The following is a 57,671-nucleotide window of genomic DNA, read 5'->3' on the forward strand; positions in this document are numbered from 1 at the left end:
AATACTAAGGCAGCAGTTCCAAAAATTACATGGATATAGATGCATACTTGAATTATATTTTCCATTGTTTTACTTTTAAATCCAAATTACAAATTATTAGCAACAAAATAAAATCACCTTGTTCAATACGATTCTCCTATGTGATCAAAATAAAACTTTTACGATTAGCATTTAATCAAAATTACGCATTAGACTTTGTTATGAGGGAAATAGATGCAAAATAGTTGCCTAGAAGGGAAGTTTTGCCTCACAAATGTAGCATTGAGGACGTAAAACGGAGTACAGAAGCAAATATAAAGCAGCTATTTTTCGTAATAGAATTCAAATGCTTAATTTGAGTTTAAATAATATAAAAACGTTACGCTAGAAAAAAACACTCCTGTCCTCTCACTAAACGAATTATTTCTTTTATTAAGCTCTCCATTCTTTAAATTGACCTTCTGCTTGTTCCATAATTTCTTGAAGAATTGCGTTTAATTCGGTTAAACTTACTTTACCACGTAATTCTTTTTTGACAGCAAGTCGTATCGCTGCTTTAGCATCTTCTTTGTTAGTCCAATCAATTTGAAGATTACTTTTAACTGCTTTTACAACAGCATGAACAATATCTTGAATAGGACCCGATTCCTTAATAATATCTTTTTTTGTTGACAAAATATCATAAAAAGCTAATTCTTCATCAGATAAACCTAATTCAGATTTTCGTTTATCTTCATCTTGCATTTCTTTTGCTCTTTCAATTAACTCTACTATAGTAGTATAAGAATCAATGGCATTGGCATGATATTTATCAATTACTTTTTCTAATTCTTCTTTTAATGAAGTATATTTCTTAATGTTTTTAGGCAAACGCATTTTGATTTCGTCTTTCAAAATATTTCTCAATAATTCTATCTTGATTTGAATACTATCTTTATCTTTCTTCACACCTAATAAAAAGTCTTCATCTAAAATAGAAATATCGGCTCTTTCTATTCCTGCCATGGCAAATACATCAATTATATCATCTGATTCTATGCTTCTACTAATGAGTTCTTTTACTTTTTCGGTTGCCTTTTTAGTAACTCGTTTCGTTGATTTTGCATTACGAATGGCTTTAGAAACATGTTGTGTAAACAAAACATCTATTGCATACTCTTGTATTTCAGGTTGCGATTTTACAATCGATAACAAACCCGTTAATTTCTTTTCTTCTAACATAAATCTATCCGAAGTTTCATCATATTTTAACAAACTATTCAAGGCTTTTTTTACTAATAAAACTTTGTCACTCTCTCGTAATGCTTTCCAATTTTTATAGTCAATTTCCTTGGGCAACATTGTTTTACAAAGGGTAACTTGGTTATAAAACATATTTAACGCTTGTTCCATATCTAAAGTAGGTTGTCCTTTTCCTCCTCCACCAGTATATTTATCGGTTGCTTTTTTAAGTTGGTCACCAATACCAATATAATCTACAATTACACCTGATGGCTTATCTTTAAACACACGGTTTGTTCTTGTAATAGCTTGCATTAAATTATGACCTTTCATAATTTTATCTACATACATAGTATGCACACAAGGCGCATCAAATCCTGTTAACCACATATCACGAACAATAACTATTTGTAAAGTATCTTGTGGATTCCTAAAACGTTTTTTTAAAGCCTCAGTTGCCTCCTGCGTTCTAATATGCTGATTCCATGATTGAGGATCCTTAGAAATATTACCCGTCATAACAACCGCTATCTCAGGACAACCTTCTAATTGCGTTAAAGCATCAAACATTTTGACACTATTTCTACGACTCATACATACAATCATAGCTTTGCCTGATAAGGTTTGCGTACGTTTTTGATAATGTTCCAAAATGTCTTTTGCAATTTTTGCAACACGTTCTGTAGATCCGGCAGCGTCTTCAACGGCTGCCCATTTTAAATTGGAAGCGTCTTCTACTTCAGCAGTTAATGCATCAACCTCATCATCAATAGTATCATTGGTTAAATGCAATTTAGCTAAACGAGGTTCATAGTAAATAGGCACTGTTGCTTTATCATCAACAGCTTGTTTAATATCATAGATATGAATGGTATCTCCAAAGACTTCTTGGGTATCTGCGTCTTTACTATCTACTGGTGTTCCTGTAAAACCAATAAAAGAAGCGTTGGGTAGCGCTTTACGTAAATTAGAAGCAAAACCATCAAGCAAGCCATATTGGGTTCTATGAGCTTCATCAGCCATAACAATAATATTTTCACGATCCGATAAGATAGGATGTTCCATTTCACCTAATTTTTCATCGGTTCCCATTTTTAAACGGAACTTTTCTATAGTCGTAAAAATCACGCCACCACTTCCTGCTGAAAGTAATCTTCTTAAATCATCTGTTGAATTAGCATGTTGTACATCGCCTACTAAGTCTTTGGCTAACACAAAGTTTTCATACAACTGAAAATCTAAATCGCTACGATCTACTTGTACTACGATGGTTGGATTTTTCAATTCGGGTAAACTTCTTAAAATACCAGTGTAAATTGCCATAGAAATACTTTTCCCACTACCTTGGGTGTGCCAAATAACACCAATACGTCCATCACCATAAGGTTTAATGGCTCTTTTAGCCGCTTCAACAGCAAAATTTACTCCAAAAAACTGGTGGTATTTTGCTCCTTTTTTTATTAAAGTCCCATTATGGTCTTCAAAAAAGACAAAGTTTTTGATATAATTTAATAGGCGTTCTTTTGGAAACAATCCAAATAACAACGTATGCATCTGGAAATCATCTTCATTTACGGTTTCTTTTCCATCTATACTTTTCCATGCCGCATACCACTCTGTAGTAGCATTAAACATACCGTGTTGGGCTTCGTTACCATCGCTAATAATAGTGATAACATTGTATTCAAATAATTGAGGAATATCTTTGGAGTAATGTTGGATTTGGTTATGTGCTTCTTCTAAATTGGTATTTTCGTCAAACCAGTTTTTTAGTTCAAAAACAAGTAAAGGCAATCCATTAATATAAATAATTATATCGGGGCGTCGTTTATTTTTTCCTTTAATACTCAATTGGTTTACGACCCAAAACGTATTGTTTTCAGGATTTTGATAATCTATCGGATAAACGTGTACAGCCTTTTCATTTCCGTTTGCATCTTCATATTGATAATCTAATCCTTTGGTTAACTTTAAATGGAAATCTCGGTTGCGATACAATAGATCTGCTCCTTTGTTATTTATAAACTCCGCCACAATTAACGGATACAACTCTTTAGGCAAATGAGGATGTTGCATTTGTATAAAAGCCAACAATTCCTCTTTTAAAACCACTTCGGTTTCATTATGATTCAAATTATATCCTAATTTATGAGTATAATTTAAATCTTCTAACCATTCTATAGTTGCATTTTCAATAACGGCTTCTGTTGTCATAAATGTTATCATCATGGTGAGTGCAACGCAGTAAAGCGAAGCAATCATATTTTTATTCCTTTGTCATTCAAACGCAGGAGAAATTTGACTATAGTTACTATTTATGTGATTCCTCTTTTGTTGGAATGACATTTTTTGTTGTAAAAGGATCATTTAAAAATTCAAAATTCTCGTTAAATGAACGAATTAAATTCATTTTCTTTTCTCTTCTCCAACCTTTAATTTCTTTTTCACGTGCAATAGCTTGATGTACCCAATTGAATTTTTCATAATAAACTAAAAATTCAACATTATATCTTGAAGCAAATGTTTTAATTCCTTTACTAATATTTTCTTTATGCTCTTTTAATCTTTCTGATAAATCATTAGTCATACCCACATAAAAAGTAGTACGATATTTATTTGTAATGATATAAACATAATATGACTGATAGCTTTCTGTATGTTCAAACATAATATTGTTAACTCTCATTTGTTTACCTTTTTGTCATTCCAATGCTTTCTTTGTCATGCTAACGTTAGGAAGCATCGCATTATCCTAATCCTAACTTTATATTATTCTTTCTTTTTTATCATTCCAACTCAAAAAGAATCCCCTCTTCTTTGTCATGCTGACGTTAGGAAGCATCTCATTACTTAAATTAATTTTTCTTTAGATAACCGCATTTAGGACAAGCAACCCACTCTTCTTTCATAGGTGCATGACATTTTGTGCATTCATTTTGTCTGTGGATAATCTTATCTAATTTTTGACTGCGCATACTATATTCTTGTGGTATTTCATTTAAGAAACTAGATTCGTTCCCTTTTTCACTGATTAAATATAATTTGTCTTTAGCTCTAGTAATCGCTACATAAAATAAGCGCCTTTCTTCTTCTAACAACAAATTATAATCGGCTGTTTTGATAATCTGAAACAATCTGTCTTCAAGCCAAACATCAGGAAAACCTCCTTTCCCTTCCGTTAAACCTACAATAAATACTACTTTAGCTTCTAAACCCTTAGATGCATGAATGGTTTTCCCATTAACAAAGAATTTATGCTGTTTGAATTCTTCTCGATAACTAGAGAACATTTTATTTCTTCGATATAGAAACAAAATATCATCTTTTGCATACCCTTCTTCTAGCAATTCTTGCACTTTTTCAACACAAAAACGAATGTTTTCTTGCTCATCATTACCTTTCTGGATAATAATTTTTTGCTGTGTATCTTTAGTAGCTGCAATTTCTTTATCTATCTTATATTTATTGTACTTAATCACTTCATTACTCGCTTCTACAATCATTCGTTCACTGCGGTAATTTTGATTTAGTTTAATCAACTGTGCATTTGAAAAATACTTTTCAAAATTAATAATGTATTCCACATTGGAGCCTCTAAAACCATAAATACTTTGCCAATCGTCACCCACACAGAACAATTGGTTTTCGGGTTTTATAATTAAGCGAATTAGTTCTACTTGTAAATTATTTACATCTTGAAATTCATCGACTAAAATATATTGAAATCGATCTTGATAACGTTGTCTTACATCTTCATGGTTGGTAAACAAAGAAGCTGTTTTAGAAATGAGATCATTAAAATCGAGATAAGATTTGTTTGTGCAATAGTCAATATATGCTTCAATAATGGGGAGTGCTAATTCATAAAATACTCGGATGCGTTCGTGCTTGTCATTTGTTGCTCTTTTAACTATTTCTTCAATTGCTATGTTTTCCACCTTAATCATGTCGCAAATACGCATAATTTGGTACACAAAATCTCGTACTTCTTCATAATAACCGTTAAATTCCTCTAAATATGATAATTGTTTGGTTTGATATAAATTTAAAGGGAGTCGGCTTTTTACAATTTGATCTAGAGCATGATTGAAAACAGCAGAATCTTGAGCATAACTTTCAAACGTTTTTGCATATAAAATTTTCCCCTTTACAAACTGTTTTTCCTTGTCATCCATGGAATAACTTTTATCGCTAATGTGTTCTAAATATAAATTTGCATCTGGAATGTAAAAATCAGGTCTAAAATTAAAATCTTTTACATTGAGCAACGGTTCATATTCAAAAGCGATACTATGCCGATACAACCAATCGGCTATATACTGTTCCGATTTTGATTTAACTTTTGTTCCATTTAAGGAAGTATAAAATTTACCATCTCTTACTTTGGGAGATTCATACTCTTTAGAAATATGAATTTTATCAACAAGGTAGTCTAAAATATATCGTTTTACTTTTATTAAAAAATCGTTATTTGCGCACGTATCTATAAACAAATGATGAAATACTTCAAAAACAGTTTCATCGGCAATACGATTAGATAATTCTTCTAGATCACTGGCTTTTTCGTCTCCAATAATTTTAAATTTATTGTCAAACTCTTTCACACCATCATTGCGCAGTACACTGTAACAAAAACTATGAAAAGTACGCACCGTTAAGCCTTCTACCCATTTAAATTTTCGTTTCCAAATTCTGCGTTCTTCGTCTTTTTGTTTTTTAGTTAACCTTTTATTGAAAATAATACGTTCATACACACCTGTTGTATCGGCAGAGATAATAAGTCGATCGACCATTTCGTTGGTGGCATTTTTAGTAAATGTAATTGCCAAAATATTGGAAGGATGCACTTTTTTTTCCTCGACCAAATAGATTATTTTTTGCAACAAGGTTTTGGTTTTGCCAGAACCTGCACCTGCCAAAACTAATAATCGTTTCGTTTCGCTAATTACTGCTTCACGCTGTTTTTCATTTAAGCCTTCTAAAATAGTATTGTTGCTTTCTAACATATTCTATTATTTTCTACCAAAATCGGCAGGATTTTCACCCCAAGCTTTGGTTTCCCATTTTAATAATTCGTTTTCATAGCTGTTATTTTCTAACCATTTTTCTGCTCTTGCTAGCATTTCAAATAATTTCTTATTTTTTTCACTGGGTGGATGATTGGTTCTTGCTTTTTTATCGCGAATCCAACCTAATGCAATTTTACTATCTGAATAAATAGGCATTTTCCACTCTTTCTGTTTGCATAAGGCCAAAGCATGCACAATAGCTAAAAACTCGACCATATTAATAGTCCCATCTTCTAAAGGCCCCACGTGAAACAACACTTCATTGGTTTTTAAATATACCCCTTGATACTCTACTATACCGGTATTATTATTCCATGCACCATCTACAGCAATACTATCTTCAATGGGTGAGCCTTTCAAAAGTAATTCTTCTTCAGATAATTTACTAACTATTTTTTTATCTTTTCCTATATATTCATAACTGGAATCGTTAAAGGCTTTTTCTGCCATTGCTTTAGTTTCAAAAGATTTAAAAATAGCACCTTCAAACCCATTGGTTTGTGCTTTACAATCGTCCCAAGAAGTAAAAACACCCGTTTCACGTCCTTTCCAGACTACATAAAATTTAGGTTTCTTTGCCATAAAAATTCGTATTTCATAATTTTTAATTCGTAATTGATTCTTCTCTAAACTCCTTCAACCGCACCTCACCACTAATTAACTTAGGTAATAAAGTATCACGCAATTGGGTTAGGGTTTGGTTTTCTTTTATGTTTTCTTCTAATTTATTAAATATTGCATCTAGTTCATTAAATAATTCTTTTACATCTTCAATATTTGGATTCAATAATTGCAAATTTTTAATAATTATTTGACTTATGTTTTGTTGTGCCGAACCAACAGCTTGATTTAAAATATTTTCCTTTTCGTTTTTTAAGAAAAGAAAAACATAAAAGTAAGGTAAATTAGTTTGTTTAATTGCGCAAATTGCTTGGTTACATGAAGCTATTTCTGAGTTTATGGCTATTTCACCTACTGTGGCACCATACATAGCAATTAAAACACTCTTTGAGGCAAATCTTTTTGCAGAAGATTTTGATAAAGCAATCTCTGTAATCTTTTCTTCTGTATCAATAATAAATGTGTTATCAAGTTCTTTTGATTTTATCCATTGAATTGTACCGTTTTCATAATACTCCATTTTCGTTCTACTTGGTGTTCCTCCAGATGTTGTTTCATATAAATCGCCTAATCTCTTCACTTCCCAACCCTTAGGAATCCTTCCTAATTCACTATCTATAAATTTCCCGTCTTGAAACGGACCAAAATCTACAAACCAGTGTTTATATAACGCCATAGCCATTTCTTCTAAGGTTTTATTAATGGCTAGGTTGTTTTCGATTTTGTCGTCTATGGTGGAAAGGATGGAGGCGATGGATTTTTGTTCTTCTAATTGAGGAAGTGCTATTTCTAAATTCCCAATATCAGTTAAGTTTATATTTGGTTGTGCCGATTGACCTCCACTTGCATTTACATAATTCACTAACAATGGGTTTCTTAAAGCAAAAGCCACAAACCGAGGAATAGCTTTAGCTTGATTTACTCTAATAATACCATTAGCTTGATTAGTATTTGCTGGTAAGTGATTTTTACATACAATACCCGTTTTACCTAAATATGCACCAGCCATTGAAAAAAGAATGTCATTTTCTTTTAATTGAGAACGCTTTAATTTTTCATGAGCTTCACTCGAAACTTTTACAAATGAAGACTCATCAAGTCTTCCATCGTAATTTGTACTTTCTGATTTAATAAAATTAATACCATCATCAGTAAATCCAAAACCGTAAGTAGAAGGTGTTGTTCCTTTTGTTATTAGCTCAGTTAATTCTGAGAGCTTATATGATTTCCAGTTGTTTGGCATTTAATTGCAACAGTTATGAGGTTCAATAGCAGGTAAATTTAATTTTTCGGCTATGTAAGTATGACATAAATCTAATGTAGAAAAAGGTCCAATCCAAACACCGTTTTCTCCTCTGTTTATGACTTGATGCATTCCTGTACCATAATTACAAAATCCGCAGCTTCCTATGTGAATTTTATTTTCTTTACCTGCTTGCCAATTATGGTAGAAGTAGTAAATATTTTCTTGTTCTTGTATGTTTAGGTTTACTTGCATCGTTTATATATTTTCTAGTTGTTTGGAATTTTTTAGCTTCGTATTTTATATTATTGTTTCTTTCTTGGTTCTATTGATATCACTTTTAGGTAATAATTATTATTCTTTTGTGGAATTAAATTTTTACCGTTATCAATGCTATTTGCAACAAAAGCTGTTTTTTCCCATTCTGTTAATGGTAAAATTGAATGATATAATTCTTGAGTAAAAAATAATACTGGATTATTACTTAAATTTTCTTTTAGATATACGAACATATAATAAACTATATTGTTCGAAAAATTATGCTCATGTATTCTTATACCATATTTTCTTTCAAGATCTTTCTGACTATGAAGACCTTCTATAAAATTTAAGCTATTTGTTTCAAGAACAAGTTGTATCAGCCCTTGATTTTCATCTTTACCTATTTTAAATTGTTTTAAATATTCAATTTTTGCTAACATCAAAGTTGATTTTTCAAATTTAAACATACAAGTATACTTAAATTCAGAGATTTGAAGAAGTTTATATAAGGCTAAAAATTCCTTGATTTCAGAATTATTTGAATCTTTATGAGATTTAACAAATTGAATGAAACTTATTTTTGAATTAAAAAATTCATTTATCACATCTGCAATTTTAAATGATGATGATGACCATGAATCTAAATCTGTTATTTGAGCGCACAGCAGTTCTAAATTACTAGTACTCCAAAATTCAATTATTCTTTTTGTTACTTCATTTTCAATTCCAGACTTAATTGTATGATAAACATGATATAAAGAATAATCATTTGGATTACTTATTAAACTTGCAGAATCCTCTAGATATTCTTGGAATAATTTTAAGATTAATTCATTTAATTCAAGAGGTTTAAAACGCCAAAGATTAACTTCAAATTTACTACCTAATGCACCATTTCTTAAATGTCCTAAAAGAAGAACTCTTGTTTCGATGTTAAAAGTTTTATTTTGAAAAATATTTTCTAAAGACCACTGTTTTAAATCTATATTTAAACCTTCTTCTTCATCATTTAATTTATGTGCAAATACACTAATTTGTAATATAATGTTAGCCTCGTAAATTGAAAAATCCCTTCTTTTTTCAAAAATATATACTAATGCTAAAATTGAATTTTTATACTCCCTTTCATTTTTGGAAGCTGTAAAAAAATTAAATCTCGACAATAATTGTTCTAATTTATTATTTTTATAAAACTCATCTATTATGTTAATAATGCTTTCTAATTCAGAATTTATTAATGTCGTAAATTCATTATTTAAAAGTCTATTTTTAGGTACTTTTTGTTCTAATAATATTCTTAAGTTATTCTCATTTTTAATTGAGCTTACATCATTATTAGTATTTTCAATCCCAAACATAAATGCTAATGTTTTTAGCAATAAATACTTATTTTCACAATCAATAGTTTGATCTTCTAATAAACAATTATTAAAAAATTCTTCGTTATAGAACTCATATTTCATAGGATTAAAAGATTGTTGTTTTGATAAAATTTTAAAAAGTTTATCACTACTAAATGAATTACTATTGTTTTCATTACCGTCTATTTTTTCTTTTAGATTATATTTTCCTTGATCATCTAATTCTATTATATCACCAATTCCTTGCTTTAGAATATAGATGAAATTTGGAAATTTTAATTTAAAATAGGTAAAGTTTAAAAAATCTTTCATGTCAATTTCACCACCAGTACTTGGAAAATCATAAATCACTTGATTAACCAATCTTTTGACATCTCTTATGTTTTTTACATAATCATTAAATAAATTTCCTTGGTTATCAATTGCTTCCATTATTTTATACCCAAAATCTGGAGAACCACCGTTTAATATGGAAGAATTTAACTCTAAAAGAAAACGTTCTTTTAATTTTGATTTATCAATTTCTGGTAAGTAAATTTCTAACTGAAAAAATTTATCAATAAAACTTGAATGAAATATTTTCTTGCTTTTTCTGAGACTTCTTAATACATATTCTTTATCCATTGCTACAACAAATGTTGTGTTTCTAAAGTCAGCAGTATTTCTAATTAACTTAAATACTTGAAGAATTTCATCCTTATTTAGTCTATCTAAATCATCAACAAAAACGATTATTTTTTTATTGACATCCGAGAGCATATCATTGATCAAAGAATATAGTTCGTTTGCTGATGAATTCTTGAAGTCAGTTACATGGCTTTCTATGAGACCAAAAATATTTTTATTTTCGTAAATATCAGTAATTGTTGAAGAATACTCTGTTATTAAATCAGATAATTTTCCACTGTAAGGTTTTAGTTCATTACTTAAACAAGTAAAAAACTCATTTATTATATCATTTTCTTTATGATTTAAGTAGGGAAGAAAATTAAAAGTTATAAATGGAGAATTATTGATACGAATCCTTTCTTCTAATTCTTTTTCAACCATCTTCAATACACTTGACTTTCCATTACCCCATGGTCCTACCAAACCAATAGTAAATGATTTCTTATGATTATCATTATATAAAATATCGGTTAAATTCTTAACCGTTTCCTGATAATCTAATTTATCATCAGTTTTTTTTAAAATTGGACTATCATCTAATAATATGTTATTTGCTGATTCTATTTCTTTATTTTCACCCAAATAATAAAGATATCTAATGAAAATAACAAATAGAGTAAGTATTAAAATAATTATTATAAAATTGACATAAAAAACATTTAAAACCCCAAATTCAAATTTTACTAAATTCCATTTGCTTTCAGGAATCCAATAACTAAAGTAACAAACTAAAAATAAAATAAGAAATATTAAATTAATTTCGTTTGTAGAGTTATTGTATTTATTTTTTAATATTTTATAAGAAAAACCTATAAAACTTAAAGAAAGTATTAAAATAAAGATTGAAATTACTAAAAAATTATTTGGAAAGACTTTAGGTGTAAAATAATTATTAATTAAATTACTAAAAAAATCATTATATATAAAAACAGTTACAATTAATATAAGATTTAATACAATTCTCTTTATACTAAAAGATTTTAAAAAATCTTTTTCTAAAATTTTTACGTATTTTTTTTTCATTTACAACTTCTTAAAATTCTCTACTATTTTTTGTTGCAACGCATTCCCTTTCGCAAACTGCTCTTGCAACGCAGCTTGTAATTGCGCCATTTTTTCTTCAAAAGGAATGCCGTCATCTGCTACTTCTTCGGTACCTACATAGATACCAGGCGTTAATTTGTAGTCTTGGTTGCGTACTTCTTCTATTGAAGCCGCGTAACAGTAACCGTCGATGTTGTTATATTGCCCCTCGACTGCGCTCGGGGTGACATTTCTCCATGCGTGGTAGGTTGCTGCAACTTTGTTAATATCGTCATCGGTAAAAACACGTAGTTTACGGCTTTCCATGGTTCCCATTTTACTGGTATCGATGAATAAAATTTCGCTTTTACGTTCGCGATGTGCTCCATCTTTACCATCGCGGTTCTTGCTTAAAATAAAAATACAAGCAGGAATTCCAGTCGTTAGAAATAATTTATCGGGTAAACGCACAATACAATCAATCATTTGGTTGTTTACCATAAATTCTCTTACATTTTTTTCTCCTTTATTATTAGAAGTCATGGCTCCGTTTGCCATTACCACACTGGCTGTTCCTCTATCACTCAGGTGACTCCAAAAAGTTTGCATCCACATATAGTTGGCATTCCCATCGGTAGCAAATTCTTCTTTGGGACCAAATAAGCGTGGGTCATTTTCAGGTAAATCTTCAGGATGCCATTGGCTTACATTAAACGGTGGATTGACTATAATATAATCGGCTTTTAAATCGGGAAATTGGTCGTTTAATAAAGAATCGCCCAGCTTCACATCAAAGGATAAATCGCGTAAGGCTAAATTCATTTTACACAAACGCAAGGTGCCATCATAGCGCTCTTGTCCGTAAATGGAAATGTTACGCTTGTCACCACCATGGCTTTCTAAAAACTTTAGCGATTGTACAAACATACCACCACTACCACAGGCAGCATCAAAGATTTTACCTTCATAAGGTTCTATCATTTCTACCATTAAACGCACAATACTTCCTGGTGTAAAGAATTGTCCTGCACCCGAACCTTCTGCTAAGGCAAATTTGCCGATGTAATATTCATACACGCGACCTAGCACATCACTTTCAGGATTTTCCTTTTGTGATAACTTAGGATTGGATAATAAATTGATCAAACCTCCTACTTGCCTTGCTGTTAGTTGGCTTTTTACAAAAATACGTGGTAAAATTCCTTTTAAATCGGTTCTATATTGGGCTAATGTGGCATCTAATTTATCAAAAGCGTCATCTACAATAACTTTAATATTGTCTTGTTCTGCATTGGCTTTTAAATAGTCCCAAGTGGCTTCTTTTGGAATGATATAAACGTTTTTTGACAAATATTCATCGGCATCTTCTAAAACATAATTGATTTCGGCAACATCTGTAGTAAAATAAGATGAAGTATTATCGTGAAGTAAAGTGTTTAATTCTTCTTTACGCATTTCATAGCGTTCGCTCATGTGCTTTAAGAAGATTAAGGGTAAAACATAGTCTTTATATTGATTTTCGGCTACAGCACCTCGAAGTTCGTTAGCTGCTTTCCAAAGTTCTTGTTCAAAATTAATATCGGCTTTTACGTTTTTTTTACTCATAAATTTTTAAAAACTAGTTTTTCCCAAACCTACCAAAAATAAACCATTTTGGCAAGGATACTATAGGTATTTCTACCTGTTTTTTGTTGTCTGTTGTCTGTTTTAAGTTAAGGTGCGATAACTCATTACTGATAACCGAAAACAGACAACCTAATAAGCTACTCTGATAGCCTTATTACCTACTCTGATGGTATTTTTTCTACTCTGATAGTCTTGTAACCTACTCTGACGGTATTTTTTCTACTCTGATAGCCTTATTACCTACTCTGATGGTATTTTTTCTACTCTGATAGTCTTGTTACCTACTCTGACAGTATTTTTTCTACTCTGATAGTCTTGTAACCTACTCTGACGGTATTTTTTCTACTCTGATAGCCTTGTAACCCACTCTGACAGCATTTTTTCTACTCTGATAGTCTTGTAACCTACTCTGACAGTATTTTTTCTACTCTGATAGCCTTGTTACCTACTCTGACAGCATTTTTTCTACTCTGATAGCCTTGTAACCTACTCTGACAGCATTTTTTCTACTCTGATGCTACAACAATTATACAACAAAAAAACTAAGTTTCTCCTATGTGGTTGAAATAAAACTTTTACGATTAGTTTTAATCCACATAGTAACATAGAAAAGCGCTTCGCTTTAGATTGATTTTCATAATTATTTGAAACATACATGACTATTGTCTTCTTAACGTAATCTATTAACTATGATTCTATGTGGTTGAAATAAAACTTTTAAAGGTCAAATTTGTTTGGTTTTATAGGTTTGTGGTGTTACTGGTGAGATTCTTTATTTGCATTGGAATGGAAAAACATAAACTTATATCTGTCTTGGTTTGGTGATTGACAATAGTTATATTTGAAGCAACAAACAAATAATAATCCTAAATGAAAAAAATAGTTATAGCAAGTATTTGTTTTTGCTTGTATGTTGCTTGCAACGAAAAAAAAGAAGTTAAAAATTCTGAACAACACGAAATAATTGGTACTTGGCGGCTTCTTACTGGAATGACAATCGAAAACAAAGATACTACGCTAGTAGATTATACGAAAGGTCAAGAATTAATCAAGATTATCTCTCCTACTCATTTTTCGTTTTTGAGACATGATCTCAACAATGGAAAAGATTCAACAGCAACTTTTGTAGCTGGTGGCGGTAGAGCTGAGATTACTGCAAGCAAGTATATCGAATATCTTGATTATTGTAATTATAGAGATTGGGAAGGTGGTAAGTTTGAATTTGAGTATTCCATTATTAATGATACTTTAATGATTAAAGGAATAGAAAAGATTGAGAAACTTGGTGTTAATCACTTGAACATTGAGACCTATATCAAGGAACAATAATTGTTAAATTAATCACAATTCTACGTTAAAAAAAAGAAAGCATGTAACATTTTTAAGCTTGATTGGTCTTATGCATTAGAAACAAGTTTTTTAAAAACAAAAGATATTTTTTTTGAATTACTTGTTCTTTAACATCAATCACAAATAAAAAGAAGCTTAAATTTTACATTTATGAAAACAAAAAATCTAATTATTTTATTACTTATGAGTATCACCACACAAGCCCAGCAATTTGTTGGAGATTGGAAAGGAGCACTAGACGTTCAAGGAATGAAGTTGGAAATTATTTTCCATATTGCACAAAAAGATAATGTATATGCTACTACTATGGATGTGCCAATGCAGGGTGCTTCAGGTATTGCTATTGAAAAAACAGAAATCGCAAACAATACTATTACATTGAGAGCACCACAAATGGGTATTGAGTTTATTGGGGAATTAAAGAACCAACAAATTACGGGTGAGTTCCACCAAGCTGGAATGAATCTTCCGCTAACGTTGAGTGCTTTTGAAAATAAGCTACCTGGTGATACTACTCTACCTTCTACTAAAGAAGAACTTGAGCAATTGAAAGCGTTTGACAAAGGAAATTATAACTATAGTGTTTCAGATTATTTTGCTAGACCAAAAGCATCTGGTTTTCAATTGTCGCCAAACGGTAAGTATATGTCTTACAGAGAAAAAGATGAGAACAACAAAAGACATGTCTATGTGAAAGAACTGGCAACAGGAAAAGTGAAAAGAGCTATTGAAGAGAAAGAAGAATTAGTGAGAGGATATGGTTGGATTAATGATGATCGTTTGTATTTTTCAATGGATAAGGGTGGTGATGAAAACTATCATATTTATGGTGTGAATTTAGACGGTTCTAATTTGAAAGATCTTACTCCTTTTGATGGTGTTAAGGCTAGTATAGACAATATTTTAAAAGAGCAAAAGGATTATATCATTGTTTCGATGAACAAAAACAACAAACAAGTTTTTGAGCCTTATAAATTAAATATTGTTACAGGTGATTTGGTTCAATTGTATAAAAATGAAGATATTGAAAATCCAATTCAAGGGTATGAATTTGACAAAGATGGCAATCTAAGAGGCTATAGCAAATTGGTTAACGGTGTTCAAAATCAATTTTTCTACAAAGACGAAAAATCAGGTACATTTAAATTACATACTACTACTAATTGGGATGATACATTCGGTATAATTAGTTTTAATTATGCGTCGAAAAACAAAGATGAAGCCTATGTGTTGACAAATTTAGACAGTGACAAGATACGAATTGTATTGTATGATTTAGCAAAGAAAAAAGCGATTAAAGAAATTTTTTCAAACGCAACTTTTGATGTAGCTGGGTTATCATTATCTAGAAACAGAAACTATGAGATTGATAGCTATTCATATGAAGGAGAAAAAAGTGAAATTATACCTGTGAGTAAACTGTATAAAGAGATTTATGGTTTAATGAAAAAAGAGTTTGCAGGAAAAGAAGCTTATATTGTTGATAAAGATGATAATGAGAATCAGTTTTTAGTTATTGTTCAGAGTGATAAATTATATGGTACGTATTACCAATATGATGCAAAAACTAAGAAATTTACTTTATTATATGATTTGATGCCACAGTTAAAAGAAGCTGATATGGCAGAAATGAGACCGATTAAATTTACTAGTCGAGACGGAAAGACTATTTATGGCTATATTACTTTGCCAAAAGAAGCATTGCAAGGTAAAAAAGTACCTTTGATTGTAAATCCTCACGGTGGTCCACAAGGAGTTAGGGATTCTTGGGGCTTTAATCCTGAATCGCAATTGTTTGCTAGTAGAGGTTATGCTACATTGCAAGTGAACTTTAGAATATCTGGTGGTTATGGTAAAGAGTTTTTACAAGCAGGTTTCAAACAAATTGGTAGAAAATTAATGGACGACGTGGAAGATGGTGTGGCTTATGCCATTAAGCAAGGCTGGGTAGATAAAGACAAAATAGCGATTTATGGAGCTAGTCATGGTGGTTATGCAACTTTAATGGGCTTGGTAAAAACTCCAGATTTGTATGCTTGTGGTGTGAACTATGTTGGTGTTTCTAATATTTTTACTTTCTTTGATTCTTTCCCAGAATATTGGAAACCGTACAAAGAAATTGTAAAACAAATTTGGTATGACTTAGATAATCCAGAAGAAGCAGCTATTGCTAAAGAAGTTTCTCCAGTATTCCAAATTGGAAAAATTAAGAAGCCGTTATTTGTAATTCAAGGAGCTAATGATCCACGTGTTAATATTGCAGAATCTGACCAAATAGTAACTGGTTTGAGAGCTAAAGGTTTTGATGTGCCTTATATGGTGAAATATGATGAAGGTCATGGTTTTGGTAAAGAAGAAAACTCTATAGATATGTATGAAGCTACGTTAGGCTTTTTTGCAAAGAATCTAAAGAAATAGTGTATTTATTTTAAAAATTCTAAGGCAATTTCAATTATGGAATTGCCTTTTTTTATTTATGAGATTATTAATTTATGTTGTATATTTCAACCTAAATTAGATATCAAGAACTTTTTAAATGAAATTTTAAAAAAAACATTTTTAAAGATCTGATATGCTTTTAAGTAAAACACTAAACCTAATACAAATGAAACTTGCAATTTATGTTTTTTTTCTAGCTATCTTTTCTATTTCTTGTAACCAAGCCAAAGAAAAAGCTAAAGAAACCATTAACAAAACGGGGGAAACGGTTGGAAAGTCTGCCACAGAATTTTTTGACGGTGTTTCTGATGGTGTGGAAAAAACATTAGAATGTGAAATAACATTGAGCCCACAACTAATTGAAAAAGGCTTGCAAATGGGTAAATATAACATTAAAAGTGGCACTAATGATGCTAATGACAATTTATTGGTTTTATATCTTATTTTCAATAAAGACTTCAATCAAACGTTATCTTTAAAAGCTTATGACAAAGACAATGTGGAGATTGGAAGGAGTAAACTGGCTATAAAAGGAAAAATGGGAGAAGCTGAGTATTTTGATTTTCAATTTAACTCGAAAACGGATATAGCATCTAAAAGTAAAATTACTATAGAGTAACAACAAAAAAGCAGCCTAAGCTGCTTTTTTTAATTTTAAAATATATTAGAATGGAGGGCAATATGATCTTACACCAGGAATTGTGCAGCACCAAGTACCTGAACCTGCCATTTGTCCCCAAAATCCATTCATTGCATCGCACGTTTCTTTAGTTTTCCATCCACCATTAATTGTTTTTTGTTCTTCTTTGGTTAAGCTTTTGCCTAATTTCTTTAGATTTTTCATAATTAAAAAATTTTAAAATTGTTTGTATATTATGTACATAAAGTACTGATTGTAGGCTAATATACAATTTTTTTTAAAGAAATTAAAACTTAGAAATTTCATTTTATAATGAATAATGTAGCTATACAATTATCTATTTAAAAACAGAAAAACTGCAATGATGAAAACAACTAATACAATTGCTAGAACTATTTTAGAAGTTGAAACTGGTTTTTTTCCATATATTTTTGCTGTCTGTCCATTAATAATAAAAAAGTACGATTTACCTTTAAACAAATAATTACAGTACCATATTGGTAAAATAATATGTTTATATGTTTCATTAGAGAAAGTAGTTGACACTTGCAAATTTGAGTAGGTATCATCTTTTAAATAATCTATAGCCATTAATTTTACTACTTCTTTTACTTTATCTTTATAAAGAGAATAACATTCTTCCATTTTACTTTGATAGGTTTTTGCATTCCATCCTAGCAAAAAGCACTCATCCATAGGAAATAATTCATCTAAATGGAAGGGGTAAATTTCATCTATTATCTTTTGAGGAATTTCATCATTATCAGTAATTAACACATCATTTGTTAGGTGTGTAAATTCACCTTGTTTGAAAGACCAACTTGTTTTTTTTATTCTGTTTGACTGCTGTTCTCCTTTATCATCTGTATAGTATTCATTCTCATAATAGTACGTTCCCGACTGCCCACTCCATTGGTTAAATGTAGCACAGTCGAACGTCCAAAATGGCAAATATATTCCTTTCAAATTATCAATTAATGACATTTTTTTTAAATCGGAATCATTCCAAAATCCTTTTCCAATCCAATCATTAAAAACACTAATTGCTTTTTCTTTTGATATCGAAAAGGGGATAATACCTTGCGGAGTAACTTTTTTCTCCTGATATGCACTACTATTAATAACATTGTTGCCACAATTCTCACATTCAAAAAAAGATAAAGTTGAAGAAACTGTATTTATTTTTCCACATTTAGAACAATTATAATCAAGTTGATAGCTGTCTTTTTCTTCTTGAAACATTAATGTTTTAAAACTATTTATATCAATTTCCTTTAATACTGTTTTTTCAATATTGATAGGGAATTGAGAATTACAATGCAAACAACTTAGTTTAGATTTATCGGCATCGTAATTAAGTTCTGAATTGCAATAAGGACATGGAAACTCTTTTAATTGGTTCATTACAGCTTACTTAAAATTTCTTTCTTTTTAGCATTAAATTCTTCTTCGGTTAGTACACCATTATTTTTTAATTCACCCAATTGTTTTAATACATCTAAAAGCTCTGTTTTAATTGTAGTATTAGTATTTTGTGCCTGTTGTCCTAGCGTATTATTTAAAATAATTCCAGCGCCCATTGCTCCAATTGTTCCTTCATTTTCAGCCATTTTTTCTAAGGCTACACCACTTTGCATTTGGTTAAATTCATTCAAATTACCTCTTAAAATATTGAGTTCTGTTTTTTTATCAATCATTTTTTCTACTTCTTCAGGAAGTGAAACACTTTCGATATAAAAATAGGTAAGTTCAATGCCGAAAACATCCATTTCAAGCTGTAAAATAGGCTTAATAATAGCGCCTATTTCGGTAAATTTTGAAGCTAATTCAAAAACTGAAATATTAGCTCTTGCAAGCCCTTCTGCTAATTTGCTTGCAATACAGTTTTTTAATGTTTCTTCAATTGTAGCAATCTTTATATAAGGATTAGTACCCGAAAATTGTGTAATTACTTTTTTAATATCCTTAATTTTTATTGCAAAGCTTCCATAAGATTTTAATCGTATTTGTCCTAGCTGACTGTCTTGATGCATAACAGCTCCAGAGGTACCCCATTTAAGATTTGTAAACTGTTTGGTGTTTGCAAAATAAACATCTACTTTGAAAGGACTATCAAAACCATATTTCCAAGATTTCAATGTTGTGGTAATAGGCATATTATTAGTAGTTAAGCTAAATCTTCCCGATTCGTAAACATCACCAAACTCACCTTCATTCATTAATAGAGCCACTTGACTTTCTCTTACTGTAAGTTGTGCCCCATTTTTAATATTATTTCCATTGTCTTGGAATTTCCAAATAACAGTATCGATAGAGTTATCAACCCAGTCGATTACTTCTATAAACTCATTTCTGATAAAATCAAATAGCCCCATAATTTATACTTTTTTAATTGATTATTTGTTCGTTTTAATAGACTTTAAACTCGGTTTCGCCTTGAGGAATGTAAAATAAATGTTTAAGTTCAATAAAACCTTTACCGTGATTACCCGATTTTACATTACAAACCAAAGCATTACCTCCCCTTATCTTAGGATTAGAACCATCTGTGAATAATGCAACAAGTTTACCATCTGCAAAAAAACGCAATTTATAATTATCTATCGGTAAAATCTCTATCTCACTTTTAAACAATATCTCATTAATTTCATCCCAAGCTTCTTTTATCTGTTCTTTTGTTAAATAATTTGTTATAAATTGTGTTTTTAAATTATCAAAAACTAATTTTGCAATATTATCTTTTTCTTTGTTTTGATAAATATCTCGAATTTTATTATATTCTTTAAGTAATTTTAATTCCAATTCTTTTTTGTCCATTTTTTGTAAATACTGCGCATTTTCAAAAGGTATATTTACCTCAAAAGGGACGTCTACATCTATGTCTAAACTTCCTTCATAGTAGGTTTTACCTGTTCCTTCAAATACATAGGTAGAATAATCTTTATTTACTTTTATTTCAATTAACGGAACATTGAATTCTGTATGTGTAGTATCACTTTTTACGTTACTTTTAATGTCAAATAATTCTAACTTTAACATAAGTCTTGTTTCGTCTAATAATGTTTTTTGCTTATCTAAAGGGTAAATTTTATAAGTTACTTTTTGAGTGCCCTTTTTAAAAAAACTTGCATTTATTGGAAATACTGAACTTGTTGACTTTTTAAATTGTTTAAAAACAGGTAAATCATTGATATATAATTCAAAAAAACATTGAGTATTTCCATAACGAAAACCATAATTTGGTTCTTTATCATAATGCTTTACATTTTTTATTAACTCTTCTACAATATTATTCGCTGTTATGCTTGGGTTTTGTGCAATCATAGTTTCTTTTCTTTGGGAACAAGCCACTAGACTTACTCCCAAAAAAAGAAAAATTAAAAAATGTATGAAAATCTTCATTTTAATAGACTTTAAACTCGGTTTCGCCTTGAGGAATATAGCAAAATACAGTTAAAAACAATGGTCGTAAACCACCATTATGATTTACTTTTGCCCATAATGCAGTATTCCCACGCAATTTATTATCTGTAGTATCTAACATTAAGGCTGCCAATTTTCCATTAGCAAAAAACTCTAACTTATATTTATCTATTGGTTGCATTTCAAAAGAGGAACTTTTATAGACTTTTAAATATTCTTCCCAGTTTTCTTTAATTGTTTCTTTAGAATCGTAATTTGAAACGTATAATACCTTTAAAGCATCATACTCTAATCTTGCTATATTATCATATTCTTTATTTTGATAGATGCCTTTTACTTCTCTGTATTTATTGAGTAATTTTTCTTCTAATTCTTTTCTATCCATTTTTCTTAAATCTTGACCATTTTCAAATGGTACATTTAATTCATAAGGAACATCTACAGTTATGTTAAAACTACCTTCATAGAATGTTTTACCAGCTCCTTCAAAAACGTACTCTGAATAATCCTTACTTATTTTTTTTTCAATTTTAGGAACTGTATATTCACTATAAATTATATCGTTTTCTTCTTTGTTTTTTAAATCATAGGATTTAAAATTGAATTCTACGTTACTTCCATCTACTAATGTTGTAAACACTTCATCATATTGAGGAACTATACCTAAAGGATACATTCTATAATCTACTCTATATCGCCCGCTTTTAAAAAGTAGATGGTTAATTTCTACAGCCGTACTACCTGCAAGTGGTCTATTGAATTTTTTTTCAACTTTTATACCATTAACAAACATTTCAAAATAGCATTTATCATTTGAATATCTCAACTTGTAAATTTTTTCAGATGGATAATGTTTAACGAACTTAGCTATTTCTTCTGCAATATTTTCCGCTGTAATAGTAGGATTTTGATTTAGCATATTATCTTCTTTTTGGGAACAAGCAACAAGGCTCGTTAAAATTATTATATTTAAAATTATTTTTTTCATTTGGTTAAGGTTTAAATAGTTGGATTTCAAATAAAGGTAATTCAAAAGGCTCTATTAAAGTAAAAAGAGTAGGTTCTCCATCATTAGTAGAAAAATCAAATAACTCACCCCATTTATTCTTACCTTTTAGACTTCCTAAGTAGGTTCCTTCTACACCAGAACAATACAACGATTTAGATAAAAAGAGTCCTTTATTATTTTTATGATCTACTCCATAGGTTAGTTTTATACCTGCACCCCCTTTAAAAGTAAATTCAACTTTTGCTTCGATTTTGGTTTGTAATCTAAAAAAATCAAATTCTGCTTCATAATCACCCTCCACAACCGCTTCAAAATTAATCTGATTTTTAATAATAACCGAGTCATTAGCAGTTCGTACTAAATTACCTAATTTATCTTCAAAACTATAGGAGTTGGTAAGGAAATTGTATTGTATATTTTTTTCAAAAAGAATGGTTCCCGTAATATCGATATTTCCATTAATAGAAAAAACTTTTTTACTTTTAAAATATTCAATAATTTTATTGTTGTTTTCTTTATTCTTTTTTAGTTTTTCTTGTGTTTCCCCATCTTTAGGATGCTTTGCATTTTTTAATTTTTCTATCCCTTTTTCTATAAGACTCAATAAATCAAAGTCTTTTTTATAATTGACCGCTACTAAAGGATTACATTTAAGATTGGCTTCATAGACCAAAGCCAATCTACCGTCTGCTTGCTTTTTATAATACATTCCTGCATTTACTGCTATAGATGGTGGTATAATCTCTAATCCTAGATCTCCCATTTTTTTAAGGAGTTGTTGCCCTTTTTTTACTTTTTTGGCTAGTTTTGCTACTTTTCCTTGTAGATTTTTACCTCTAGTGAGGTATATCATTATCAATTCGATAATGATACCCACCATAACAAAACCAACAATTACTGATGCTGCCGCATATTTTGTGTATTTCGTTTCGGTAATAAGGTTTGTTAGCGTACCTTGCATGGATAGCTCTTGTCCTTTTTTTTCTAAAGTTCTATTATGAATAGTATGTGCTGCATAATCATAATCTTTTGTCTGCTCATATATATAGTTTGATACAACTTTTACTGTTATGAAAATGTCTTGTATAATGTTTACAATATCACTTAAAATAGTTTCTTCTAACTCCTTAACAACATTTTCAATACCATTTTCTAATTGTATATTTTTATTGTGAAAAAAGTAATCGCCACTATTTGCATAATTATATTGAAAATGACCTATCCAAACCACATCGGGGTAGGCTTTTATTTGTAAGGTTGGATTGTCTTTGTTGGCAAAATAGCCACAAGTATTAATATGGAATAGATAGGAATTATAGATGGTGCCTCCTGGGTTTAAATATTTGAGTAGATACCAAAGGTATTTTTCTTTAAAGTCGGAACCAATTATAGAATATACTTCATGAGAAAAATTATCGCTACTTTGTGTTAGTTCATTTTTCCCTAGATTGGTGTTTTCTTTTATAAGAATTTCTTTGGTGTGCTTTTCATTTCCATCTCTAAAACATTGTTCGTTTTTTCTTTCGCTAATTTTTAGGTTTATTTTTTTTCTAATGTGATTTGTTGGTGCAATGGTTTCATATACCATTACAGGTGCGTTATATTCTACATAGGAAAATTCTATTACTACTCTTCGGTTTTGTTGGTAGGATTCTTCGGAAGTACCTTTGGATTTTGGTTTTACTTCTCCATATCCTCTAACGATAAACTGGGTTTTGTCTAATCCTTTTTGAAAGAGGTATAAACGCACCGAATCGGCTCTTTTTTCGGAAAGATTTTGGTTGTAATCGAGTGTTCCTCTATCGTCTGCATGACCCGAAAGGGAAACTGTTAGATGCTCATTCGCAACTAGAAAAGTGGAAAGATTATCTAAAACACTGGTCTCGGTATTTCGGATGGTATGTTTATCAAAATCAAAATAGACCTCTTGCGATTCATAGCGCACATTGGTAGCTTGTTTTTTTAAGAATGCTGCTCCTTCATTAAAAATAACTATTGATTCCTCTGGATGATCTGTAATACTAATTTCTTTGAATTTGCATTTATGATAATTTTTTACGTTAACATCTGCTTTTCCTACTTTCAAAGGAGTATTATTGGTAGATGGTTCTATTGGCTTGGCTACTATATCTTTTTTTATTCTAAGAAAACGTGCGTGTTTGTCGTCGTTATTGGGATCTTTAATGTAGTCACCCCTGTAGTTTTTTATTTTGATATAGAATTGTTCTACCTCTTCTTTGGCATGAACAAACCAATTGATGGTGTTTCCTATTTTTAGGTTTACTTCTCCATCTACCACTTCTATGCTAGTATAGGTAAATACTAGTGTATCTGCTTTTCTACCTGTAAAATAACTGCCTTCATTATATTTATAGACTTCTATTATTAGGTTTTTTGAGCCATTTAGTCCTTCTGTATTTAGACATAAATGAATTAATTGACCGTATTTGAATTGTTGACTGCGAACATCGTTCCCGTCATTTGTTGTGCTCCATTTGCTCGAAATAATTCGTTCTGGACAATATCCTCCAACATAGAGACCTGTTTCCATTCTAAAATCGCGCTTTCCAAAAAGACTCGCTTCTATGTAATAGGAAAATGGTCCACAAAGTTTTCTTGGTATTTTAACTCCGTATTTTTGAGTGGATGCGGTTTGTGTGTAACTATATACTTCTTTTCTGTTTTGTGATTGTCTAATCCAAGTAATTTGTTTTTTCTTGTCTTCTTTTGTTGTATCATTTTCCCATTCGCTCACTTCAAACCAAGCAAATGCGTCGGGTTCGATGGTTAATTTTCTATTCGGTATAGAACGATTAAGATATAGTTTTGCGTCTCCATCTTCGGGTGACCATTTTATTTTTCTTACTCCTTTTGCCATTGTCATAGTATTTTAAATAGTTACCTTGTAGCATCTTCACTATCTGTGCCTGCGGGTTGTTTTCCTATGCTGCTTAGGCTAACCATTGGGTTTAACTGACTATGAATATCTTGGTTGGCGTTTTTGATATTTTGGGAAGAACCTTCGGTTTTTTGACCGTGCTTAGTTATGGTAATACAATCGGAGCCACCAATAGGACAGGTAGCTTTGCTGTTTTCTAGGAGAATTTTTCCTTGATTGGACATTGTTACTTTTTCATAGAAACCACTCCATTTGGTAATAACGGCTTGACAGGGTAAATAATCACTACTTGTGGGTTGTAGCTTGCATTTACCAAAGGTGTTTTTCTCTAAAGTTTGACCAATTTCTTTGTTTGTTGCAATGCGTTTTTTTGATGCGTCTTTATCATTAGCATAGTCCTTTGATTGTGATAAAACTTTCAATTTATCTTTTTTAGGTTCTACACTAAATTTACATTCACATTCTGCTCCTTGCACTACAATGCACTTTTCGCTCATGTCTATCTATTTGTATGTTTATTTGTTGCAGCCAAAAATACAAAAATGTTTTTATCTTAAATGAATTTAGCCCTTATTTTTTAAGAAAAACCGTTAAAAAAAACAAACAAGTTTATATCATACAAACATATTACACTATACAGCCTTTTTATGTTTTTGAAATAAAAAAAACAAAAACACAATTGCTTTCTATGACTGTTTAGTGTTTTACTTTCTTTTTTTGTTAAATACCCTAAAGTTTTAGGTTCTAAACCGAAACGTTTTGGTTCTTCGCCTAAAGTTTTAGGGTAACCCACGTAAAATTTTACCCCACAAGACGTAAAATTTTAGGTCAACAACCTAAAGTTTTACCCCACAAGACGTAAACTTTTAGGTCTAGGACCTAAAATTTTACCCTGATTGACGTAAAAATTTGACAAAACTACCTAAAAGTTATTGTTTTAGATAATTAGGGTATTGACTATTATTTGGGTTATAAAAATGTGTCTAATGACAAATATCTTTGGAATGTACTGGAAAAACTAACTCTTTTAATGGCAATCTGCTTCTGCTTGAACAAAAAGGCTTGTTGTTTTTGGTGAAAGATAGGGAATATCCAATCCTAATCCTCTAATGATGAATAACATTCCTATGAAAACGGCAATAATGGGAATCATTTTTTGTATTGTATTGCGAACAGGATTGGTTATTAGGTTGGAAATTATGACAACTAGACTCATCATTGGAACGGTTCCTAGTCCGAATAGTAACATATATAAAATGCTATAATGAATTGTTGGCATTGCTAAAGCTCCAAATAGTGCTACATAGACCATTCCACAGGGTAAAAAACCGTTTAGGAGTCCGATGGTGAAGAATGATTTGTAGGTTTTGCTTTTGAATTGTTTTCCTAGATTGGATTTTACTTTGGAGATGATTTTATATACTGGTTTTGAAAAATTATATTGGGCTAAGGTTTTTTCTGGTACTACTGCAATTATGATCATAATGATTCCAACAAGTATTGATAATTGTTGTTGCATTCCTGCCAAGAAAAAACCTTTTCCCAATATCCCAAAAATTATTCCTAAAGTACTATAGGCAACTAATCTGCCAAGATGGTAGATTACTAATTGCATTATTTTTTTTGCTTCATTATTCCTATCAACGGGTAGCATCATTGCAATGGGACCGCACATTCCTATGCAGTGAAAACTACTAATTAGTCCGAATATGATAGCGGTGTAGAGCATTTTTTAGTGAATAGTTTTTTGTACTTAGTGTTTCGTCTTTTAATTCTGCTAAAAATAATAAAAAGAAAAAGTTTAGTGAATAATCGGAGAAATTTCTACTGAAAGTAAAATTTATATTCCTAAAAATTGAATTTATTACTAAGCTTTAATTTTATTCACTAATAGTAGATTGATTTTTTATTTCTATAGGACACTCCTTGATATTCCCAATCGATAGTAATGTCCCAAAGACCGCCCACCAGATTACTTTTAGGTATGAGCAAATGTGAAGAAGATAATGAAATTTGCATTTCAGCATCTAATTTCTGATTAGACGGTCGGTATAGGGACACTTTTCCTTTAATTAATTTATAATCGAAGTTTTCTGGAAAGGAAATGGCTATTCCTTCTGCAACTTTCTCGAATGTTAACTTTGATTCTAATGCATTGGCATTGTTTGTTTTTTCAATATTGGCTTGCACTTTTAGTTCTTGTTGGTAATAATCGCTAACTACTAATTCTCTGTCGTAGTTGTCATTTAATTGCACTTTCAGAACAAAATATAAAATGAATGATATGAATAGTGCAAATGCGATTATGATTCCTGTTCCCCAATTAATTTTCATTTTTAATCTGTTTAAATTCTAAAACCTAATTAAATGATCTTGGTCCTAGAAAGGTTGTTTTTGTTGTTTCTATTAATTTACCATTATTGTAAAAGCCTAATTTTACTTTCATCTTGTCGTCTTGTAATTCTTTTGCTTTTATTTCTATGAATAATGTTCCTTGAAATGATTTTTCTGCCGGAATGGTAATGTGAGTGTTTCCTACTATTTTTACTACTCCTTCGGGTTTTTCGAGTTTTATGGTTATATTGTCGAAATCATGAACGGTTTTGTTTATTATTTTATAGGTGAAAACATTGCTAATCATTTCTCCTCTCTGTTGGTAGAGTTGTCCTGGCAAACGTAGTACTTTTGCTTCTACATCGTTTCTGAGAAAAAGTAATCCTGCTAAAACACCTATCAATATGGTTAACACAGCGATATAGCCTTTCATTCTAGTGGTTAGCTTGAACTTTTCTTTTTTTACTATTTCATCTTCACTTGCATAACGAATTAGTCCTTTTGGCAAGCCTACTTTATCCATAATAGTGTCGCATTCATCGATACAGGCAGTACAATTAATACATTCTAATTGAGTTCCATTACGAATGTCTATCCCTGTAGGGCAGACATGTATGCATTGTTTACAATCGATACAATCTCCTTTTCCTGTTTCGGCTCTATTTTCTCTTTTATCCCATTTGGCTCTACCCTTTTCTCCTTCTCCACGAACATGATCGTAGGCAACATTTATGGATTTATTGTCTAAAAGTACTCCTTGCATTCTTCCATAGGGACAAGCAATAATACATACTTGCTCTCTGAACCATGCAAAAATGAAATAGAATACTCCTGTAAAAATTAATAATGCAATTAGGGTTTTTCCATTTTCTATTGGTCCTTCCTTAATATGCTCAATCACTTTTTCACTTCCTATTAAATAGGCTAAAAAAACATTTGCGATTATAAATGATATTATAAAAAATATAATCCACTTTGTAACTCTTTTTCTAATTTTTTCTGCATTCCATTCTTGTTTAGCTAGTCGCATTTGAGCCCCCCTATCGCCATCTATCCAATATTCGATTCTGCGAAAAACCATTTCTAAAAAAATGGTTTGTGGGCAAAACCAACCGCAAAATATTCTACCAAATGCAACTGTAAAGAGTGTTAGACCTACTACTCCAATTATCATTGAAATCACGAACAGATAAAAATCCTGTGGCCAAAATGGAAAACCAAATATTGAAAATTTTCGTTCTAAAACATTAAATAATAGGAACTGATTACCATTAATTTTAATAAATGGTGCCGACAATAAAAAAATTAAAAGACCATAACTTAGTAGCTTTCTCTTTTCATAGAGCTTACCTACTGGTTTTTTTGGAAAAATAAAGTTCCTCTTTCCTTCTTCATTGATAGTACCGATACTATCTCTAAAACTTTCATCGGGTAATTTTGCCATTTTTTTATATATTAATAAAAGGTTTAGTAGTGCACTAAACCTTTTATTTGTTATTTAACAGTTAAAGTATCTACTACTGTATCTACATTTTCAATTGGTGCTGCTTTTTCTGTTGCTGCTGCTCCTTCTGCAACCCATATTTCTCCTTCTGGTGCTTTGGCTTCGCTAGGATTTGAACCTTCTAAAGAAATAATGTAACTCGCAATTTTTTGGATGTCTGTTGATTTTATGACATCTTTCCAAGGAGCCATTGTTGGGTTTTTGCTACTTCCTTCTGAAATTAATTTAAAGATATTCTTAACTCCTCCTCCATTAATCCAATGCTTATCTGTTAGGTTAGGACCAATTCCTCCTTGTAAATTGGCACCGTGACAAGCCACACAACTTTCTCCAAAAATTTTCTTTCCTTCTGCAATGCTTGCTTCGTCTGTTAATAATTCTACATTATCTACATTTACCTGAATAGGGTTCGCTTTTAGATATTCTTCATGTTCTTTTTGAGCTTCAACAAGTGACATTTCGTATTCTTGTTCCTGAGTATAGTCTCCCACTACATGGAAGCGCACTAAATATACTATTGCAAAAACGACACAACCATAGAATAAATAGACCCACCATGGTGGCAAAACGTTGTCTAGCTCTTTAATACCATCATAATCATGATCTAGCATTACGTCTGCTTCTTCTTCGATTGCTTTTGAACGTGTTAAGCTTTTATACCACTTGCTTTCTGTGAAAGAAAGTGATTGTGCTTCTTCTAATTGTTTCTTTTGTTCTTCACTCAACAATTGGTAAGTTACTTTATCTACCGCACTGATTACAATTTCTATCGCTATAAGTAGGAATAAAAACACACCTAAAAATAATGATACCATTGGATACTTTATAAAAGCGGGTTTATCTCCTGAGTCTATGAAGAATTCCATTCCTGCAAAAACAGTTGCAAATAGTAATGGTACTCTTACGTATGAAGGGATTATGTTTTTCATTTTAAAATCTTTAAAAATTAATCTTTGATTGGCATTTCACTTAGTTCCTTAATCTTGTCTTTCTTGTAACTGAATACCCAGAAGAACAATCCAACAAAAAAGGAAAAGAAAATTACTAATGATATAATTGGATATATTTCAACACCAGAAATGGTCTCTAAATTATGTTTTATAAATTTTAGCATATCTCAATTATTTAGCGTTATCTTGTTTTGTAATATCTGTACCCAATCTTTGCAAATAGGCAATCAAGGCAACGATTTCTCTATCTCTTGCAGGAACAAAATCTGAACCTTTTGTTGCTTTTAGGTCATCAAACGTTTTCTTGATGTCTTTATTTTTCAATAAATTCGCTTCAATTTTTGCGGCTTGCTTCGCAATTGAATCCATTGCTGTTTTTACTTCTAAATCGGTATATGGCACACCTAAAGCTTGCATTGCTCTCATTTTATCTTGCGTAGCCGATTTGTCTAATGTGTTTCTAATAATCCATTTATACCCAGGCATTATAGAACCATCTGAAGTACTTTGCGGATCCCACATGTGGTTAAAGTGCCAATCGTCTGGTCTTCCTCCATTGTTTGGTTTTCCTGGTACACCTTCTCTTGCTAAATCAGGACCTGTACGTTTAGAACCCCATAAGAAAGGATGATCATATACAAATTCACCAGCTTTAGAATATTCTCCATAGCGCATTACTTCTGAACGGAATGGACGAATCATTTGAGAGTGACAGTTATTACAACCTTCACGAATATAAATATCTCTACCTTCTAGTTCTAAAGGTGTATATGGTTTTACACTTGCTATTGTTGGTACATTCGATTTTACCATGATTGTTGGAACAATTTGTATAATTCCTCCAATTAAAATAGCAATTGTAGCTAAAATAGTTAACTGGATTGGTTTTCTTTCTAACCATGGGTGGAATTTTTCACCTTTCATTCTTCCTGCAGCAATCTTAGCTAGTGCTGGTGCTTCTGCTAATTCATCTTCAACTGCTTTTCCTGCTAATACTGTTCTAATAATATTATAAACCAACACTAATAGACCAATAACAAACAAGGTACCTCCAATGGCTCTCATAACATAGAAAGGCATAATTTCTGTTACTGTTTCAAGGAAGTTACCATATTGTAATGTTCCGTCTGGTTTGAACTGATCCCACATTGAAGCTTGCATGAAACCTGCAACATACATTGGAAGTGCATATAGAATGATACCTAGAGTACCGATCCAGAAATGGAAATTAGCTAAAGCTGTAGAATATAATTTTGTTTTTGTCATTCTTGGGATTAACCAATAGATCATACCAAAAGTCATGAAACCATTCCAAGCTAATGCTCCCACGTGAACGTGAGCCACAATCCAATCTGTAAAGTGTGCAATAGCATTTACATTTTTAAGGGATAACATTGGCCCTTCAAAAGTTGCCATACCATATCCTGTAATACCTACTACAAAGAATTTCAACACAGGCTCTGTACGAACTTTATCCCAAACACCTCTTAATGTTAATAACCCATTAATCATACCTCCCCAAGATGGAGCAATCAACATGATTGAGAAAACTACACCTAAGTTTTGAGCCCAATCTGGTAATGCAGTATATAAAAGGTGGTGAGGACCAGCCCAAATATAAAGGAAAATTAACGACCAAAAGTGAATGATAGATAATCTATATGAATATACTGGTCTATTAGCTGCTTTAGGAACAAAATAGTACATTAACCCTAAGAAAGGAGTAGTAAGGAAAAAGGCTACTGCATTATGCCCATACCACCATTGCACTAATGCATCTTGCACACCTGCATAAACGGAATAACTTTTTAATGCAGAAACTGGTAATTCTAAACTGTTAAAAATGTGCAGTACAGCAACTGTTACGAATGTAGCTAAATAGAACCAGATGGCAACATATAAATGACGTTCTCTTCTTCTTAGGATTGTCATTATCATATTTATACCAAAAACCACCCAAATTAATGCAATTGCAATATCTATTGGCCATTCTAGTTCAGCATATTCTTTTGAAGTTGTATAACCTAAAGGTAATGTTATTGCTGCAGCTACAATGATTAGTTGCCAACCCCAGAAATTTATATTACTCAATAAGTCACTATACATTCTTGTTTTTAACAAACGTTGTAGGGAATAATAAACCCCTGCAAATATTGCATTACCTACGAATGCAAAAATTACTGCATTTGTGTGCAATGGTCTTAATCTTCCAAAACTTAACCATGAAATACCGTCGGTCATATTTGGAAAAATGAACATTAGTGCTACTATTAAACCTACTAGCATACCTACGACTCCAAACAAGATACTCGCATAGAGGAATTTCTTTACAATTTTGTTGTCGTAATAAAATTGTTGCATCTCCATAATTTAGATTGATTTTTGTTTTTCTACTTTAATTATTTTATTCTTTGGATTTTTCTTTAGTTCATCGTCAAATAGCATTCTGACCGATGGAGTATAGTCATCGTCATACTGTCCGCTTTTAACAGCTCTTATAAAAGCCGCTAAAAACCCAACAGCAACAACTATACTGATTGTGATTAATACGTAAATTACACTCATACCTTAAAATTTATATCACAAATTTAGTTCCTAGACCGCTCTTAAAATATGATATTTGTCATATCTGTTAATAAATGTTAATTTTTCTTTTTTGCATAATAATTAGACATAATTGTAACGAAACTTACTATAGTTATAGAACTTAAAGGCATAATAATAGCAGCTACTAATGGAGACAAATTACCTGTAATAGCAAACGATAATCCAACTAAATTATACAAAAAAGAAAGTCCAAAACTCATATAAATAGTACGCATCGCATTTTTAGAAAAATTCAAGTAATAACCTATTTTTGAGAATTGACTGGCATCCATGATTCCATCACAAGCAGGAGAGAACACATTTACATTTTCTGAAATAGATATTCCAACATTACTTTGCGCTAAAGCTCCAGCATCATTCAATCCATCACCAATCATCATTACATTTTTGCCTTGTTTTTGGAGTTGTTCAATATATTCTAGCTTTTGTTCTGGTTTTCTGTCAAATATTAATTCTGTTTTTTCTGGCAATAGCCCTTGCAAAGTTTCTTTTTCACCATCATTATCACCCGAGAGAATTTTCAATTCATAGTGCGTACTCAATTTTTCAAACAGTGCTTCTATGCCATTTCTGTATTGATTATCGAAAAAATAATAGCCTTTATAAATATCGCTTATTCTAACATGAACTTTAGTTTGTTTTGAGGATTCTTGGTTTGCAACATTCACTAATGAAGAAGATCCAATTTGAAAAAAGACTTCACCTATTTTCGCTTCTATACCTTTCCCTGTAATTTCATTAAACTGACTCACTTCTACCTTATCGAAATGAGGTAAATAATCATATATCTTTCTACTTAAAGGATGATTTGAACCTCTTATAACGTTTTTTAACAGTTTTAATTCATTATTGGTTAACTCTTCTCCATGGAAATTTACTGATGATTTTTTATTTGACGTAATTGTCCCAGTTTTATCAAAAACAATAGTATCGACTTTTGCTAATTGTTCAATAACCGTTGCATTTTTCAAATACAATTTCTGATTACCCATTATTCGCAATACATTTCCTAGAGTAAAAGGAGCTGTTAAAGCTAATGCACAAGGACAAGCAACAATCAGAATAGCTGTGAAAACATTAAAAGCAGTTGAAAGATCTATAAAAAGCCAGATTCCAAATACTAAAAAAGCTAAGATTAGCAAAATTGGAGTAAAATATTGACTAATTGTATCTGTGATTGTTTTGTGTTTTTGATCTATTTTTTTCTGAAAAACATCATTACTCCATAGCTGTGTGAGATAACTTTGAGAAACAGAAAATAGAACTTCTAATTCTACCACTTTTCCAGTAATTTTACCACCAGCATAGACTTTATCTCCAGATTTTTTTTCAATTGGAATAGCTTCACCAGTAACAAAACTATAATCGATAGAAGCAGTATCTGAAATTAAAATACCATCAACTGGAATTAATTCTTGGTTTCTAATTAATAATCGATCCCCTTTTTCAATGTCATATACTTGAACTGGAATTTCTTTTCCTAATTGATCTATTTTAGTAATGGCAATTGGAAAATAGGATTTATAATCTCTTTCAAAAGAAAGAAAACTATAGGTTTTTTGCTGAAAAAGTTTCCCAAGTAGCATAAAGAATATCAAACCTGTTAAACTATCAAAAAAGCCTTGTCCAAAATCAAAAATTATATCTATTGTACTTCGAACAAACATGACGACTATTCCTAAAGCAATAGGAATATCGATATTCAGCATTTTAGATTTTATACTTTTATAGGCAGAAACGTAATAATCGCTAGCCGAATAAAGAAAAGAAGGCAAGGAAAGTCCGAATATTAACCATCTAAAAAAACCTTTATATTGATTAATCCAAAATTCTTCCACTTCAAAATATTCTGGAAAAGATAATAGCATTATATTTCCAAAGCAGAAAAAAGCTATACCCAATTTATAGATTAAACTTCTGTCTACATTCTTCTTTCCTTCTTCAAAATTATCCAGACTAATATAAGGTTCATACCCGATAGAACTTAATAGATAGACTAGTTCTTTAAGAGATACTTTTGTATTGTTAAATGTAATTCGTACTTTTTTTTCTGGGAAGTTTACTTGTGAAGTACTTATACCTTCTTGAAGTTTTTGTAGATTCTCCAAAATCCAAATACACGAACTACAGTGTATATGAGGAATATACAATGAAACAATACTCGTTGTGTTTTCTTGGAATTCGAGAAGCTTTGCAATAATTTTTTCATCTTCTAAAAAATCATATTTTCCGTTAATTTCCTGTGGTGTTGCTCCAGGAGCGTTTTGAAAATCATAATAGCAGGTTAAATCGTTCTGACTAAAAATCTCGTAAACAGTCTTGCAACCATTACAACAAAAGGATTTTTCATCGAAAATAATTTCATCTTTTTTTATAATTTCATTACCACAATGGAAACAATTATTTGTATCCATAATTTGCTCATTTTACCTACTACAAAGTTTGGAAAAGGGATGCATTAAAAATATGATATTTATCATACTTTAGTTATCTTTGTAGCATTATCAATTCCCCCATCTATGAGTAAATGTGAACAATGCATTGTAAGACAGTTTAGTTCTATAAAAGCACTAACAAAAGAAGAACTAATTAAAGTTGCCAATTGTAAAACAGCTTATACTATTAAAAAAGGGCAACCCCTTTTTGAAGAAGGAGAAACGCTCAATGGAATTTTTTGCATTAAAGATGGTGTTTGCAAATTATCTAAATTGAGTGCAAATGGTAAAGACCAAATTATTAAATTGGTAAAACCAGGAGAACTGCTTGGGCAACGGTCTATGATTAGTGAAGAATCTGCTAATTTATCTGCTGTAGCATTAGAAGATATGGAAGTTTGTTTTGTGCCTAAAGCAGAAATTTTACAATTTTTCAATCAAAACAATGAGTTTTCAATGAATGTTATGAAAACTATTTGCGGAGATTTAAAAGAAGCAGACGACCACATGGTAAATATGGCTCAAAAAACGGTTAAACAAAGATTAGCAGAAACATTATTATATCTTGAAGAAACTTTCGGAAAAAATGAAGATGGAACCATTAGACTTTTACTTTCTAGAGAAGAATTAGCAGGCATGATTGGAACAGCAACCGAAAGTTGTATTCGTTTACTCTCTGAGTTTAACAAAAAAGGATATATTGATATTGTTGGTAAAAAAATACTTTTAAAAGATAAAAATACCCTTAAAAAAATTACCTAAAAAATTATTGGCACAATAATTGAAAGTCATTTAATAGAACTATAAATATTGAATGATATGAAAACGAATTTACTTACAGGAATATTTAGTTTATTCTTAGCCATAACTTCCTTTGCGCAAGATAAAACAACTGTTAGAGCAAATAGCAGTGACATTAGTGATAATTTAGATTTAAGAGCTGTAGCAACCATCTTTGGAGATGCATCCGATTTAGAGAATTTTGAAAGACGTTTAAACGATCCTAAATCTCAAATCTCAAACTTAGATTTAAACAATGATAATTTCGTTGATTATTTAAGGGTAATTGAATCTGTAGAAGGGAATGAACATATCATTGTTATTCAAGCTGTTTTAGACAGAGACCTTTACCAAGACGTAGCCTCAGTAGAAGTAGAAAGAGATAGAAATAACAATGTGCAGGTGCAAGTTGTTGGAGATGTTTATATGTATGGTGAAAATTATATTTATGAACCAGTTTACATTCACAGACCTGTAATTTATACTACTTTTTGGGTAACTAGCTATCGTCCTTATTGTTCGGCATGGTACTGGAACTACTACCCTACTTATTATACTTGTTGGAATCCTTTCCCAGTTTTTAGATACCGTAATCACATTAACATACATATTAATTTTGGACATTCCTATCATTATGTGAATACAAGAAGATGCAGCTATGGTTACAACAGTTATCATGGTAGAAGAGCCAATGGTTATGAAAGAAGATACCCAGAAAGATCCTTTTCCCATAGAAACAATGGTTATTCAAACAGACAACAATTAGATCAAAATAGAAATATAAGAACGAGAGTAGCTGGTTCTAGAGAGCTTACAGATAATAGAAATACATCTTCTGTTAGAGGTGGTGAAAATGGTAATTCAACTAGAGATTATTCTTCACCAAGAGGTAACAGTAATTCAACACCTAGAACAACTGCTTCTTCAACTAGAGATTATTCTTCACCAAGAGGTAACAACAATACAACGCCTAGAACAACTACTTCTTCAACTAGAGATTATTCTTCACCAAGAGGTAACAGCAATACAACCCCTAGAACAACTACTTCTTCAACTAGAGATTATTCTTCACCAAGAGGTAACAGTAATTCAACACCTAGAACAACTACTTCTTCAACTAGAGATTATTCTTCACCAAGAGGTAACAGCAATACAACACCTAGAACAACTACTTCTTCAACTAGAGATTATTCTTCACCAAGAGGTAACAGCAATACAACACCTAGAACAACTACTTCTTCAACTAGAGATTATTCTTCATCTAGAAATAACTCAGTTTCAAGATCAAATTCTAATTCACGAACAAATGGAGTATCACAATCTAGAAGTACATCTCGACAAAGTGGCAACACTAGCTCAAACAGAGGTTCATCGTCTGGTCGTGGAAATTCTAGTAGAGGAAACTAAATAACTGTCACAAAAGAAAGCTGCTATAATTGGCAGCTTTTTTTGTATTTATTATTATCTTTGCAAGCTGATTAAATATAAAATGAGATTACATAGAAACTTAGTATTTACTGTTATAGATTCTTTACTTGCAATTTTTAATGAAGGTGAGTATGCAGATAAAGTTGTAGCAAGGGCTTTAAAAAAAGACAAACGTTGGGGAAGTAGCGATAGAAAATTTGTTGCTGAAACAATTTATGAAATTGTGCGTTGGAAAAGATTATATGCTGAAATTGCAGAAGTTGGCGAGCCCTATACTAGAGATAATATTTGGAGAATATTTGCTGTTTGGGCTACATTGAGAGGAATTGCATTACCTGATTGGAAATATTTTGAAACCACACCAACAAGGAAAATTAAAGGAAGATTTGATGAATTATCCAAGATTAGAAAATTCAAAGAGTCTATTCCTGATTGGATTGATGAGCTGGGTGTTAAAGAATTGGGTGAAGCAGTATGGACAAAAGAACTTGAAGCTCAAAACAAGCAAGCTGAGGTTATTTTAAGAGTGAACACTCTAAAAACAACAAAAGCGAAACTGAAAGCAATCTTAATGGATTTGAATATTGAAACTGTAGCTTCAAATGACTATCCAGATGCATTAATTCTTAAAGAAAGAGCCAATGTATTCATGACTGATGTATTTAAACAAGGATATTTTGAAGTACAAGATGCTTCTTCTCAACTCGTGGCTTATTTTTTAGATGTAAAACCTGGAATGCGAGTAGTAGATACTTGTGCTGGAGCTGGAGGCAAAACCCTACATATGGCTTCTTTAATGGAAAACAAAGGACAATTGATTGCCATGGATATTTATGAAAGTAAATTGAAACAATTAAAATTAAGAGCCAAACGTAATGGAGTGCATAATGTTGAATTTAGAGTAATCGATTCTACAAAAGTGATTAAAAAATTACATGAAAAAGCAGATAGAGTTTTAATAGATGCTCCATGTAGTGGACTAGGTGTAATGAAACGAAATCCTGATAGTAAATGGAAACTTCAACCAGAATTTATTGATAATATAAAAAAGGTGCAAGCAGAAGTTTTACAAAACTATTCTAAAATTGTTAAACCTGGTGGTAAAATGGTCTATGCTACTTGTTCTGTTCTTCCATCTGAAAATGAAGAGCAAGTGAAACATTTTTTAAGCACTGAAGCTGGAAAAAATTTCACTTTCGTTAAAGAAAGAAAAGTATTAGCTCATCAAAGTGGCTTTGATGGTTTTTATATGGCCTTGTTAGAAAGAAAAAATTAAAACTTGTATGAAAAATAAAATTACTTTGCTATCAATCTTTAGTTTTATTTCAATTTTTGCTCAAATCCCACCTGGATATTACAATTCGGCTACGGGGTCTGGTTATACTTTGAAAACGCAACTATACAATATTATTAATAATCATAATGATCAAGGCTATGATTCATTTGACGGATTTACAGCAACAAATGACTTAGACTTATATTATGAAAATGATAATAGTACTATTTTAGATATTTATTCTGAAAATCCAAATGGTGCTGATCCTTATAATTATACTCCTGTAACAAATGAATGTGGTAATTATAATTCTGAAGGAGATTGCTACAATAAGGAGCATGTTATTCCACAATCTATTTTTAGTCAAAATAATCCAATGCGAGGTGACGCACATCATTTATTACCAACAGACGGTAGAGTAAATGGTTTTAGGAGTAATTTCCCTTTTGGTAATGTTGGCAGTAATCTAGTTTCTCAATCTGGAATTACAAACCCAACTTCTAATGGTTCTAAACTTGGAAACAATATAAATACTGGCTTATTTTCGGGCTATACTGGAACAGTTTTTGAGCCTATAGACGAATTCAAAGGCGATATTGCAAGGATTTATTTCTATTTTATTACTCGTTATGAAAATCAGGTTGCAAATTGGAATTATGCAATGTTTAATGGCACATCTAATCAGGTTTTGACAGATACTTTTCTATACACTTTGCTTGATTGGCACTTAAATGACCCTGTTTCTCAGAAAGAAATTAATAGAAATAATGCTATTTATACCTATCAAAACAACAGAAACCCGTTTATTGACCACCCAGAATATGCTTGTCAAATTTGGGCAAGTCATTGTAATACTTTGAGCGTAGATAATTTTACTTTTGCTAATAATGTAACTATTTATCCAAATCCTTCAACAAACGGAATCTTTACAATTTCAAGTGCTGAAAACTTAGATTCCATTACTATTTTCAATATCAATGGACAAATTATAGAAAGTATAGAAAATTTAAATGAAGTTAACAACAATTCAACTTATACAATTTCTAACTTATCTAGTGGTTTCTATTTAGTAGCACTAACTTCAAACAATAATAAAGCAATAAAGAAAATAATTGTAAACTAAGAATTATTATAAGACTTTAAAAAGGCACATTCACAATTAAATAAATACTTGCTTATCAGTTATTTAATTTGTATTTTAGAAGAAATAAACCCCGAGAATGCTCAAAAAGAGTCAAAAACGGGGTTTTCTTTTAAATATGTATGTCAAAAATAATACGAATAAGTGAATTTCAGCACAAATTGCCTTTAAATATTATCAATGAAGATTTTAATGTTTTTTATGAGCAATTTCTAAAGTCTGATTTAGGTAAAATTCATCTAGCTACACCTTTTTCAGAACTTTCTCAAAGTTTTAAATTGAAAGCGTGCAAAAAAGGTCCAGATTGCATTTTTAGTACTAAAGGTAAGATTGCCTTGATGATGCTAAAAAACTATTATGGTTGTTCTGATGCTAAACTAATCGAGTTGTTAAACGGAAATGTTTACATGCAATACTTTTGTGATATTGTATTACCTCTAGATTCCCCGCTTACAAATTTTAAAATAGTTAGCCAAATAAGAATGGAATTAGCCAAAAAATTAGATGTTCGAAAAGTTCAAGAAACATTAGCTAAAAGCTGGCTACCTTATATGAATGATTTAGACAAAGTCTTGATAGATGCCACTTGTTATGAGAGTGAGTTGCGTTTTCCTACCAATGAGAAACTACTTTGGGAATGTATTGTGTGGAATTACAATCAAATGAAATCATTATGTGGAATTTTAAAAATAAAACTTCCAAGAACCAAATATATTGATTGGTGTAAACGCTACAATGAGTATTCTAGAAAAAGAAAAAAAACAGCAAAGCAACGAACAAAAATGACTCGTGGTCTTCTGAAATTATTATATAAACTTAATGGAGAATTGAGTAAAATTGAAAATCAATATTCCTTTGAGCCAACCACAAAATACAGCAAACAACGCAGAATAATCCGTCTTATTTACCAACAACAATCAAAAATTTTTGCAACAGGAAAAAGCGTTCCCGATAGAATTGTTAGCATAAATAAAAGTTATATTCGCCCAATTGTGCGTGGTAAAGAAGTAAAACAAGTAGAATTTGGAGCAAAAGTAAATAAAATTCAAATTGATGGAATCAATTTTATAGAACATATAGAATACCGTGCCTTTAACGAAGGAACTCGATTTCAAAACAGTATATTTTGCGCACAAAATCTAACTAAAACTAAAGTAAGAATTACTGGAGCTGATGCTATTTATGCCACAAATAAAAACAGAACTTTTTCGTCCACAAATAACATACAAACAGACTTTGTTAGAAAAGGAAAAGCTGGAAAACACGAAGAGCATAGAAAGAAGCTAGCCTCAGAAATTAAAAAAGAAAGAGCTACTCGATTAGAAGGTAGTTTTGGCAAAGAAAAAGAGCACTATAATTTACGAAAGATAAAAGCTAGAACCAAGAAAAGTGAAATGCTTTGGATTTTTTTCGGAATACATACAGCTAATGCTAAAGAAATAGGAAGAAGAATTTACAAAAATCAAACACAACTAGCAGCGTAAAGTATTCAAAAAAATACTTTATAGGAAAAGTGCGTCTTGTTGAGAAATATCAAATTTAAAAATCATAAAAACATATAATTTTTACTACAAAATAAAAAACCTCAATTATATTAATATGAATTGAGGTTTTTATTTAAAGTATTTTTCAAAAAATCTTGTTACTTCTGAATTTGCCTAAAAAAAGTGGGTAATTTTGAAAAACTACCCACTTTTTTAATACCTAATCTTCAAAAATTTATTCTACTATATATTTTGCTGCTTTTGGAATGATTGTAACACAAAATGGATTCGTTAATGCCATGGTAACATATCCTCCTTTTTCGGGAAAAGTTTTCTTGGACTGAACAATTAAGGTCTCATTTTCAAATTGTATGTTTTCTACAATTATACCATACCCACCCGTATTTTTTTCACCTAAATGCAAAATTAAAACAACATTTTTCTTGAAATCTATTTCTAAAGTATCAATAATTTCATTTGGAACATTCAACCTAAGCAATTCTTTTTTTAATTTATCTTCTGACTCAATTATTTCATATCCATTAGATTCATTTCCACCATAGGAAGATTCATATATCGTTTTAAATTGATCGTTTTTTTTCATTTCTTCTTTTACAGAACTACAAGATAAAAATGAAAAAAGAATAATATAGAGTGCGCTTTTTTTCATTTATTTATAGGAATTAATTGCTTCTTGATATACTTCTTCATATAAAGGTAAAATTTTCTTTATATCAAATTCACTTGCTACTTTTAATGCATTTTTTTTAAAAACATTTAATTTAGCATCGTCTTCTAAAATTGAAATTGCATTTTTGCTCATGTTTTCTATATCTCCAACATTGCTTAAATAACCTGTTATACCTTCTTTATTTACTTCGGGCAAACCTCCTGAATTACTTGAAATAACTGGTACTCCACAAGCCATCGCCTCTAGTGCAGCTAGACCAAAACTTTCAGTTTCTGAAGGAAGAAGAAATAAATCTGTAAAACACAGAATTTTATCTATTTCATTACTATTTCCAAAAAAGATAACTTTGTTTTGAATTCCAAGTTCAACACACAAGTTTTCTGCTGCCTCTTTCTCTGGACCATCACCAACCATCATTAATTTTGAAGGTATTTGTTTTTGTACTTCATAAAAGATCCTAACAACATCACTAATTCTTTTTACTTTTCTAAAATTAGAAATATGTGTCAACATTTTTTCCTCTGCTGTTGCCATTAGAGAACGATGACAAGGACCGTTTTCATCTAATTTTTCTTTACTAATTTCGATAAAGTTTGGAATAACTTTAATATCGTTTTTAATATCAAAAAGTCTATAAGTATCTTCTTTTAAACTTGAAGAAACACTTGTTACAACATCGGATTTATTGATACTAAAACTAACAGCAGGCTTATAAAAAGGATGGTTTCCAACTAGTGTTATATCTGTTCCATGAAGTGTTGTAACCATTGGAATTCTAATTCCATCTTCTTCTAACATTTTTTTTGCCATGTAGCCTGCATATGCATGAGGAATAGCATAATGAACATGCAGAACTTCTATTTTGTGCAGCTTCACCATATCTACCAATTTACTAGATAGAGCCAACTCATAGGGCTGATAATGAAATAATGGGTATTCTGGTACGTGAACTTCGTGATAATATATATTTTGGTTTAGCAATGCTAATCTAACAGGTTGACTATACGTTATAAAATGTATTTCGTGTCCCTTTCTTGCTAATTCAAGACCTAATTCTGTTGCAACTACTCCACTTCCTCCAAAGGTTGGATAACAAACTATAGCTATTTTCATTGATTTTGTTTAAAAGTTAAAAATACTATAATTTTATGGTCTTACTTTTTAAATATTCGTTAAATTATTTTTTAAATGCGTTTTCATAGGTTGCGATCCAATCTTTTACTTCTATTTTTGCAACCAATTCTCCGATCAATTCATATGGAATATCTTCTGGTTTCTTAAAACGCATACAACTTTTTCCCATATCTAATTTCTTCTTTGAATAGTTTGGGTAGGCACTAACAAACCAATCGTATAAATTTTTATCTGCATAAATACCCATGTGATAAAAATTTATACTATTCTTTTGCGAAGCAAAACTCATAAATGGTAAAGGTAACTTTGTATTGCAATGATACCCTTGAGGATATATTTCGTGAGGAACAACATAGCCAATCATTCCATAACTCATTACCTCTTTATAACCTTCTGGAAGATTTTTTAAAATGATGTTCCTTAGTTTTATAACAGCTTCTTTTCTGTCATCTGGAACTTGATTAATATATTCTTCAGGAGAGTTTGCTTGGGAAATCATAATTAATGTATTATTGATTCATATATTATTTCTTGTATTTTTTCTCTAATATTTTCACGAGATAAGACATTAGTATTGGCTTCTGGATAGGTTCTATTAGACAAAAAGATATATACTATTTCACTTTCTGGATCTGCCCAAGCCATTGTGCCTGTAAATCCAGTATGCCCAAAACTTGTCATAGAAACACAACCACATGTTGGACCAGCAGTTCCTAATTGAGGTTTATCAAAACCAATTCCTCTTCTATTTTCATCTTTACAATAATAACAGGTATTGAATGCATTAAATGTCTTTTCAGAAAAAAATTGATGACCTCCATAGTTCCCTCTTTGAAGATACATTTGCATAATCTTTGCAACATCCAACGCATTTGAAAACAAACCAGCATGACCAGCAACTCCACCTTGCATCGCAGCACACATGTCGTGAACATAACCATGAACTGTTCCATAACGATAATAATTATCTTCCTCTGTTGGAACAGTTTCACTTATATCAAATTTATGCAATGGATTATAAGTTGTTCTGTTTGCTCCTAGTTTGAAATAATAGTTTTGGTTTGCCAATTCATCTAATTTCATACCGCTTGCACGTTCTAAATATTCCTTCATTAAGATAAATGAAAAATCGCTGTATTTATATTTTGTTCTAGGAAGTAACTCACTATCCGCAATCGCTTTTATAATTGTATCATTATAATCTTTTCTTAAATATAAATTTTCTGAAACTTGAATTGGAAATTCTTTAGAATATGACTTTCTATAATATTTGTCACTTGGTTTGTTTGTCTCACTATCTAAAGTAGCTTTATAAAATGGCAACCAAGGTTTAAATCTTGCCTGATGAGTTAACATATCTACTAATGTAGCATCTTCTTTATTTGAACCTTTAAAAACTGGAAGCATTACACCTAATTTTGTATCTAATTTAATTTTCTCTTTGTCGAACTGAATCATCAAATTTGGTAAAGTAGATAAGATTTTTGTTAAAGAAGCTACGTCATACAGATCTGTATTTTTAACTTCTTGCTTTTTATCATAAGTATGATAACCAAATGATTTTTGGTAAACAACTTTACCTTTTCTAGCCACCAAAATTTGTGCACCTGGTGTCATTTTATGATCTATTGCATAGTTAATGACTGAGTCTATTTTAGACAATTTTTTTGAATTCATACCCACATTTTCAGGTTTTTCAAAACCTAATCTGTCTAAAGAATTTGTAACAATCCCATCATTAATATAAAAATCATTATTAATAGAAACAGGAATTTTCCCTTTAGTCTCTATTGCTCCAAAGATTGCTTCAGCAGCAACAGTATGTGTATATTCATTATTTTGATATGCTAAAACAACTCCCTCATAATTATCAAATTTTTCAATTCTTAACAAGGAATATGGCTTAGTAAAAAAAGCAACAATAACTTTATTTTGTTTGGCTACTTTATCTAGAAATAAAATTTCACTTGAATTTAAATTATGGTTTTTCCAAGCACCGTCTTCTTTATGATAACCAATTATTACTTTAGAATATTTTTGTAATTCTTCTAAAGTTTGTTTATAATCAACAACTTCAATTTGTTTAACATCTGCATATTCATTTAATTTAGCAAGAAAACCTTCATAATCTGAATCGCCAAGTTTAACATAAGCAATTTTTTCTCTCTCAAGGTTTTTTATAGGAATTATTTTGTCTTTATTTTTTAATGTTGTGATAGCATTTTCATACAATGTATAGTTCATTGCTTCATACTCTGATTTATTCAAATCTTCATATAGATTCACTAAATCAATAGCTTTATATTCATTCAATCCAACTTGATATTTATACTTTAATATTTTTTTTACCGAATTAGCCAATCTTTCCTCAGATAATCTTCCATCTTCAAAAGCTTCTCTAAATTTCTGTACTGCTATTGGTACATCTTCAGGAAAAAGTAGAATATCATTTCCCGCTAAAAAAGCTTCCAAATCAATATCTCCTGGTTGTTTAAAATTACTAGCACCTTTCATGTTTAATGCATCTGTAATTACCAATCCATCAAATTTTAATTCATTTTTTAGAATATTTGTAATTACGTTATAGGAAATAGAAGTCGGATACCCTTTTCTAGATTCAATACTGGGAACATTAAGATGAGCAACCATTACACTTGCTAATCCATTTTTGATTAATTCTCTATAAGGATACAACTCAATAGAATCTAATCTTTGCTTAGAAAATTTAACTACTGGTAATGTGTGATGGGAATCTGATTCGGTATCTCCATGACCTGGAAAATGTTTTGCAGTTGCCAAAACTCCTTCACTTTGTAGCCCTTGAACTAAGGCAATAGAAGCATTAGTTACGTTTATTTTGTTTTCGCCAAATGAACGATTTCCTATAATTGGATTTTTCGGATTTGTATTAATATCTACAACAGGAGCGAAATTAAAATGTATGCCTAACCTCTTAGATTGTTGTCCCATTTGTTTACCCATTTGCCTAATCAAATCAAAATCCTGAATCGCCCCTAACGTCATATTCCAAGGATATCTGTGTGTTGAATCTAGACGCATACTTAATCCCCATTCTGCATCTATACCAATAAACAAAGGCACTTTAGATTTGGCTTGATAACGATTAGTTAACTGAGCTTGACGAATTGGCCCACCTTGAAAAAATATTAAACCTCCAATTTTATAATCTTCAATCAATTTATCTACGCTAGAATAGTGTGCTTCATTTTTATTTGAATAGGCAGCAACCATAAATAATTGCCCTACTTTTTCTTCGAAAGTGAGTTTATTATATACACTATCAATCCAGCGTTGTTGTGCATCATCGGAGAAATTCTCAATTTTATTTTTTTCTTTATATACATTACCTTTTTTAGGCTTAGTCATAAATGGCAAAATTGATAAAAATAGTAGAGCTGTATATTTTAGCATGTAGGTATTCATTTAAAAAAAATCATCATTAAGTTGGTTTAATGATGATTTTCAAATATAATTAAAATTTTAATTTAAAAAAATCGATTGTGCCAACTATCACTAGCTGGAACTTCCCAAAAATCTTGCCATTCTTCTATTGTATTCACTAAATTATTAAAAACAATAGTATTAGCAGAAACAGCTTTTTCTTTTGCCATTTTTTTAAACTCGATTAAAGGTTTATATGCTATATGTTCCCCTAATTTAAAAGTTACATTCATTTTATCTAATAGATCTACATTGTATTTTTTCTCAATACTCTGAATAAATTGCACCGATGCATCAATAGAACATCCTGTAACTGCTTGAATATCTTGATTGACTGCAATTATAATAAATCTATTATACTCTATTCTGAATGAAGCTTCTAAACCTTGACCATGTGCTGACCAATCTTCGATGAATTTTTTAGTTGTTAACTCAATATCATCAACTTCTTCTTGAGAAAATTTTCTATTGGATTGATAGATCCAAATTCTAGAATGTGCAGGTAATTTGTCAAATTCTATATACATATTATTCTTTTATTATATCAAGAACAACTTTATAAGCAACAAACTTTTTAGTTTTCGGGTCATATAAATCAGCTTCATAATAAGAAACTTGTACTTTATCTGATGGTTTAACTACTGAATCGGTTATTAGAAATGAGTTATCAAAATCTTCTAATAATAAGATAGTATGTGTTTTTCCAGAATCTTCTTTTAATGTAAAAGTTAAGAATTGATCTAATTTTGTACTCACTATATTCCCGCTAATTAATAGTTCTTCTGCTTCTTCTTCACCCATTTTCATGATTATTTTTAAAAAGGCAGGACATGTGAAAGCCATTTTTGCACCAACTGCTTCAGCTAACTCACCCATTTTTTCTTCATTAGAAATAATGTTTTTTCCGAAATATTTCTCTACATCTTTTTCATGTTTTGATATAGACTCTAGGATACAGACACCCAAAGTAATATCCATATTCTCCTCTGTAATACCCTTTTCTGTAGTACAGTTACATGTGTTTTCTGAAAGCTTATCTATTAATTCTTCTTTTGTTAATTTTTGTGCAAACAAAGTTTGTGTTAACAGTACTAATACAATTATTTTTTTCATTATAAATGGGTCTAATTTAATTTTATAAATCTTGAGCGTTAGCGATTAATTCTGCAATATCTAATACTTTTACAGAACTTTCTTTTTCCTTGAATTTAACACCATCTGTCATCATTGTATTGCAAAAAGGACAACCCGCAGCAATAATATCTGCTTTAGTTTCTAGTGCATCTTCTGTACGTTCAACGTTTATGTCTTTATCTCCTTTTTCTGGCTCTTTAAACATTTGGGCACCTCCAGCACCACAACAAAGACCATTAGCACGAGAACGTTTCATTTCTACTAGTTCTGCATCTAATTTCTGTATTAAATCCCTTGGAGCTTCATATACATTATTAGCTCTTCCAAGATAACAAGGATCGTGGAAAGTAATTTTCTTTCCTTTAAACTGACCTCCTTCTATTGTTAATCGACCATCATCTAAAAGTGACTTTAAAAATTGAGTATGGTGAACAACTTCATATTGTCCTCCTAATTCTGGATATTCATTTTTTAATGTATTAAAACAATGAGGACAAGCGGTAACAATTTTTTTCACCTCATAAGCGTTCATAACTTCAATATTAGTCATGGCTTGCATTTGAAACAAAAATTCGTTTCCAGATCTTTTAGCTGGATCACCTGTACAACTTTCCTCTGTACCAAGAACTGCAAAAGGTACATTAGCTCTATTTAATATTTTTACAAACGCTTTTGTAATTTTCTTTGCTCTATCATCAAAACTTCCGGAGCATCCTACCCAAAATAGAACTTCTGGTTGCTTTCCTTCCGCCATCATTTCTGCCATTGTTGGCACTATAATATTTTCAGACATTTTATTATTTTTTTAAAGGAATCTACTTTTTAATAATTAACTCCTATTTTTTAAATTTTTTACTCGTGATGTTCGTCATCAAAAACTTGAATTGTCACTTCTTTATCGACTAAATCGGTAAATTTACCTCTGTAGCGAGTTGCTTTAACCAAATGATTATCAATCCAGTGGTAATTTCCTCCACGAGGTTTCCCCATTAACATTCCATGATATTTAAAACCATGCTTGTTTAACCAAGCTTCTGTCACTTCTCTATGAGCCTCTGTTCTTGAGGTAAAAAAGAAAATAACATGCCCTTCATCATACCATTTGTTTAAAGTAGCTAATGCATCTGGATAAACTTCTGCTGTTGCCATTCTTTCAGGTTCTTCATTTGGAATATCGTCGCAAATGGTACCATCAATATCAATTAAATAATTTTTTATACCTTCTGGTAAAACAGGACTCAAATGTTCACCATTAACAGTTAAAGCCTGTAATTTTCCGTTGATTTCTTCACTTTTCATATTAGTCTTCGTTTTTCCAGTTTAATCTATCCATTTGATTGTATTGCCAAGGTGCGCCATTATTTTCAATATTTGTCATCATATTATTTAACTCTACAGGTGCTGCACTTTGTTCCATTACTAAATAGCGTCTCATATCCATAATAATAGATAATGGGCTAATATTAACAGGGCATTCTTCTACGCAAGCATTACATGATGTACATGCCCATAATTCTTCTGTAGAAATAAAGTCATTTAATAATGATCTACCATCGTCAACGAAAACACCTTTGTTTGCATCAATATTTCTTCCTACTTCTTCAAGTCTATCTCTTGTATCCATCATAATTTTTCGAGGAGATAGTTTCTTACCTGTTTGATTAGCAGGACAAGAAGAAGTACAACGACCACATTCTGTGCAAGTATAGGCATTAAGTAATTGTACCCAATTTAAATCTTGAACATCTGAAGCACCAAATTTAGCAGGCATTGCGTCTGGGTTAGCAGGAGCAGCAAAAGGATCGGCAGTTGGATCCATCATTAATTTTACTTCATTTGTTACACTTTCTAGGTTATCTATTTTTCCTTTTGCATTTAGATCTGCAAAATATGTATTTGGAAAAGCTAACAAAATATGTAAATGTTTAGAAAAATATAGATAGTTCAAAAACACTAAAATTCCAGTAATATGTAACCACCAAGCAATTCTTTCAACCATGAATACAACTGTGTTATCCATTCCATCAAAAATTGGAGCTATAAATTGCGAAATTGGAAAACTTCCAGCTTGATGATAGTGACCGAATACTTCTGGCAAAGTTTGAAGATGATAATCTGCTGCATTCATCAATAAAAATAACGACATCAAGACTACTTCAAAATATAAAATATAATTAGCATCATTCTTAGCAAAACCTTCCATTTCTGGTTTCCAAAAACGTTTAATCTTAACAATATTTCTTCTTACCCAGAAAATAATAACCGCAACAAGAACCATAAAAGCTAAAACTTCAAACGATCCGATTAAGACATCATAAAAACTTCCTAAAAAGCTAAAAACTCTATGCGTTCCAAATAATCCATCAATAACGATTTCTAAGACTTCAATATTAATAATAATAAAACCAATATAAACTACTATATGTAATATTCCAGCAATGGGTCTTTTTACCATTTTAGATTGTCCAAGTGCAATCATTGCCATATTTTTCCATCTTTCGGAGGGATTGTCTTTACGATTTACATCTTGTCCTAATTTAATATTTCTAATTAATTTTTTTACATTTCTAGCAAAGTATCCAATTCCAAAAAATAAAAGGATAGCGAATAAAATGTTTGATAAAATACTCATAGTAGATTAGTCTTTATAATTATTTTTCTTCTGATTTTACGTATGGTTTTTCTTTTTTTCCAAAAAGTGATACGTTAACATAGCGTGTTGGGTGTAATCTAAAATCTTCTAATAACAATTCTAATTCTTTAGAGGCATTAGTAAAATTGGTATACATTTTTTCATCCTTCATTAGTTTTCCCATTGTTCCCTTACCAGATTCTATATCTTTCATGATTTTATCTACACTTGCAAGAGTTGTTTCTAAGTTTTTTACTGTTTTTCCTAAATTAGCATTTGCTAATGAATCAGAAATTGTTTCAAAATTAGAAACAGTTTTATCTAAACTGGTAAATGTATTGTCTAGTTTAGACTTATTTGTAGCTAACAAACTATTTAAATTTTTTGAAACACTACTAAATTGTGTCAATGTTTTATTCAATTCAGACAAACTATTTTTTAAATCAGATTTTCCTTTGTCATCTAAAACTTCATTAATAGAAGCAAACAAAACACTAGCATTGCTCAACAAAATTTCAATTTTATCTTTTAAAGGCACCATTTGTTCAGCCAAAGCGTCTGTTAAATCTAGTTTTGATCTAGATTTTAAATAACCTCCTGATTCAACCAAGTTTTTATCTTCATCATTAGGTCTAATAACAATTTCTTTTCCACCAAGAGGAGAAGAACTTGACAACTCTGCAATACTTGATTTAGAGATTGGATAATCTGAAGTTATAGCTAATTCGACTAGAACTTTATTATTTTCTAAAAAACTATATCGGTTAACCCTTCCTACCGTTATACCTTTTATTTTTACATTAGAGGAAGACTCAAGTCCTTCTACAGAATCGTAGATGACAAATATTTTTTTACTTGTATCAAACAAGTTTTTTCCTTTTAAAAAATTATATCCCCATATAAATAACAAAATTGAGGAAATAACTAAAATTGCTGTTTTAATTTCTTTGGTTATTTTCAAAATAAAATATTTTTAACAAAAATAAAACTTTATTTTATTTAATTGCATCGGATAGGTTAATTTTTACTCCGTCTTTATAAGCAACTAAAAAAGCAGATTCATATCCTTTTTCTTTTGCTTCATCTAATTTTTTCTTTGCTTGATTATATGATGTTTCGTTTCCATAAAAATACTTGTATATTTTTCCAACTTGCTCAAAACTTAACTCACTCAATCCTTTAAAGTTAGACGAATTCATTTCGATTTTTTTACTACTTGCTGCTAATTGTACTTTAAATACAATTCCTTCATCTTTTGTCTTAACTTCCTTAACAACATTTGTAGATGGTGTTTCTTCTTTTTTAATTTCTGTGGTTGTTTTTATTGTCGAATTTGAAGTAAAACCTTTGTAATAGTTTTTTTTGTACGAAAAAATAGCCTCTGCAATAGCTTTGGCTACTTCATTTTGACCTTCTTCAGTGTTCAAATGACTTCCTTCTACTTTGTTTGATAAAAAACCTATTTCAATAAGTACTCCTGGCATGTAGGAAGCGTCTAGCACCCATAGTGGTGCTTGTTTCACTCCTCTACTCTTTTTATTTAAATCATTTTTAAAATTTTCTTCTACAAAACCAGCTAATTCTATACTTTGATTTAAATATTCTTCTTGTAATATTTTAAGACCAAGTAATGATTCTGGTTTGTTTGGATCAAATCCTTTATAATTTTCTTTATAATCATCTTCAAGAAGAATTACAGAGTTTTCGTTTTTGGCAACTTCAAGATTCGTTGAGCTCCTACTTAACCCCATTACAAAAGTTTCTGTTCCAAATGCTGAATAATTTTTTGCTGCATTACAATGTATAGATACAAACAAATCTGCATCTTGCTTGTTTGCATTTATTGCTCTATCTTTCAATTCTACAAAAACATCTGTTTTTCTAGAATAAATAAAATCAAAATCAGAATCTTTACTCAAATACTCTCCTACTTTCAATGTTACGGCTAGAGCAATTTTTTTTTCAATGAAACCATGATGCACGTTTCCATAATCTTTACCGCCATGACCAGCATCTAAAACCACTTTAAATTTGGACTTTGATTGTGATAAAACGACACCAGAACAAAATAGAAATAATACAATTAATAGCGATTTAAAACCTTTTTTTAGGGATATAAAACAACTTGTTTTTATTAGCATAGTTATAATTTTATTAAAAACTTATTTTTGCAAAAAAATATATGTAAGTTTGACACTTCAAAAAGTGAGCCAATTTTTTACAAAAATACTATTATTAGTGTTGCATACAAAGTTATTTTATATCGTTTTTTTAGTAGTTTTTCTAATATTTGGAGAAACAACTAGCTATTCTCAAGAAATTAAGCCCAAAAAAGCTTTAAATATTGAGTCAAAGACTATTCAATTAGATAGAGAAGGTAAGATTATTCTTGAAGATTCTCTAAAAACACCAAATCAAAAAACTACAGAAAATGTAAGTATAAAAAAAGATACTCTAAAGAAAAAACCTTTATTAGAAAGTATAGTTAAAAGAAAAGCTAAAGATTATGAAAAAGCAAATCAGAAAACAAAAGAGCTAACTTTATATAATGAAGCTGAATTATATTACACTGATATTGAATTAAAAGCAGGTATTATTGTTCTCAATTATGAAAAAAATGAAGTTTACGCCGGTCGCATAAAAGATAGTGCAGGTAATTATATTCAACGCCCTATTTTTAAACAAGGAGCTAATGTTATTGAACCCGATTCTATTCGTTTTAATTTTAAAACAAAAAAAGCTCTAGTTTGGAATTCAAGGACAAAACAAGGTGAAATGAATATTAAAGCAGAAATTACGAAGAGAGAAAATGATTCTACCTACTTCTTAAAAAGTGCTCGAATTACGACTGCAAAAGATGTTGACGATCCTGAATATTACTTTTTTGTGAGAAAAGTAAAGTTTGTACCTAACAAAAAAGTTGTTGTTGGACCTACAAATCTAGTAATTGCAGATGTTCCTACTCCACTATTATTGCCCTTTGCATATTTTCCGATGACAAGTGAAAGTACCTCTGGTTTTATTGTTCCAACACCAGGGCAAACCAATCAGCAAGGCTATTTTCTGCAAAATGGAGGTTATTATTTTGCTTTGAGTGATTATTATGACTTAGCTGTTCTAGGGGATTATTATACCAATGGTAGTTATGGTTTGAGGGTTGAAAGTAGTTATGCTAAACGTTACAAATATAATGGTAGAGTTAATTTTAGACTTGAAAACAATATCCAAAGTGAAAAAGGATTACCAGACTATTTGAGATCTTCACAATATAATTTTCAATGGTCGCATAGTCAAGATGCTAAGGCTTCACCAAATTCTCGTTTTTCTGCCAATGTGAACTTAGGTAGTAGCCAATATTTTAGACAATCTGTTAATTTAGCAAACATTGGTTCAAGCTTAAATAACAATTTAAGTTCGTCAATTTCATATTCGAAAACATTTCAGACAGTACCACAAGTCAATATGTCTTTGACCGCAACGCATAATCAAAATACCAATACAGAAAAAATTAATATGACATTACCTACATTACAGGTAAATGTCGATCGTATATCTCCATTTGCTCCCAAAGATGGCGTTAAAAAAGGTATTTTCCAAAATATTAACCTTCAATACAATTTAAAAGGAGACAATAGAATTACAACTTCAGATGAAAATTTCTTTAAGCCTCAAATGTTCAGAGACGCAAAAACTGGATTCCAACACACCATACCTTTAAATACTAACTTCAAGATTTTCAGACACTTTAACATTTCTACTACTGCTAATTATAATGAAGTATGGACATTAAATACTATTAATAAATTTTATGATCCTACTCAAAACAAAGTGATTATAGAAGACCTTAAGGGATTTGATTCATACAGAACCTATAATTTTAGTGCTAGCTTAGGAACTACTATTTATGGAACTTTTGATTTTGGTAAAGATAAAAAAGTACAAGCCATTCGTCATGTTATGCGACCAAGTGCTTCTTACAATTATACACCTAGTTTCGAACAATATTATGATACATATGCTATTGATGCAACTGGAAACACTTTAGAAGATTTTACTCGATTTGAGGGTAGTATCTATGGAGCACCTGACAGAGTATATTCTAGTAGTGTTGCTCTTTCTTTAGGGAACACATTTGAAGCAAAAGTAAGAGATGATGAAAGCACTACAGGGGAAGCCAAAAAAGTAATGCTTTTAAATAATTTAAATTTCGCTACAAGTTATAATCTTGCTGCAGATTCTTTAGCATTTGCACCAATACGAGTTAGTGGGAGTACACAAATTTTAAAACAAAAAATGAACATCAATTTTGGAGCAACCTTAGATCCATATGCTATTGATAACACTGGTAGCCGAATTGATCGCTTTAATATTAATAATGGTGGAAGTTTGTTTAGAATGACAAGTGCTAATGTAGCAATTAATTATGCTTTTTCAAGTTCAGATGGAAAGAAAAAAGGAAACGCATCTGAACAAACGGTACAAAATGGAGGAAGAAATGATGATTTGTTTGGTACAGGAACAGATTTAAATGATAATAGACAAAGCCTTTTTAATAAAGATGATGATGAAGACGAGAACAGTAATAGCGAATGGTATCACACAGAATTACCTTGGGACTTAAATTTTGCTTACTCTGTTACCTACGTGAACAATAATAGACAAAACGAAATTGGATCTAATTCATTAATGGTATCTGGAAATATTGAATTAGCACCTCGATGGAAAGTAGGGATGTCATCTGGATATGATTTCAAGCAAAATGGAGTTACATTTACTCAATTGCGATTTGAAAGAGATTTAGAGAGCTGGAGAATGAGTTTTAATTGGGTTCCTTATGGTCCTAATAGTTATTGGGGTTTCTTCATTGGTATCAACTCGTCTATGTTGAGTGATATTAAATGGGAAAAGCGTCAATTACCTGATCGCGTTTTTAGATAAAATACAACCAACATATAATAATTTAATACTATGAAAAAAATAATATTTACAGACAAAGCACCAGCTCCAATTGGACCTTATAATCAAGCAGTATTAGTTGGAAATACTTTATATACTTCTGGTCAAATTGCAATCAACCCTTCAAATGGTGAATTAGTTTTAGAAAATATTGAAATAGAAACAAAACAGGTAATGGAAAACATGAAAGCTGTTTTAGAAGCAGCAGAAATGTCATTTGAAAATGTAGTTAAATCGACTATTTTCATTAGTGACATGAATGATTTTGCTAAAATCAATGCTGTATATGGTAGTTATTTTGATGAAAAAACTGCACCTGCCAGAGAAACGGTACAAGTGGCTTGTTTACCAAAAAATGTGAATGTTGAAATTTCTATGCTAGCTATAAAATAGTTTTCAAATTCGACTTAAAATAAAGAGGCTGTCCAAAAAGTAAGGACAGCCTTTTTTTGTTGTATTTTTCTCTAAAATTAGTATCTTAGAATTGAGACAAAAATACACAATGGCTAAGATAGTTTTTAAAAATCAAACAGGCAATTCTCCAGAGTTATTTCCTATCAATATTTTCGATAGAATACCGCAAAACCATCCAGTTCGCTTAGTGGAACAAGTTGTTAATCAGTTAGATATAAGTGAAATATTGAAAAAATATAAAGGAGGTGGTACTTCAGCTTACCATCCAAGAATGATGATTAAGGTTTTGTTTTACAGTTATTTATCTAATGTATATTCTTGCAGAAAAATTGCAAAAGCACTTCAGGAGAACATTCATTTTATGTATATTTCGGGCAACTCGACTCCTGATTTTAGAACGATAAACGATTTTAGGGGTAAAGTTCTAAAAAATCACATTCAAACTCTTTTTGCAGAAGTGGTAAAAATGTTGGTTGAAATGAAATATGTAAGCCTAGATGTTCAGTATATTGATGGTACAAAGATAGAATCTAAAGCTAATAAATATACTTTTGTATGGAGAGGCTCCATTGAGAAATATAAAGAAAAACTAGAAATTAAAATTAGTCATATTTTATCAACTATTGAAAATAGTATTCAATCTGATAATCAAGAACTAAATATAGAAGAATTACCAAAATCAATAGATTCGGAAAGATTAAAAGAAAAGCTTTCGATTCTTAATAAAAAGCTCAAAATGCCTACCAAAAAGCAGGAAAAAGAGTTACAAAAACTTCAAGAGGAGCATCTTCCAAAGCTTGAAAAATATGAAAAAGACTTAGCTACAATGGAAAATAGGAACTCTTATAGTAAAACGGATCCCGAAGCTACCTTTATGAGAATGAAAGAAGATCATATGAAAAACGGTCAATTAAAACCCGCTTACAATCCGCAAATATCTACAGAAAATCAATTCATTACACATGTATCTGTTCATCAAACAACAAATGACACTACAACCTTAAGTTCTCATCTTGAAGGTTTTGAAAAAGCTTATCAAAAACAGAGCAAGGAAATCGTTGCAGATGCAGGTTATGGCAGTGAAGAAAATTATCAAATGCTTGAAGAAAAAAAGGCTGATGCTTATGTTAAATACAACTATTTTCATCAAGAACAAAAAAGAAAGATAAAAAACAATCCTTTTCTTGTTCAAAACTTATTCTACAACGAAGAACACGATTTTTATGTTTGTCCAATGGGGCAAATTATGCAAAAAACAGGAGTAGGAAAACGTGAAACCAGTACTGGATATGAATCACAAATTACATATTATCAAGCCAAAAGATGCCAAGGATGTCCTTTACGAAGTCAATGTCATCAAGCAAAAGGTAATAGAATTTTATCAGTCAATCATCGATTAAATGAATTAAAAGAAAAAGCAAGAAAGCTACTAATGAGTGAAAAAGGACTAAAACATCGAAGTAAACGTCCAATAGAGGTAGAAGCAGTTTTTGGTCAACTTAAAAGCAATAATAAATTCAATCGATTCACAATGAAGGGATTAGAAAAAGTAACATTAGAGTTTTTACTAATGGCCCTTGGACACAACTTTAGAAAAATGAATGCATTCAAGACAGACTTGCCAAAATTTGTTTTCAAAACCAAAATTCACACTTATCTAGCCTATTTTAAAACTAAAATTTGCCTTGTTAAAGTAACTCAAAGTTATTTTGCTATTATTTTTTCTTCAAAACAAAATAGCTTAAAAATAGCTACATAAAAAAAGCTGTCCTTTTCGGACAGCCCCTTTATTTTAAGTAAAGCTCTTTTACCTAATTTCATCTAAACCAAAAAGCAACAATTGGGCAGTAGCCTCATTTGTCGCTAAAGGGATATTGTGTACATCGCATATTCTAATTAGCATAGAAATATCCGGTTCATGAGGATGTGCTGAGTTTGGATCTTTAAAGAACAAAACCATTTTTGTTTTTCCTTCTGCTACTCTTGCAGCAATTTGCGCATCTCCACCTAAAGGGCCTGAAAGCATTTTTTTTACTTTTATTCCTACACCTTCCACTTTTCCTCCAGTTGTTCCAGTTGCAATTATTTTAATATTTTCGGCTAATAATATTCTTTTATTTTTATTAATAAATTGAACCATATCTGCCTTCTTTCCATCATGTGCAATAATTGCAATTTCAAATTGTTTCTTCATTGTTCAAAGATAAAAAAAACCACGCAATAGCATATTTTTTCTATGCATTCAAAACATGATAAGCAATAAGGCCGTCTATAGGTCTTCTAAGAACGTTTCCTATCTTAATATCATTTTTCTGTAATATTTCCGTGAGTTCATCTTTTAAATAAAAAGCAATAGAGCCAACAAAATGTACAGGTACTTCTTTGTAGTTTTCAAATTGTTTGATATAATTTTCTACAAAAGCTCCTAACTCCTCTTTAATATAAACTTTACAAAAGTCTGTATCTTTATGCTTAA

General features: G+C 30.7%; 47 protein-coding genes and 1 pseudogene (2 of these 48 only partly in view). 11 read left to right on the forward strand and 37 right to left on the reverse strand.

Annotated elements, in window-relative coordinates:
- The 9 genes from ACZ49Z_RS17460 to ACZ49Z_RS17500 all read right to left on the reverse strand — a co-directional run.
- A protein-coding gene (locus ACZ49Z_RS17460; protein ID WP_464305585.1) for a DUF2306 domain-containing protein crosses the window boundary here: on the reverse strand, positions 1-65 show its beginning. 583 nt of this gene lie to the left of the window's left edge; only the first 65 of its 648 coding nucleotides appear in the window; the start codon lies at positions 63-65; its stop codon lies beyond the left edge, outside the window.
- Positions 66-411: 346 nt separating this feature from the next.
- Positions 412-3,429 carry a type I restriction endonuclease subunit R gene (locus ACZ49Z_RS17465; protein WP_464305586.1) on the reverse strand — a complete coding sequence of 1,006 codons (3,018 nt, stop codon included), beginning with the start codon at positions 3,427-3,429 and terminating at the stop codon, positions 412-414.
- An 82-nt stretch (positions 3,430-3,511) separates the two neighbouring features.
- Positions 3,512-3,886: a GIY-YIG nuclease family protein gene (locus ACZ49Z_RS17470; protein WP_464305587.1), complete on the reverse strand. Its 375-nt coding sequence runs from the start codon at positions 3,884-3,886 to the stop codon at positions 3,512-3,514.
- A 169-nt stretch (positions 3,887-4,055) separates the two neighbouring features.
- Positions 4,056-6,206 carry a UvrD-helicase domain-containing protein gene (locus ACZ49Z_RS17475; protein WP_464305588.1) on the reverse strand — a complete coding sequence of 717 codons (2,151 nt, stop codon included), beginning with the start codon at positions 6,204-6,206 and terminating at the stop codon, positions 4,056-4,058.
- A gap of 6 nt (positions 6,207-6,212) precedes the next feature.
- Positions 6,213-6,851: a ribonuclease H1 domain-containing protein gene (locus tag ACZ49Z_RS17480; protein WP_464305589.1), complete on the reverse strand. Its 639-nt coding sequence runs from the start codon at positions 6,849-6,851 to the stop codon at positions 6,213-6,215.
- A gap of 22 nt (positions 6,852-6,873) precedes the next feature.
- Positions 6,874-8,133, reverse strand: coding sequence for a restriction endonuclease subunit S (locus ACZ49Z_RS17485; RefSeq protein ID WP_464305590.1), 1,260 nt, complete (start codon positions 8,131-8,133; stop codon positions 6,874-6,876).
- Positions 8,134-8,388 carry a hypothetical protein gene (locus ACZ49Z_RS17490; protein WP_464305591.1) on the reverse strand — a complete coding sequence of 85 codons (255 nt, stop codon included), beginning with the start codon at positions 8,386-8,388 and terminating at the stop codon, positions 8,134-8,136.
- A gap of 50 nt (positions 8,389-8,438) precedes the next feature.
- Complete coding sequence (locus ACZ49Z_RS17495) at positions 8,439-11,447, reverse strand: KAP family P-loop NTPase fold protein (RefSeq protein WP_464305592.1); 3,009 nt, start codon at positions 11,445-11,447, stop codon at positions 8,439-8,441.
- Positions 11,448-13,052 (reverse strand): type I restriction-modification system subunit M, encoded by a 1,605-nt coding sequence (locus tag ACZ49Z_RS17500; protein WP_464305593.1) that lies wholly within the window; start codon positions 13,050-13,052, stop codon positions 11,448-11,450. It abuts the gene before it with no gap.
- Between the two features lie 891 nt (positions 13,053-13,943).
- On the opposite strand from ACZ49Z_RS17500, the gene ACZ49Z_RS17505 reads away from it, so the two are divergent.
- The 3 genes from ACZ49Z_RS17505 (at position 13,944) to ACZ49Z_RS17515 (ending at position 17,481) form a co-directional block, all read left to right on the forward strand.
- The gene (locus tag ACZ49Z_RS17505) at positions 13,944-14,402 is read left to right on the forward strand and encodes a hypothetical protein (protein ID WP_464305594.1); all 459 of its coding nucleotides are present in this window, start codon (positions 13,944-13,946) and stop codon (positions 14,400-14,402) included.
- 171 nt (positions 14,403-14,573) lie between these two features.
- Entirely contained in the window at positions 14,574-16,841 is a 2,268-nt protein-coding gene (locus ACZ49Z_RS17510; protein WP_464305595.1) for an alpha/beta hydrolase family protein, read from the forward strand.
- Positions 16,842-17,028: 187 nt separating this feature from the next.
- Positions 17,029-17,481: a hypothetical protein gene (locus ACZ49Z_RS17515; protein WP_464305596.1), complete on the forward strand. Its 453-nt coding sequence runs from the start codon at positions 17,029-17,031 to the stop codon at positions 17,479-17,481.
- Positions 17,482-17,526: 45 nt separating this feature from the next.
- On the opposite strand, the gene ACZ49Z_RS17520 is transcribed toward ACZ49Z_RS17515, so the two are convergent.
- From ACZ49Z_RS17520 to ACZ49Z_RS17590, 15 genes are all read right to left on the reverse strand, one after another.
- The gene (locus ACZ49Z_RS17520; RefSeq protein WP_464305597.1) at positions 17,527-17,706 is read right to left on the reverse strand and encodes a hypothetical protein; all 180 of its coding nucleotides are present in this window, start codon (positions 17,704-17,706) and stop codon (positions 17,527-17,529) included.
- 129 nt (positions 17,707-17,835) lie between these two features.
- Positions 17,836-18,906 (reverse strand): hypothetical protein, encoded by a 1,071-nt coding sequence (locus tag ACZ49Z_RS17525; protein WP_464305598.1) that lies wholly within the window; start codon positions 18,904-18,906, stop codon positions 17,836-17,838.
- Positions 18,906-19,877, reverse strand: a complete 972-nt coding sequence (locus ACZ49Z_RS17530; protein ID WP_464305599.1) for an SPFH domain-containing protein — start codon at positions 19,875-19,877, stop codon at positions 18,906-18,908. The genes ACZ49Z_RS17525 and ACZ49Z_RS17530 overlap by 1 nt, the downstream gene beginning before the upstream one ends.
- Positions 19,878-19,911: 34 nt before the next feature.
- Complete coding sequence (locus ACZ49Z_RS17535) at positions 19,912-20,904, reverse strand: hypothetical protein (protein WP_464305600.1); 993 nt, start codon at positions 20,902-20,904, stop codon at positions 19,912-19,914.
- A 1-nt stretch (position 20,905) separates the two neighbouring features.
- On the reverse strand, positions 20,906-21,913 hold the full coding sequence (locus ACZ49Z_RS17540) for a hypothetical protein (protein WP_464305601.1): 1,008 nt from the start codon (positions 21,911-21,913) through the stop codon (positions 20,906-20,908).
- Positions 21,914-21,917: 4 nt separating this feature from the next.
- Positions 21,918-24,812 carry an OmpA family protein gene (locus ACZ49Z_RS17545; RefSeq protein ID WP_464305602.1) on the reverse strand — a complete coding sequence of 965 codons (2,895 nt, stop codon included), beginning with the start codon at positions 24,810-24,812 and terminating at the stop codon, positions 21,918-21,920.
- A 20-nt stretch (positions 24,813-24,832) separates the two neighbouring features.
- Positions 24,833-25,330 carry a DUF4280 domain-containing protein gene (locus ACZ49Z_RS17550; RefSeq protein ID WP_464305603.1) on the reverse strand — a complete coding sequence of 166 codons (498 nt, stop codon included), beginning with the start codon at positions 25,328-25,330 and terminating at the stop codon, positions 24,833-24,835.
- A gap of 530 nt (positions 25,331-25,860) precedes the next feature.
- Positions 25,861-26,562 (reverse strand): sulfite exporter TauE/SafE family protein, encoded by a 702-nt coding sequence (locus ACZ49Z_RS17555; RefSeq protein ID WP_462679354.1) that lies wholly within the window; start codon positions 26,560-26,562, stop codon positions 25,861-25,863.
- 158 nt (positions 26,563-26,720) lie between these two features.
- Positions 26,721-27,167: a FixH family protein gene (locus tag ACZ49Z_RS17560; protein ID WP_462679355.1), complete on the reverse strand. Its 447-nt coding sequence runs from the start codon at positions 27,165-27,167 to the stop codon at positions 26,721-26,723.
- 25 nt (positions 27,168-27,192) lie between these two features.
- A complete protein-coding gene (gene ccoG / locus ACZ49Z_RS17565; protein WP_464305604.1) occupies positions 27,193-28,611 on the reverse strand; it encodes a cytochrome c oxidase accessory protein CcoG in 1,419 nt (472 codons plus the stop codon).
- Between the two features lie 50 nt (positions 28,612-28,661).
- Positions 28,662-29,600, reverse strand: coding sequence for a cbb3-type cytochrome c oxidase N-terminal domain-containing protein (locus tag ACZ49Z_RS17570; protein ID WP_462679357.1), 939 nt, complete (start codon positions 29,598-29,600; stop codon positions 28,662-28,664).
- 17 nt (positions 29,601-29,617) lie between these two features.
- Positions 29,618-29,785 carry a CcoQ/FixQ family Cbb3-type cytochrome c oxidase assembly chaperone gene (locus ACZ49Z_RS17575; RefSeq protein ID WP_445711863.1) on the reverse strand — a complete coding sequence of 56 codons (168 nt, stop codon included), beginning with the start codon at positions 29,783-29,785 and terminating at the stop codon, positions 29,618-29,620.
- Positions 29,786-29,792: 7 nt separating this feature from the next.
- Positions 29,793-31,988: a cytochrome-c oxidase, cbb3-type subunit I gene (ccoN, locus tag ACZ49Z_RS17580; RefSeq protein WP_464305605.1), complete on the reverse strand. Its 2,196-nt coding sequence runs from the start codon at positions 31,986-31,988 to the stop codon at positions 29,793-29,795.
- Between the two features lie 3 nt (positions 31,989-31,991).
- On the reverse strand, positions 31,992-32,186 hold the full coding sequence (gene ccoS / locus ACZ49Z_RS17585) for a cbb3-type cytochrome oxidase assembly protein CcoS (RefSeq protein WP_464305606.1): 195 nt from the start codon (positions 32,184-32,186) through the stop codon (positions 31,992-31,994).
- Between the two features lie 77 nt (positions 32,187-32,263).
- Entirely contained in the window at positions 32,264-34,642 is a 2,379-nt protein-coding gene (locus tag ACZ49Z_RS17590; RefSeq protein ID WP_464305607.1) for a heavy metal translocating P-type ATPase, read from the reverse strand.
- Between the two features lie 105 nt (positions 34,643-34,747).
- Between ACZ49Z_RS17590 and ACZ49Z_RS17595 the strand changes: the two genes are divergently transcribed.
- The 5 genes from ACZ49Z_RS17595 (at position 34,748) to ACZ49Z_RS17615 (ending at position 40,772) form a co-directional block, all read left to right on the forward strand.
- Positions 34,748-35,425, forward strand: a complete 678-nt coding sequence (locus ACZ49Z_RS17595; RefSeq protein ID WP_464305608.1) for a Crp/Fnr family transcriptional regulator — start codon at positions 34,748-34,750, stop codon at positions 35,423-35,425.
- 57 nt (positions 35,426-35,482) lie between these two features.
- Positions 35,483-36,850: a hypothetical protein gene (locus ACZ49Z_RS17600; RefSeq protein WP_464305609.1), complete on the forward strand. Its 1,368-nt coding sequence runs from the start codon at positions 35,483-35,485 to the stop codon at positions 36,848-36,850.
- Positions 36,851-36,932: 82 nt separating this feature from the next.
- Positions 36,933-38,147: an RsmB/NOP family class I SAM-dependent RNA methyltransferase gene (locus ACZ49Z_RS17605; protein WP_464305610.1), complete on the forward strand. Its 1,215-nt coding sequence runs from the start codon at positions 36,933-36,935 to the stop codon at positions 38,145-38,147.
- A gap of 7 nt (positions 38,148-38,154) precedes the next feature.
- The gene (locus ACZ49Z_RS17610; protein ID WP_464305611.1) at positions 38,155-39,270 is read left to right on the forward strand and encodes an endonuclease; all 1,116 of its coding nucleotides are present in this window, start codon (positions 38,155-38,157) and stop codon (positions 39,268-39,270) included.
- Between the two features lie 140 nt (positions 39,271-39,410).
- On the forward strand, positions 39,411-40,772 hold the full coding sequence (locus ACZ49Z_RS17615; protein WP_464304430.1) for a transposase family protein: 1,362 nt from the start codon (positions 39,411-39,413) through the stop codon (positions 40,770-40,772).
- A 235-nt stretch (positions 40,773-41,007) separates the two neighbouring features.
- Here ACZ49Z_RS17615 and ACZ49Z_RS17620 read toward each other — a convergent pair whose 3' ends face one another.
- The 11 genes from ACZ49Z_RS17620 to ACZ49Z_RS17670 form a co-directional block, all read right to left on the reverse strand.
- Entirely contained in the window at positions 41,008-41,442 is a 435-nt protein-coding gene (locus ACZ49Z_RS17620; RefSeq protein ID WP_464305612.1) for a protease complex subunit PrcB family protein, read from the reverse strand.
- Positions 41,443-42,576: an N-acetyl-alpha-D-glucosaminyl L-malate synthase BshA gene (gene bshA, locus ACZ49Z_RS17625; protein WP_464305613.1), complete on the reverse strand. Its 1,134-nt coding sequence runs from the start codon at positions 42,574-42,576 to the stop codon at positions 41,443-41,445.
- A gap of 64 nt (positions 42,577-42,640) precedes the next feature.
- The gene (locus tag ACZ49Z_RS17630; protein ID WP_464305614.1) at positions 42,641-43,096 is read right to left on the reverse strand and encodes a DUF1801 domain-containing protein; all 456 of its coding nucleotides are present in this window, start codon (positions 43,094-43,096) and stop codon (positions 42,641-42,643) included.
- Positions 43,097-43,098: 2 nt separating this feature from the next.
- Positions 43,099-45,984: a glycoside hydrolase family 3 N-terminal domain-containing protein gene (locus tag ACZ49Z_RS17635; RefSeq protein WP_464305615.1), complete on the reverse strand. Its 2,886-nt coding sequence runs from the start codon at positions 45,982-45,984 to the stop codon at positions 43,099-43,101.
- A gap of 119 nt (positions 45,985-46,103) precedes the next feature.
- Positions 46,104-46,586 (reverse strand): ABC transporter ATPase, encoded by a 483-nt coding sequence (locus tag ACZ49Z_RS17640; RefSeq protein ID WP_464305616.1) that lies wholly within the window; start codon positions 46,584-46,586, stop codon positions 46,104-46,106.
- A gap of 1 nt (position 46,587) precedes the next feature.
- Positions 46,588-47,172 carry a hypothetical protein gene (locus ACZ49Z_RS17645; RefSeq protein WP_464305617.1) on the reverse strand — a complete coding sequence of 195 codons (585 nt, stop codon included), beginning with the start codon at positions 47,170-47,172 and terminating at the stop codon, positions 46,588-46,590.
- A gap of 22 nt (positions 47,173-47,194) precedes the next feature.
- Entirely contained in the window at positions 47,195-47,986 is a 792-nt protein-coding gene (locus ACZ49Z_RS17650) for a (Fe-S)-binding protein (RefSeq protein ID WP_464305618.1), read from the reverse strand.
- A gap of 59 nt (positions 47,987-48,045) precedes the next feature.
- A complete protein-coding gene (locus ACZ49Z_RS17655; protein WP_464305619.1) occupies positions 48,046-48,492 on the reverse strand; it encodes an LNS2 domain-containing protein in 447 nt (148 codons plus the stop codon).
- Between the two features lies 1 nt (position 48,493).
- Positions 48,494-49,825 carry a 4Fe-4S dicluster domain-containing protein gene (locus tag ACZ49Z_RS17660; protein ID WP_464305620.1) on the reverse strand — a complete coding sequence of 444 codons (1,332 nt, stop codon included), beginning with the start codon at positions 49,823-49,825 and terminating at the stop codon, positions 48,494-48,496.
- Positions 49,826-49,844: 19 nt separating this feature from the next.
- Entirely contained in the window at positions 49,845-50,786 is a 942-nt protein-coding gene (locus ACZ49Z_RS17665) for an MlaD family protein (RefSeq protein ID WP_464305621.1), read from the reverse strand.
- Positions 50,787-50,820: 34 nt separating this feature from the next.
- Positions 50,821-51,966: an N-acetylmuramoyl-L-alanine amidase family protein gene (locus ACZ49Z_RS17670; RefSeq protein ID WP_464305622.1), complete on the reverse strand. Its 1,146-nt coding sequence runs from the start codon at positions 51,964-51,966 to the stop codon at positions 50,821-50,823.
- Positions 51,967-52,030: 64 nt separating this feature from the next.
- Between ACZ49Z_RS17670 and ACZ49Z_RS17675 the strand changes: the two genes are divergently transcribed.
- The 3 genes and pseudogenes from ACZ49Z_RS17675 to ACZ49Z_RS17685 form a co-directional block, all read left to right on the forward strand.
- On the forward strand, positions 52,031-54,763 hold the full coding sequence (locus tag ACZ49Z_RS17675; protein ID WP_464305623.1) for a putative LPS assembly protein LptD: 2,733 nt from the start codon (positions 52,031-52,033) through the stop codon (positions 54,761-54,763).
- A 30-nt stretch (positions 54,764-54,793) separates the two neighbouring features.
- A complete protein-coding gene (locus ACZ49Z_RS17680; protein WP_464305624.1) occupies positions 54,794-55,174 on the forward strand; it encodes a RidA family protein in 381 nt (126 codons plus the stop codon).
- 109 nt (positions 55,175-55,283) lie between these two features.
- A pseudogene (locus tag ACZ49Z_RS17685) lies at positions 55,284-56,795 on the forward strand (IS1182 family transposase); the annotation flags it as partial.
- Between the two features lie 207 nt (positions 56,796-57,002).
- On the opposite strand, the gene ACZ49Z_RS17690 reads toward ACZ49Z_RS17685, so the two are convergent.
- Both ACZ49Z_RS17690 and ACZ49Z_RS17695 read right to left on the reverse strand, forming a co-directional pair.
- Positions 57,003-57,389: a methylglyoxal synthase gene (locus tag ACZ49Z_RS17690; protein WP_464305625.1), complete on the reverse strand. Its 387-nt coding sequence runs from the start codon at positions 57,387-57,389 to the stop codon at positions 57,003-57,005.
- 40 nt (positions 57,390-57,429) lie between these two features.
- Positions 57,430-57,671, reverse strand: partial view of an N-acetylglucosamine kinase gene (locus ACZ49Z_RS17695; RefSeq protein ID WP_464305626.1) — the final stretch only. It continues 610 nt past the right edge of the window; 242 of the gene's 852 nt are visible here — the last part of the coding sequence; the start codon falls outside the window, past its right edge; its stop codon occupies positions 57,430-57,432.

Source organism: Flavobacterium sp. KY-23415 (assembly GCF_055384985.1).

Excerpts from the sequence above, each read along its gene's own strand:
- ACZ49Z_RS17465 (WP_464305586.1), bottom strand. The coding sequence starts at position 3,429 with ATGATGATAACATTTATGACAACAGAAGCCGTTATTGAAAATGCAACT.
- ACZ49Z_RS17470 (WP_464305587.1), bottom strand. The coding sequence starts at position 3,886 with ATGAGAGTTAACAATATTATGTTTGAACATACAGAAAGCTATCAGTCA.
- ACZ49Z_RS17475 (WP_464305588.1), bottom strand. The coding sequence starts at position 6,206 with ATGTTAGAAAGCAACAATACTATTTTAGAAGGCTTAAATGAAAAACAG.
- ACZ49Z_RS17480 (WP_464305589.1), bottom strand. The coding sequence starts at position 6,851 with ATGGCAAAGAAACCTAAATTTTATGTAGTCTGGAAAGGACGTGAAACG.
- ACZ49Z_RS17485 (WP_464305590.1), bottom strand. The coding sequence starts at position 8,133 with ATGCCAAACAACTGGAAATCATATAAGCTCTCAGAATTAACTGAGCTA.
- ACZ49Z_RS17490 (WP_464305591.1), bottom strand. The coding sequence starts at position 8,388 with ATGCAAGTAAACCTAAACATACAAGAACAAGAAAATATTTACTACTTC.
- ACZ49Z_RS17495 (WP_464305592.1), bottom strand. The coding sequence starts at position 11,447 with ATGAAAAAAAAATACGTAAAAATTTTAGAAAAAGATTTTTTAAAATCT.
- ACZ49Z_RS17500 (WP_464305593.1), bottom strand. The coding sequence starts at position 13,052 with ATGAGTAAAAAAAACGTAAAAGCCGATATTAATTTTGAACAAGAACTT.
- ACZ49Z_RS17505 (WP_464305594.1), top strand. The coding sequence starts at position 13,944 with ATGAAAAAAATAGTTATAGCAAGTATTTGTTTTTGCTTGTATGTTGCT.
- ACZ49Z_RS17510 (WP_464305595.1), top strand. The coding sequence starts at position 14,574 with ATGAAAACAAAAAATCTAATTATTTTATTACTTATGAGTATCACCACA.
- ACZ49Z_RS17515 (WP_464305596.1), top strand. The coding sequence starts at position 17,029 with ATGAAACTTGCAATTTATGTTTTTTTTCTAGCTATCTTTTCTATTTCT.
- ACZ49Z_RS17520 (WP_464305597.1), bottom strand. The coding sequence starts at position 17,706 with ATGAAAAATCTAAAGAAATTAGGCAAAAGCTTAACCAAAGAAGAACAA.
- ACZ49Z_RS17525 (WP_464305598.1), bottom strand. The coding sequence starts at position 18,906 with ATGAACCAATTAAAAGAGTTTCCATGTCCTTATTGCAATTCAGAACTT.
- ACZ49Z_RS17530 (WP_464305599.1), bottom strand. The coding sequence starts at position 19,877 with ATGGGGCTATTTGATTTTATCAGAAATGAGTTTATAGAAGTAATCGAC.
- ACZ49Z_RS17535 (WP_464305600.1), bottom strand. The coding sequence starts at position 20,904 with ATGAAGATTTTCATACATTTTTTAATTTTTCTTTTTTTGGGAGTAAGT.
- ACZ49Z_RS17540 (WP_464305601.1), bottom strand. The coding sequence starts at position 21,913 with ATGAAAAAAATAATTTTAAATATAATAATTTTAACGAGCCTTGTTGCT.
- ACZ49Z_RS17545 (WP_464305602.1), bottom strand. The coding sequence starts at position 24,812 with ATGGCAAAAGGAGTAAGAAAAATAAAATGGTCACCCGAAGATGGAGAC.
- ACZ49Z_RS17550 (WP_464305603.1), bottom strand. The coding sequence starts at position 25,330 with ATGAGCGAAAAGTGCATTGTAGTGCAAGGAGCAGAATGTGAATGTAAA.
- ACZ49Z_RS17555 (WP_462679354.1), bottom strand. The coding sequence starts at position 26,562 with ATGCTCTACACCGCTATCATATTCGGACTAATTAGTAGTTTTCACTGC.
- ACZ49Z_RS17560 (WP_462679355.1), bottom strand. The coding sequence starts at position 27,167 with ATGAAAATTAATTGGGGAACAGGAATCATAATCGCATTTGCACTATTC.
- ccoG (WP_464305604.1), bottom strand. The coding sequence starts at position 28,611 with ATGGCAAAATTACCCGATGAAAGTTTTAGAGATAGTATCGGTACTATC.
- ACZ49Z_RS17570 (WP_462679357.1), bottom strand. The coding sequence starts at position 29,600 with ATGAAAAACATAATCCCTTCATACGTAAGAGTACCATTACTATTTGCA.
- ACZ49Z_RS17575 (WP_445711863.1), bottom strand. The coding sequence starts at position 29,785 with ATGCTAAAATTTATAAAACATAATTTAGAGACCATTTCTGGTGTTGAA.
- ccoN (WP_464305605.1), bottom strand. The coding sequence starts at position 31,988 with ATGGAGATGCAACAATTTTATTACGACAACAAAATTGTAAAGAAATTC.
- ccoS (WP_464305606.1), bottom strand. The coding sequence starts at position 32,186 with ATGAGTGTAATTTACGTATTAATCACAATCAGTATAGTTGTTGCTGTT.
- ACZ49Z_RS17590 (WP_464305607.1), bottom strand. The coding sequence starts at position 34,642 with ATGGATACAAATAATTGTTTCCATTGTGGTAATGAAATTATAAAAAAA.
- ACZ49Z_RS17595 (WP_464305608.1), top strand. The coding sequence starts at position 34,748 with ATGAGTAAATGTGAACAATGCATTGTAAGACAGTTTAGTTCTATAAAA.
- ACZ49Z_RS17600 (WP_464305609.1), top strand. The coding sequence starts at position 35,483 with ATGAAAACGAATTTACTTACAGGAATATTTAGTTTATTCTTAGCCATA.
- ACZ49Z_RS17605 (WP_464305610.1), top strand. The coding sequence starts at position 36,933 with ATGAGATTACATAGAAACTTAGTATTTACTGTTATAGATTCTTTACTT.
- ACZ49Z_RS17610 (WP_464305611.1), top strand. The coding sequence starts at position 38,155 with ATGAAAAATAAAATTACTTTGCTATCAATCTTTAGTTTTATTTCAATT.
- ACZ49Z_RS17615 (WP_464304430.1), top strand. The coding sequence starts at position 39,411 with ATGTCAAAAATAATACGAATAAGTGAATTTCAGCACAAATTGCCTTTA.
- ACZ49Z_RS17620 (WP_464305612.1), bottom strand. The coding sequence starts at position 41,442 with ATGAAAAAAAGCGCACTCTATATTATTCTTTTTTCATTTTTATCTTGT.
- bshA (WP_464305613.1), bottom strand. The coding sequence starts at position 42,576 with ATGAAAATAGCTATAGTTTGTTATCCAACCTTTGGAGGAAGTGGAGTA.
- ACZ49Z_RS17630 (WP_464305614.1), bottom strand. The coding sequence starts at position 43,096 with ATGATTTCCCAAGCAAACTCTCCTGAAGAATATATTAATCAAGTTCCA.
- ACZ49Z_RS17635 (WP_464305615.1), bottom strand. The coding sequence starts at position 45,984 with ATGACTAAGCCTAAAAAAGGTAATGTATATAAAGAAAAAAATAAAATT.
- ACZ49Z_RS17640 (WP_464305616.1), bottom strand. The coding sequence starts at position 46,586 with ATGTATATAGAATTTGACAAATTACCTGCACATTCTAGAATTTGGATC.
- ACZ49Z_RS17645 (WP_464305617.1), bottom strand. The coding sequence starts at position 47,172 with ATGAAAAAAATAATTGTATTAGTACTGTTAACACAAACTTTGTTTGCA.
- ACZ49Z_RS17650 (WP_464305618.1), bottom strand. The coding sequence starts at position 47,986 with ATGTCTGAAAATATTATAGTGCCAACAATGGCAGAAATGATGGCGGAA.
- ACZ49Z_RS17655 (WP_464305619.1), bottom strand. The coding sequence starts at position 48,492 with ATGAAAAGTGAAGAAATCAACGGAAAATTACAGGCTTTAACTGTTAAT.
- ACZ49Z_RS17660 (WP_464305620.1), bottom strand. The coding sequence starts at position 49,825 with ATGAGTATTTTATCAAACATTTTATTCGCTATCCTTTTATTTTTTGGA.
- ACZ49Z_RS17670 (WP_464305622.1), bottom strand. The coding sequence starts at position 51,966 with ATGCTAATAAAAACAAGTTGTTTTATATCCCTAAAAAAAGGTTTTAAA.
- ACZ49Z_RS17680 (WP_464305624.1), top strand. The coding sequence starts at position 54,794 with ATGAAAAAAATAATATTTACAGACAAAGCACCAGCTCCAATTGGACCT.
- ACZ49Z_RS17690 (WP_464305625.1), bottom strand. The coding sequence starts at position 57,389 with ATGAAGAAACAATTTGAAATTGCAATTATTGCACATGATGGAAAGAAG.